The 57,671-nt window shown below is 68.5% G+C and carries 54 protein-coding genes (1 of these 54 running past the window's edge); 32 read left to right on the top strand and 22 right to left on the bottom strand.

Features of this window, described 5'->3' with window-relative positions; translation table 11 throughout:
* A protein-coding gene (locus RN729_RS11285; RefSeq protein ID WP_310784837.1) for an ABC transporter ATP-binding protein crosses the window boundary here: on the top strand, positions 1-138 show its 3' portion. 642 nt of this gene lie to the left of the window's left edge; the window shows 138 of its 780 coding nt (coding positions 643-780); the start codon falls outside the window, past its left edge; it ends in the stop codon at positions 136-138.
* Here RN729_RS11285 and RN729_RS11280 read toward each other — a convergent pair.
* On the bottom strand, positions 135-698 hold the full coding sequence (locus RN729_RS11280; protein ID WP_310784835.1) for a nuclear transport factor 2 family protein: 564 nt from the start codon (positions 696-698) through the stop codon (positions 135-137). The two genes, RN729_RS11285 and RN729_RS11280, sit on opposite strands and share 4 nt — an antisense overlap.
* Before the next feature lie 182 nt (positions 699-880).
* On the opposite strand from RN729_RS11280, the gene RN729_RS11275 reads away from it, so the two are divergent.
* From RN729_RS11275 to RN729_RS11230, 10 genes are all read left to right on the top strand, one after another.
* The gene (locus RN729_RS11275; RefSeq protein WP_310784834.1) at positions 881-1,249 is read left to right on the top strand and encodes a nucleotidyltransferase domain-containing protein; all 369 of its coding nucleotides are present in this window, start codon (positions 881-883) and stop codon (positions 1,247-1,249) included.
* A complete protein-coding gene (locus RN729_RS11270; protein ID WP_310784833.1) occupies positions 1,236-1,649 on the top strand; it encodes a HEPN domain-containing protein in 414 nt (137 codons plus the stop codon). Before RN729_RS11275 ends, RN729_RS11270 begins: the two co-directional genes overlap by 14 nt.
* Positions 1,650-1,651: 2 nt before the next feature.
* Positions 1,652-2,974: an amidohydrolase family protein gene (locus RN729_RS11265; RefSeq protein WP_310784832.1), complete on the top strand. Its 1,323-nt coding sequence runs from the start codon at positions 1,652-1,654 to the stop codon at positions 2,972-2,974.
* 79 nt (positions 2,975-3,053) lie between these two features.
* A complete protein-coding gene (locus tag RN729_RS11260; protein ID WP_310784830.1) occupies positions 3,054-3,299 on the top strand; it encodes a hypothetical protein in 246 nt (81 codons plus the stop codon).
* A 19-nt stretch (positions 3,300-3,318) separates the two neighbouring features.
* On the top strand, positions 3,319-4,464 hold the full coding sequence (locus tag RN729_RS11255; protein ID WP_310784828.1) for a hypothetical protein: 1,146 nt from the start codon (positions 3,319-3,321) through the stop codon (positions 4,462-4,464).
* Between the two features lie 100 nt (positions 4,465-4,564).
* The gene (locus RN729_RS11250) at positions 4,565-4,789 is read left to right on the top strand and encodes a hypothetical protein (RefSeq protein WP_310784826.1); all 225 of its coding nucleotides are present in this window, start codon (positions 4,565-4,567) and stop codon (positions 4,787-4,789) included.
* Between the two features lies 1 nt (position 4,790).
* A complete protein-coding gene (locus RN729_RS11245; RefSeq protein WP_310784824.1) occupies positions 4,791-6,308 on the top strand; it encodes a sodium:solute symporter family protein in 1,518 nt (505 codons plus the stop codon).
* 21 nt (positions 6,309-6,329) lie between these two features.
* The gene (locus RN729_RS11240) at positions 6,330-6,782 is read left to right on the top strand and encodes a hypothetical protein (protein WP_310784822.1); all 453 of its coding nucleotides are present in this window, start codon (positions 6,330-6,332) and stop codon (positions 6,780-6,782) included.
* A gap of 16 nt (positions 6,783-6,798) precedes the next feature.
* A complete protein-coding gene (locus tag RN729_RS11235) occupies positions 6,799-7,467 on the top strand; it encodes a zf-TFIIB domain-containing protein (RefSeq protein WP_310784820.1) in 669 nt (222 codons plus the stop codon).
* A 93-nt stretch (positions 7,468-7,560) separates the two neighbouring features.
* A complete protein-coding gene (locus tag RN729_RS11230) occupies positions 7,561-7,977 on the top strand; it encodes a hypothetical protein (RefSeq protein ID WP_310784818.1) in 417 nt (138 codons plus the stop codon).
* Positions 7,978-7,990: 13 nt separating this feature from the next.
* On the opposite strand, the gene RN729_RS11225 is transcribed toward RN729_RS11230, so the two are convergent.
* From RN729_RS11225 to RN729_RS11210, 4 genes are all read right to left on the bottom strand, one after another.
* On the bottom strand, positions 7,991-10,156 hold the full coding sequence (locus RN729_RS11225) for a PQQ-dependent dehydrogenase, methanol/ethanol family (protein WP_310784816.1): 2,166 nt from the start codon (positions 10,154-10,156) through the stop codon (positions 7,991-7,993).
* Between the two features lie 7 nt (positions 10,157-10,163).
* A complete protein-coding gene (locus RN729_RS11220; protein ID WP_310784814.1) occupies positions 10,164-12,386 on the bottom strand; it encodes a TonB-dependent receptor in 2,223 nt (740 codons plus the stop codon).
* A complete protein-coding gene (locus RN729_RS11215) occupies positions 12,371-12,814 on the bottom strand; it encodes a hypothetical protein (protein WP_310784812.1) in 444 nt (147 codons plus the stop codon). Before RN729_RS11215 ends, RN729_RS11220 begins: the two co-directional genes overlap by 16 nt.
* 97 nt (positions 12,815-12,911) lie before the next feature.
* Positions 12,912-13,199, bottom strand: coding sequence for a DUF4342 domain-containing protein (locus RN729_RS11210; protein ID WP_310784809.1), 288 nt, complete (start codon positions 13,197-13,199; stop codon positions 12,912-12,914).
* Positions 13,200-13,323: 124 nt separating this feature from the next.
* Between RN729_RS11210 and RN729_RS11205 the strand changes: the two genes are divergently transcribed.
* From RN729_RS11205 to RN729_RS11190, 4 genes are all read left to right on the top strand, one after another.
* Entirely contained in the window at positions 13,324-14,289 is a 966-nt protein-coding gene (locus RN729_RS11205) for a hypothetical protein (protein WP_310784807.1), read from the top strand.
* 232 nt (positions 14,290-14,521) lie between these two features.
* Positions 14,522-17,164 (top strand): DUF5916 domain-containing protein, encoded by a 2,643-nt coding sequence (locus tag RN729_RS11200; protein ID WP_310784924.1) that lies wholly within the window; start codon positions 14,522-14,524, stop codon positions 17,162-17,164.
* Positions 17,165-17,243: 79 nt separating this feature from the next.
* A complete protein-coding gene (locus tag RN729_RS11195; protein ID WP_310784805.1) occupies positions 17,244-17,480 on the top strand; it encodes a hypothetical protein in 237 nt (78 codons plus the stop codon).
* A gap of 26 nt (positions 17,481-17,506) precedes the next feature.
* Complete coding sequence (locus tag RN729_RS11190) at positions 17,507-18,706, top strand: hypothetical protein (protein WP_310784804.1); 1,200 nt, start codon at positions 17,507-17,509, stop codon at positions 18,704-18,706.
* A gap of 23 nt (positions 18,707-18,729) precedes the next feature.
* On the opposite strand, the gene RN729_RS11185 is transcribed toward RN729_RS11190, so the two are convergent.
* The 4 genes from RN729_RS11185 to RN729_RS11170 form a co-directional block, all read right to left on the bottom strand.
* Positions 18,730-19,947, bottom strand: coding sequence for a DUF3179 domain-containing (seleno)protein (locus tag RN729_RS11185; RefSeq protein WP_310784802.1), 1,218 nt, complete (start codon positions 19,945-19,947; stop codon positions 18,730-18,732).
* Positions 19,948-20,083: 136 nt separating this feature from the next.
* Positions 20,084-20,230 (bottom strand): hypothetical protein, encoded by a 147-nt coding sequence (locus RN729_RS11180; protein WP_310784800.1) that lies wholly within the window; start codon positions 20,228-20,230, stop codon positions 20,084-20,086.
* Between the two features lie 543 nt (positions 20,231-20,773).
* A complete protein-coding gene (gene glpD, locus RN729_RS11175) occupies positions 20,774-22,507 on the bottom strand; it encodes a glycerol-3-phosphate dehydrogenase (protein ID WP_310784798.1) in 1,734 nt (577 codons plus the stop codon).
* Positions 22,504-23,538 carry a zinc-binding dehydrogenase gene (locus RN729_RS11170; protein ID WP_310784796.1) on the bottom strand — a complete coding sequence of 345 codons (1,035 nt, stop codon included), beginning with the start codon at positions 23,536-23,538 and terminating at the stop codon, positions 22,504-22,506. Before RN729_RS11170 ends, glpD begins: the two co-directional genes overlap by 4 nt.
* Positions 23,539-23,794: 256 nt before the next feature.
* On the opposite strand from RN729_RS11170, the gene sufC reads away from it, so the two are divergent.
* Genes sufC through RN729_RS11120 form a run of 10 tightly spaced genes read left to right on the top strand, consistent with a single transcriptional unit; the run spans position 23,795 to position 31,579 of the window.
* Positions 23,795-24,568, top strand: a complete 774-nt coding sequence (gene sufC / locus RN729_RS11165; protein ID WP_310784794.1) for a Fe-S cluster assembly ATPase SufC — start codon at positions 23,795-23,797, stop codon at positions 24,566-24,568.
* Positions 24,569-24,593: 25 nt separating this feature from the next.
* Entirely contained in the window at positions 24,594-26,009 is a 1,416-nt protein-coding gene (gene sufB / locus RN729_RS11160) for a Fe-S cluster assembly protein SufB (protein ID WP_310784792.1), read from the top strand.
* The gene (sufD, locus tag RN729_RS11155) at positions 26,006-27,337 is read left to right on the top strand and encodes a Fe-S cluster assembly protein SufD (RefSeq protein WP_310784788.1); all 1,332 of its coding nucleotides are present in this window, start codon (positions 26,006-26,008) and stop codon (positions 27,335-27,337) included. The genes sufB and sufD overlap by 4 nt, the downstream gene beginning before the upstream one ends.
* Entirely contained in the window at positions 27,334-27,645 is a 312-nt protein-coding gene (locus RN729_RS11150) for a non-heme iron oxygenase ferredoxin subunit (protein WP_310784786.1), read from the top strand. Before sufD ends, RN729_RS11150 begins: the two co-directional genes overlap by 4 nt.
* Positions 27,646-27,673: 28 nt before the next feature.
* Positions 27,674-29,005, top strand: a complete 1,332-nt coding sequence (locus RN729_RS11145; RefSeq protein ID WP_310784784.1) for a SufS family cysteine desulfurase — start codon at positions 27,674-27,676, stop codon at positions 29,003-29,005.
* A 4-nt stretch (positions 29,006-29,009) separates the two neighbouring features.
* A complete protein-coding gene (sufU, locus tag RN729_RS11140) occupies positions 29,010-29,534 on the top strand; it encodes a Fe-S cluster assembly sulfur transfer protein SufU (RefSeq protein WP_310784781.1) in 525 nt (174 codons plus the stop codon).
* Between the two features lie 34 nt (positions 29,535-29,568).
* Positions 29,569-30,522, top strand: a complete 954-nt coding sequence (gene rsgA, locus RN729_RS11135) for a ribosome small subunit-dependent GTPase A (protein ID WP_310784780.1) — start codon at positions 29,569-29,571, stop codon at positions 30,520-30,522.
* Positions 30,519-31,115, top strand: coding sequence for a CoA pyrophosphatase (locus RN729_RS11130; RefSeq protein WP_310784778.1), 597 nt, complete (start codon positions 30,519-30,521; stop codon positions 31,113-31,115). Before rsgA ends, RN729_RS11130 begins: the two co-directional genes overlap by 4 nt.
* Positions 31,112-31,306 carry a hypothetical protein gene (locus tag RN729_RS11125; protein ID WP_310784776.1) on the top strand — a complete coding sequence of 65 codons (195 nt, stop codon included), beginning with the start codon at positions 31,112-31,114 and terminating at the stop codon, positions 31,304-31,306. The genes RN729_RS11130 and RN729_RS11125 overlap by 4 nt, the downstream gene beginning before the upstream one ends.
* A complete protein-coding gene (locus tag RN729_RS11120; protein WP_310784923.1) occupies positions 31,307-31,579 on the top strand; it encodes an OsmC family protein in 273 nt (90 codons plus the stop codon). It begins immediately after the preceding gene.
* Positions 31,580-31,591: 12 nt separating this feature from the next.
* Here RN729_RS11120 and RN729_RS11115 read toward each other — a convergent pair whose 3' ends face one another.
* Positions 31,592-32,965 (bottom strand): dipeptidase, encoded by a 1,374-nt coding sequence (locus tag RN729_RS11115; protein ID WP_310784774.1) that lies wholly within the window; start codon positions 32,963-32,965, stop codon positions 31,592-31,594.
* 114 nt (positions 32,966-33,079) lie between these two features.
* A complete protein-coding gene (locus tag RN729_RS11110) occupies positions 33,080-34,219 on the bottom strand; it encodes a diaminopropionate ammonia-lyase (RefSeq protein WP_310784773.1) in 1,140 nt (379 codons plus the stop codon).
* Between the two features lie 120 nt (positions 34,220-34,339).
* Here RN729_RS11110 and RN729_RS11105 point away from each other — a divergent pair, with 120 nt between their 5' ends.
* The 4 genes from RN729_RS11105 to RN729_RS11090 all read left to right on the top strand — a co-directional run bounded on the left by RN729_RS11105 (position 34,340) and on the right by RN729_RS11090 (position 39,461).
* On the top strand, positions 34,340-34,714 hold the full coding sequence (locus RN729_RS11105) for a VOC family protein (RefSeq protein ID WP_310784771.1): 375 nt from the start codon (positions 34,340-34,342) through the stop codon (positions 34,712-34,714).
* A 23-nt stretch (positions 34,715-34,737) separates the two neighbouring features.
* Entirely contained in the window at positions 34,738-36,012 is a 1,275-nt protein-coding gene (locus RN729_RS11100) for a hypothetical protein (RefSeq protein ID WP_310784769.1), read from the top strand.
* A 312-nt stretch (positions 36,013-36,324) separates the two neighbouring features.
* Positions 36,325-36,732, top strand: a complete 408-nt coding sequence (locus RN729_RS11095; protein WP_310784767.1) for a hypothetical protein — start codon at positions 36,325-36,327, stop codon at positions 36,730-36,732.
* A 161-nt stretch (positions 36,733-36,893) separates the two neighbouring features.
* Positions 36,894-39,461: a DPP IV N-terminal domain-containing protein gene (locus RN729_RS11090; protein WP_310784766.1), complete on the top strand. Its 2,568-nt coding sequence runs from the start codon at positions 36,894-36,896 to the stop codon at positions 39,459-39,461.
* 57 nt (positions 39,462-39,518) lie between these two features.
* Here RN729_RS11090 and RN729_RS11085 read toward each other — a convergent pair whose 3' ends face one another.
* The 10 genes from RN729_RS11085 to RN729_RS11040 form a co-directional block, all read right to left on the bottom strand.
* Positions 39,519-42,272 carry a pitrilysin family protein gene (locus RN729_RS11085; RefSeq protein ID WP_310784764.1) on the bottom strand — a complete coding sequence of 918 codons (2,754 nt, stop codon included), beginning with the start codon at positions 42,270-42,272 and terminating at the stop codon, positions 39,519-39,521.
* Positions 42,273-42,283: 11 nt separating this feature from the next.
* On the bottom strand, positions 42,284-43,534 hold the full coding sequence (icd, locus tag RN729_RS11080; protein WP_310784762.1) for an NADP-dependent isocitrate dehydrogenase: 1,251 nt from the start codon (positions 43,532-43,534) through the stop codon (positions 42,284-42,286).
* Between the two features lie 227 nt (positions 43,535-43,761).
* Positions 43,762-44,784 carry a hypothetical protein gene (locus RN729_RS11075; RefSeq protein ID WP_310784761.1) on the bottom strand — a complete coding sequence of 341 codons (1,023 nt, stop codon included), beginning with the start codon at positions 44,782-44,784 and terminating at the stop codon, positions 43,762-43,764.
* Between the two features lie 625 nt (positions 44,785-45,409).
* Positions 45,410-46,531, bottom strand: coding sequence for a PDZ domain-containing protein (locus RN729_RS11070; protein WP_310784758.1), 1,122 nt, complete (start codon positions 46,529-46,531; stop codon positions 45,410-45,412).
* Positions 46,528-47,223 carry a hypothetical protein gene (locus RN729_RS11065; protein WP_310784756.1) on the bottom strand — a complete coding sequence of 232 codons (696 nt, stop codon included), beginning with the start codon at positions 47,221-47,223 and terminating at the stop codon, positions 46,528-46,530. Before RN729_RS11065 ends, RN729_RS11070 begins: the two co-directional genes overlap by 4 nt.
* A 14-nt stretch (positions 47,224-47,237) precedes the next feature.
* Positions 47,238-47,795, bottom strand: coding sequence for a sigma-70 family RNA polymerase sigma factor (locus RN729_RS11060; RefSeq protein ID WP_310784754.1), 558 nt, complete (start codon positions 47,793-47,795; stop codon positions 47,238-47,240).
* Between the two features lie 49 nt (positions 47,796-47,844).
* Entirely contained in the window at positions 47,845-48,732 is an 888-nt protein-coding gene (locus RN729_RS11055; RefSeq protein ID WP_310784752.1) for a phosphatase PAP2 family protein, read from the bottom strand.
* A complete protein-coding gene (locus tag RN729_RS11050) occupies positions 48,729-49,682 on the bottom strand; it encodes an NAD-dependent epimerase/dehydratase family protein (RefSeq protein ID WP_310784750.1) in 954 nt (317 codons plus the stop codon). The genes RN729_RS11055 and RN729_RS11050 overlap by 4 nt, the downstream gene beginning before the upstream one ends.
* A 24-nt stretch (positions 49,683-49,706) precedes the next feature.
* Entirely contained in the window at positions 49,707-50,837 is a 1,131-nt protein-coding gene (locus tag RN729_RS11045) for a hypothetical protein (RefSeq protein ID WP_310784748.1), read from the bottom strand.
* A 16-nt stretch (positions 50,838-50,853) separates the two neighbouring features.
* Complete coding sequence (locus tag RN729_RS11040) at positions 50,854-52,056, bottom strand: aminotransferase class I/II-fold pyridoxal phosphate-dependent enzyme (protein ID WP_310784746.1); 1,203 nt, start codon at positions 52,054-52,056, stop codon at positions 50,854-50,856.
* 112 nt (positions 52,057-52,168) lie between these two features.
* Here RN729_RS11040 and RN729_RS11035 point away from each other — a divergent pair, with 112 nt between their 5' ends.
* Positions 52,169-53,638 carry an FAD-dependent oxidoreductase gene (locus RN729_RS11035; RefSeq protein ID WP_310784744.1) on the top strand — a complete coding sequence of 490 codons (1,470 nt, stop codon included), beginning with the start codon at positions 52,169-52,171 and terminating at the stop codon, positions 53,636-53,638.
* 77 nt (positions 53,639-53,715) lie between these two features.
* On the opposite strand, the gene fdhD is transcribed toward RN729_RS11035, so the two are convergent.
* Entirely contained in the window at positions 53,716-54,552 is an 837-nt protein-coding gene (gene fdhD / locus RN729_RS11030; RefSeq protein WP_310784742.1) for a formate dehydrogenase accessory sulfurtransferase FdhD, read from the bottom strand.
* 126 nt (positions 54,553-54,678) lie between these two features.
* Between fdhD and RN729_RS11025 the strand changes: the two genes are divergently transcribed.
* Complete coding sequence (locus RN729_RS11025; protein WP_310784741.1) at positions 54,679-56,343, top strand: NADH-ubiquinone oxidoreductase-F iron-sulfur binding region domain-containing protein; 1,665 nt, start codon at positions 54,679-54,681, stop codon at positions 56,341-56,343.
* A gap of 115 nt (positions 56,344-56,458) precedes the next feature.
* Positions 56,459-57,556 carry a 2Fe-2S iron-sulfur cluster-binding protein gene (locus RN729_RS11020; protein ID WP_310784739.1) on the top strand — a complete coding sequence of 366 codons (1,098 nt, stop codon included), beginning with the start codon at positions 56,459-56,461 and terminating at the stop codon, positions 57,554-57,556.
* Positions 57,557-57,671: the final 115 nt, after the last annotated feature.

Here is a 57,671-nt window from a genome sequence, read left to right as displayed (position 1 = left end):
GGCGAGGGCGGCTTTTCGGTCGGTACGCCCGACGCGCTGAGCCGCAGCGGCGCGCTCGGCGACGCTTTCGACACCGACGCGATCCGGTTCTCCCCGGGAGATGGCCGCTTCGAGGTCAGGACGACCGGGTCGGCTTAGCCGCCGCCCGGCAGCGCCCGGATCCGCTGGGCGACCTCGCGGGCCATCTCGTTGGGTATCGGGATCGTGAGGTTGTACTGAGCGATCTTCCAACCCCCATCTTCCATCACCAGCACGCCGCTGCCGCGCGTTTCACCGAGGTTGGCGTTTTCGAGGCGCTCGTCGAACCACGCGGTGCGCCCGCCGGGCGCGATCGCGATGTGGCGCTCGATCATGTGGTAGGTCCAGCCCGTGCCCGTGTCGAAGCGCGCCCTCGTGTAGTCCATGAACTCCTCGCGTGTCCAGCGCTCGGTCGCGTCGGTGCCGAGGAAGACGGCCTCGCCGGCGTAGAGGCTGAAGTAGCGGTCGAAGTTGGCCTCCGAGGCGGCCGCGTGGAGCGCGTCGAGGACCGCGGAGACCTCGCCCCGCGCATCATCCTGCCCACCGGCGGCATCCTGTGCGGAGAGCGATACGGCCATGAGCGCCGACCCGATGTTGAATGTGGACCACGCCGCGGCGCACATCACCGGGAGAGCGAATCGCGCATGGAAACGGCGTGGCCGGGCAAGCGTGTTCGTCATGGGTGCCTCCGGGTCGAGCATTCGGTGATCCGACGGGCGCGGGGCGCTACAACTCTCGCTTCTCACCTACCATGTCCGACACCTGCGGCTGAGGCAAACTGCCCCTGCTTCCAATGCACTGCCGACTTCCCCGGCCCGGTATGGCCATCGCCGGTCCGATCGAATCCGAATACGTTCGATCCATGAGCGGGGGGTTGAAGGCGAAGGCGGCGCGCGCGCCGCGGAACGGCGGGCGTTCGCTCGATGACGCGACGCTGGACGAGATCGTCCAGCGAATCGTCGTCGCCTCTCAACCGGAGAAAGTCATACTCTTCGGCTCCGCCGCCCGCGGTGAGATGGGCCCGCACAGCGATGTCGACCTTCTCGTCATCAAGCAGTGTGAAAACAACTGGGATGTGATGGGGGATATCTACGAGGAACTTTACGGCGTCGCGGCCGCGGTCGATGTCGTCGTCGTAACCCCCGGCGATGTCGAACGCTATCGGGATGTGCACGCGTTCGTCATCAAGCCGGCGCTGCGGGAAGGCCGGGTGGTCTATGACGCAGCCTGAGCGTCATCCATCCACTGACCCGCGCGAATGGCTCAGCCGCGCACGGAGCAATCTGACCCGGGCCGGGAACCGCCTCGCCGGCATCTACCTGGAGGACCTCTGCTTCGACGCGCAGCAGGCAGCGGAGAAGGCGCTGAAGGGCGTGCTGCTATCGCGCGACGTCGAGTTCCCCTATGTGCATGATCTGGCGCACCTGCTCCATATCCTCGAGTCGCACGGAGAACCGATTCCGGCGGACCTTCGCCGCGTCGGACGCCTCACTCCCTATGCCGTCGCGACTCGCTATCCGGGTCCGGGCGTGCCTGTCTCGGAGGCGCAATACCTCGAAGCTGTGGAGATTGCCGAGACCGTCGTGAACTGGGCCGCGAAGTTGTTGCACGGCGCCGACGCCGGGCCCTAGCCATGCCGCGCCGCGCGATCGTACCGACGCGACGCCGCAGGGCCGTGACGATCCTCGTCGCCGCCGTCTCGATCTCATTGATGCCGGCGGCGGGCGGGTGCGCGACGGACGGGGGGCGGGACGCATCGGATTTGCACCCCGCAGGTCCGGACGCCGCCGTCGTGATCCGGGCGGATCGGATCCTGGACGGGCGCGGCGCCGCGCTCACGGGCAGGGAACTCGTGGTGCGGGACGGACGGATCGAAGCCATCGCCGAGGCGGGGGCCACGCAGGGCGCCGTCGTATACCGACTGCCGGGGGCGACTGTGCTGCCGGGGCTCATCGACACGCACGTCCACCTCGGTTGGCACTTCGACGCGGCGACAGGACGGCTGAGCAGCGCGGCGTCGACGAACACGGCGGAAGACCGCGTGCTTTACGCGGCCGAGAACGCCTGGAACATGCTCGCGAGCGGCGTCACGACCGTGCAGAGCCTGGGCGGACCGGAGGACGTGCCGGTCCGGGACGCGATCGCGCGCGGCTCGCTGCCGGGACCGCGGATCCTCACGTCGATCGAGCCCATCACGCTCGGGAGCGGCGGACCGGAGGAGATCCGCGCGCGCGTGGACGAACTGGCGGCGGCGGGAGCGGACGTGATCAAGATCTTCGCGTCCGCCAGCATCAGGGTCGGCGGCACCCCTACGCTGAGCCAGGAGCAGCTCGACGCCGCCTGCGGCCGGGCGCGCGAGCGGGGCCTGCGCGCCGTGGTCCACGCTCACGGCCCCGAGAGCGCGCGGCGCTCCGCCCTCGCCGGCTGCCGGCAGATCGAGCACGGCGCCCTCCTCGACCGCGAGACGCTCGAACTGCTCGCCGAACGGCAACTCTACTACGATCCGCACACCCACCTGATCTTCGAGAACTACTTCGTAAACCAGGACCGCTACCTCGGCGTCGGGAACTACACGGAAGACGGATTTCGTCAGATGCGCGCGGCGGTGCCGGTCGCGCTCGCCGCCTTCCGCGAGGCTCTCGACGTCGAGGGGCTCGATATCGTGTTCGGGACCGACGCCGTGGCCGGAGCGCACGGGCGCAATTGGACGGAACTGGTGTACAGAGTGCGTGAGGGCGGACAGGACCCGATGGAGGCCATCGTGTCGGCCACGAGCCTGGCGGCGGCTTCGCTCGAACTCGAGGAGACGGTGGGCACGCTGGCGCCGGGGTTCGAGGCCGATGTGATCGCCGTAGCGGGAGATCCGACAGCGGATATCGGCGCCCTCGAGCATGTCGTGCTCGTGATGCGGGCCGGAGTGGTTTACCGACACCGGCCGCTCGCGGGGACGCCGTGAAGCGGCGATCCTTCGCCGACAGCACAACGGTTCGCGGCCACGCCGACACCTGGAGAGCGGGACTCTCGTAAGGAGGCGCATGAAACGCTCGATCGAAGATGCACAGCAGCGACTCGCCGAGAAGCTGCTTTCGCGCAGGGACGTGTCCGCCGTGGGCATCGGGGCCGAAAACGGGGACCCGTGCCTGAAGGTTTACCTCTCCGGGTCCTCATCCCGGAAATCGATCCCCGACCGTTACGATGGACACCCGGTGCGGGTGGTCGGCGGAGGGCCGTTCCGGGCGCAGGGCAACGGACCGGCCGACTCATCGGCCGGCAGCGCGTGAGGGACGCGGAGGACAGGCGATGACACCGCGCCGGAACCTCGTCCTTGCGGTCGCCATCGCGGCCGTGACTTGCGTCGGGGTCGGCATCCACTGGACGCTGACGTCCTGGCCGACGCGGCCCCCGACGCTGCCTCCGCCGCCGCTCCCGACGCGGCCGCCGCTGCTTCCCCCGGGCGCCTCGGCTCAGGAGTTGCTGACTGCCGCCATGCAGGTTCAGAGCGACAACGAATCGATGCTCTTCGCCGTGCCGGGCGTGGTCGGCGTGGGGATCGGCTTCACGGACGCCGGAACGCCGACGATCAAGGTCTTCGTCGACCCCGGCGCCTCGCCGGGACCCCGTGGTTTCGAGGGCATCCCGGAGGCACTCGGTCTCTTCGCCGTCACCGTCGAGCCGGCCGGCCCGTTCCGGATTCTGCCGCCGGAGCCCGTCGCCCCGGTCTCGGCGGACGAAGGGCCCGTCCCCACGGGACGTTTCGACCGGCCGGTGCCCATGGGCGTGTCCACGGGACACACCCGCTCGACGGCGGGCACGATCGGCGCCGTCGTAACCGATGGCGACCGCCGGTACGCCCTTAGCAACTGGCACGTGTTCGTGCCGGGCGGCGAGGGCCAGGTGGGCGACGTTCTCCTGCAGCCGGGCCCCGTGGATGGCGGCTCTGATCCCGGGGACGCGATCGGCACGCTGACGGCGTTCGAACCCGTGGTCCTGTCGCCGTTCGCGTCCAACCGGATCGATGCGGCGATCGCGCGCACGGACGACGTGCTGCCGGAGACGCCGGTGGGGGGCTATGGGTCGCCGCGCAGCACGACGATGGCGGCAAAGCCGGGGCTGCAGGTCCAGAAGTACGGACGGACGACTCGCCTCACGGTCGGGGAGGTGGAGGCGGTCAACACGTCGATCAACGTGACCTACGGGTCGGCCGGGTCGCAGGCGGCCCGCTTCACCGGTCAGATCATGGTGTGCTGCAACTTCAGCAAGGGCGGCGATTCCGGTTCCCTGATCGTGGCGCGCGATCTGGACCGCGACGGGAACGCGGGCCCGGACGACCGCAAGCCGGTCGCGCTGCTCTTCGCCGGCGACGGCCGGCTCACGATCGGGAACCCGATCGACCTCGTCCTCGACCGCTTCGACGTGACGATCGTGGGCGAGGACGCCCGCCGCTGACGCCAGGCGCCGAGCGCTTCGCCGCTCTCGGCGCTGACGCGGGGTTCCAGGGATTGCTACGGCTGGCCGCCGGTGCGGACCGGCCAATAGGTTGGCAGCCATGACACGCTTCCGGTCGCACTTTCTGCCGCGCACGCCGACGGGCCGCCGGCTCGTCGTCCTCTTCCTGGTCCTGTTCGCGTTCACACAGCCACCGCTGGTGTACTGGATCGGCAACCGCGTCGAGCCGTGGATCGGCGGCATGCCCTTCCTCTACGTGTACCTGCTCGTCCTCTACTTCCTCCTCATCGGGGTCCTGATCCAGGTGCAGAGGCGGGGGCTGTGATGTGCCTGCGGACGTCGAGGCCTTGATGGAGCCGTGGGTCGTCGCGACGGGTCTCATCTTCGTTTACCTAGTGGCCACGATCGTGCTGGGGGCGATCGCGAACCGGCGCATGTCCGTGGACCTGGAGGACTTCCTCCTCTACGGACGCAAGGCGGGGTTCATCGTCCTCTACCTTACGGTCGTTGCGACCTACCATTCCGCCTTCGCCTTCCTCGGTTCCGGCGGCTACTTCTACACGCACGGGATCGGGTTCTGGGCCGCGGGCGCGTGGACGGTGCTCGTGGGGGCCGTCACCTACGTGCTCGGCAGCCGGATCTGGGCGCTGGGCAAGACGTTCGGCTACATCACGCCGGCCGACCTGCTGGCGGACTTCTACGAGTCGGATGCCGTCCGCGTCGTGGCGGCGATCGTCTCCGTCCTGTTCACGATCCTCTACATCCAGGTCCAGGCCGTGGGGCTGGGCTACATCCTCTCCGTGGCGTCGGGCGACCGGATCTCGTTCGAACTCGGCACGCTGATTCTTCTCATCGTCGCGGCGGGCTACCTCATCGCCGGCGGCCTGCGCGCGGTGTACTGGACGGACGTGATTCAGGGCGTGTGGATGTACGTCGCCGTGTGGGCGGGCGCGCTCGTGCTCGCCTTCGAACTGTTCGGCGGCCCGCTCGAACTGTGGCGCCGGGTGGCCGCCGAGCGGCCCGATCTGCTGAGCTTGCCGGGCCCGGAGGGCCTGTTCACGCCGGGCATGTGGTTCGGGATGGTCATCGTCCTCTCGTTCGGGATCGTCTTCCAGCCGCATCTCTTCATCCGCTACTACACGGCGGTCTCCGCGCGCACGATCAAGTGGCTCGGCGCCACGACCCCCATCTACCTGATGACGCTCTACATTCCGGCGGCGCTCGTGGGGCTGGGCGGGGCACTGGTGATGCCGGACATCGAGATCGCCGACCGGATCTTCCCGGAGATGCTGTTCGCCTACGCCCCGGCGTGGCTGACGGGCGCGATCCTGGCCGGGGCGACGGCGGCGGCGATGTCGACGCTCGATTCGATGCTGCACGCGAACATGACGGTGCTCACCCGCGACGTGTACCAGCGCTACATCCGCACGAACGCGAGCCAGAACCACTACATCCTCATCGGCCGGCTGATCGTCGTCGCCCTCCTCTTCGTCGGATACGTCCTCTCGGTGAGCACGTTCGAGTACCTGGTTGAGCTCGTCGCGCTGTCCGGATCCGGCGCGCTGCAGTTGATGCCGGCCGTCCTCGGCGTCTGCTTCCCGGGCCGGCACATCACGACGAGAGCCGGCGTGCTCGCGGGGATCGGGGCCGGACTCGCGACGCTCTACTTCACGCTCGTACTGTTCCCGAATCCGCTGGGGCTGCACGGCGGCGTGTGGGGTCTGCTGGTGAACTTCCTGGTGACCTGGTTCGTGAGCCGCGTCACGCCGCCGCCGAGCGACGTGACCGTGTCGCGGATCCACGGCGTTGTGGAGCGCTTCGTGCACGAGGGCGATCCCGCGTGAGCGTGGCCGGGAGCTGACGCGGTGGGCAGGCTCCTGGGAGGCGTCGCTCTCCTGGCGCTGGCGCTGCTCATGGGCTGGGGGTTCCTTCGTTCGGGTGCGGATCCGCTCGCCCTGAGGACGCTCGTCGCGCTCTTCATCGCGGCCGGACTGCCCGCCGCCGCCGGCGGCCTGCTCGTGGCGCGCCACTTCGGGCTCGGACGCCGCATCGAACACCGGCGGGAGGCACTCCGCCGCGACACCCTCGAGGCCGAGGTCCTGAAGATGGCGGGGCGCCACGGCGGGCGGCTCACGGCGGTCGAGGTCGCCGGCGAACTGGCGGTACCCACGACGACGGCCGAGGAAGTCCTCAACGAACTGATGGCGCGGGAAATGGCCGAAATTGAGATCACGGATTCGGGCCTGCTCGTGTACACCTTCCACGACGTACGGCACCTGTCGGAGAAGGGATCGGCGCGCGGGCTGCTCGATCCGTGACGGGAGAGCCGCAGCCGTGAGCGAGACGCGCTGGCCGTGCCCCGTATGTCTCGGGACCAGGATGGAGAAGACATCGCTCGGGGCCGGGGCCGGAGACGCCGCCGGTCCGCTGACGCTCGACCATTGCGCCCGTTGCGGCGGCATGTGGTTCGAGTTGGGGGAGGTGCAGCGCCTCCGTTCCGAGCGGCCCGAGTCGCTGTGGGCGCAAATCCCGGCGCGCGACGAGCGGCACCGGGCCCAGTGTCACGCCTGCCGCGCGTTCGTGGACCGAGACGCGCCGAAATGCGCCGCGTGCGGGGCGAAGACCCGCCTGAACTGTCCCGCCTGCGATACCCGCATGCTGCAGGTCCGCCAATCCTCGCTCACGCTCGATGTGTGCAAGCGGTGCAAGGGCGTTTGGTTCGACCACCACGAACTCGAGGCGATCTGGGAGATGGAACGGGACCGGCTCGTCGCGCGGCGGGGACGCGACGGCGCAGTCGCGCGCACCGCGGACACCGGCGCCGACGTCCTGTTCGAGACGCTCTTCTGGGCGCCGGATCTCGTCTTCGTGGGGGCGCATGTGACCGGCCACGCCGTGGCGGCCGCGGCGGAAGCGGCGCCGGCCGCCATCGACGCCGTCGGCGATGCGGCCGCGAGCGTGTTCGAGGCGATCCTCGAGATCGTCGGCGGCATCTTCGGCTGACTCCCGCCCCGGATTCGCCGCGACGCTCCGTCCGCTAGACTCCGAGTCCGCTTCGAGGCAAAGACGCTTCTTTTCCTATTGGAGAACCGACGAATGGAAATCGTGCTGGCCACACTGGCCGACGCCGCCAATACATCGAGCGACGGCAAGCTCAACCTCATGGGCCTCTTCGACACGCTCTATGCCGGCGCCATGCCGGTGACCCACCCGTCCATGCAACTCGTGCTCAGGATCCGGGCCGAGCCTTCCGAAACCGACCGGCAGCACGAACTCGAAATCCGCTGCATGGACGAGGACGGCGAAGAACTGTTCAAGGTGACGGGCGGGTTTTCCGTGCAGGCTCCGCCCGGGAAGGCGGCCACCTTCAACCATGTCGTGGGCATCAACAACCTGACGTTTCAGAAGTTCGGCGGGTACACGTTTCCGATCTTCATCAACCGGGACCTGAAGCGGACGGTCGAACTCGACGTGGCGATGGCCGAGGGACCCGCCGAGCCGCCCGGGGACTGAGGGGGCATGAGCGTCAGCGGCCGTCCGGGACGGGATCGGCGGCCGACTCCGCCTCCCACAGGCGCCGCTGCTCGCTCGTGAGGTAGTGCCGAATCGCGGTGACGTCCTCCATCGAGAGAAGGTCGCCGAAGCCGGCCATGCCGTTCACGGCGAGCGCTCCGCCGAGCACGACGGCGTCGAAGCTCTCCCACGCGCCGCCATCCATGCGGCGCAGGTCGGGATAGGCGGAGAGGTGTTCATCAGAGGCCCGGTGACAGATGCCGCAGTGGACCCCGAAGAGTTCCGCCCCGCGCCGCACCCTGGCCGCGTCGAGCGCGACATCCGGCGGTTCCGGCGTGGTCTGCACGATCTGCGCGGGTGGTAGCGGCACCTCCCGGCCATCGAGCCTGAAGACGAGCAGCCGCCCCGCGCTATCGTAGTCGTACGCCGCCGAGCCCAGCGGGTAGGCGGAGCCCCTCGGCCCGCCGTAGCCCGCCATGACCGCGATGTACTGCACGCCGTCGACCTCGTACGTCATGGGCCCCGCCATCACACCTGTGCCGAGATGGATGCTGTGGATGCGCGCGCCGGTGTCCGCCTGGTGGAAGTCGAGCGTGCCCGACGCCGTCCCCTGGACGACGAGGTTTCCGCCCGTCACCAGCGTGCCCCCATTCCACATGCTGCCGCGCGGAACCCGCCACAACTCGCGCCCCGCGACGGGGTCCCACGCGAGGAGAAACTCGTTCGGGCCGATGTCGGGGAGACCCTCGGCGAGGTGCGCGAACTCCTCCGGAAAGGGAGGCCAGGAGGCGGCGAAGCCTTCATACGCCACCTCCGGGCGATGGTCGAACTCGTCCAGCGAACGCCACAGCATGGCCTGTTCGCGGGCCGGGATGTAGGCGATGCCCGTTTCGGGGTTGAAGGACATCGGCTGCCAGTTGTGGCCGCCCGCGGAGGAGGGGAAGACGACGCGCGGTTCGTCGCGATAGTCAGCGGCGGGGTTCGGGATCGGCCGCCCCGTCTCGAGATCGATCCCCTGTGCCCAGGTGACGGTCACGAAGTTCTCCGCCCGCAGCAGTTCGCCCGTGGCGCGGTCGAGCACGTAGAAGAAGCCGTTCTTGGGGGCCTGGAGCAGGACATCGCGCGGCCGGCCGTCGATGGTAACCGTGCTCAGGATGAGGTTCTGCGTGGCGGTGTAGTCCCAGATCTCGCCCGGCACCGTCTGGTAGTGCCAGGCGAGGCGGCCCGTCTTCGGGTCGATGGCGAGGATGGAGACGAGGTAGAGGTTGTCGCCCCCCGACGGGCTCCGGTGCCAGATCGGGTACGGGTAGGCGTTCCCCGTCCCCACGTAGAGGAGATCGAGGACGGGGTCGTACGCCATCTCCCCCCATACGGTGCCCCCGAGTCCGCCCTCCCAGGCCGAGTCCGGGTCCCACGTGGCGGCGGCTGCCTCCATCTCCGGGTGCTCGAAGCCGGCCGCCGGATCGCCGGGAACGGTGAAGAAGCGCCACGCCTCCTCGCCGGTCTCGAGGTCGTACGCCGTGATGTAACCGCGCACGCCGAAGTCGCCGCCGGCGTTGCCGAGGACGACGACGTCGCCGGCGATCTGCGGCGAGCCGGTGCTCGTGTAGGAGAGGGACCGGTCAATGAAGGTGTCGGCGCGCCAGACCTCCTCGCCCGTCGCCGCGTCGAGCGCCACCAGCCAGCCATCGAAGGTGCCGATGTAGACGTGTCCCTCCCACACCTCGAGTCCGCGGTTGACCGGGCCGCAGCAGCCCTTTCGCGTGGTGCTCGGGTCGACCTGCGGGTCGTAGCGCCACACCGGTTCTCCCGTCGCCGCGTCGAGCGCCGCGACGCTTCCCCAGGGGCCGGGCGAGTACATCACGCCGTCGACGACCACGGGAGTGGCCTCGAGTCCCCAGTGGACTGAGCCGACGTGGGACCGCCACGGGTACTCCCAGGCGAGACCCACGGCGGCCGCGTTCATGACGTGAATGCGCCCGAGCGGGGAGTACCGGGTTTCCCCGAAATCCCGGCCGGAGGTCAGCCACTCCGCGGCGACCGTGTCCGTCGCCAGCAGACGGTCCCGGGTGACGGCGCCGGCCGCGTCGCGCCGCGGGGACGGTTCGCAGGCCGCCAGCGCGCAGGAGACAAGAAGCGCGCCGGCCAGCGGGCGGGCGCCCGGATCTCCGCGGGCCACAAGCCGTCTAGAAACGAGGAGTTACGGTGAGGCGGAAGCTTCGGGTGGGTCCCGGACTCCGCTCCTGCACGTCCACGTAGGTCGTCTGGAACAGGTTCTCGATCTTCGCCTGCACGCGGGTCCCGAGAATCCGCGTGCGCACGCGCAGGTCGACGAGGTTGATGGCGCTGCGCTCGTCGAGCGGGAAGGCGAGCACCTGCTCCACGCGGCTCCGGTGCCGGAAGTCGACCGCGACCATACCTCTCAACCCGGACGCCGTCGCCGTGAAGTTGTGGCGCGAACGGTAGGGGAGCGAGCGCCCGGTCCGGTCGTCCCTCGTATCGAGGAAGGTGTAGTTCGCGTTGAGGTCCAGACGGGTCGGGATCACGCCGATCCGCAGACCCGCGTCGACGCCCCGCACCATGGCTTCGGCGACGTTGCGGAACTGAAACACGAACACGTTGTTGGGCGCTGGCGACGGTTCGATGAGATCCGTGTAGTCGCTCCAGAAGAGTCCGGCGTCCAGCCAGACGCGATCGCTCACGTGCACGGTCGCCCCGACCTCGCGGGCCCAGGCGGATTCTCCCCGCAGTTCGAGATTGGGGATGACTCGAAAGCCGAACTGGGTCGTCGAGGTGAACTGCTCGGACACGCTCGGCGCCCGGTATCCGCGGCTGAGGGACCCTCGAAGGCTCAACCGGTCGCTCGCCTCGTAGACGATCCCGAGTTTCGGATTGAGGAAGCGGTCCTCCTTTGCCGCCGAGGCGTTGTGGTAGTCGAGTCGGAGGCCCACCGAGCCGCGAACCCGGTCCGAGAACGTGATCTCATCCTGAGCGAACAGCGCGAGGTCCGTCACGTCGGGCGATGGCTCCAGGAAATTCGAGTTCACGCCGGTGAAAGCGCCTTCCGCCCCGATCGTCAGCGCGTGCGAACGGTTGGGGAAGAGAGACCACTGGACATCGGTGCCGAGGCGCGTCGAGCGGTGGTAGTCCTCGTTGTCGTGGAAATGGTTCTGGTTCCGCGCGTGGTAGATGTGCGGGCGCACCTGCACGCGGTGTTTCGGCGTGACGATCGGATTGGCCGTCATGCCGAAGACGAGGTCGTCCGAGCGAATCCAGTCGCCGAGTTCGGCCGGGTCGACCTCCAGCGGCCGGTCCGGCGACAGCCAGGTGAAGAACTCCTCCTCTTCCTTTCCCGTCCAGTTGACGAAGATCTCCCACGGATTGGCGGATTCCGCCGGGAAGACGGTCTTGAGCCGCATCCGCCAGCGCTCCAGCGCGCCGTTCTGCCGGAACCCGTCCGATTCCTCCCGGGCCAGGTAGAGGGTGGTACCGACATCGCCGATGCGGCGCGAATGTTGGAGGGCGAGCCCTTCCCTGCTCAGGCGCTCGTCCGTGAACGAATGGCGGGCCGGCGTGTCGAAGAGTCCCACGTAGCCGCGGACGATGGTCTCGGGCTCCGCCGGCGGGCGTTTCGTGATCACGTTCACGACGCCGCCCAGCGCGTTCGTCCCCCACAGGGTGGAATGAGGGCCTTTTACGATCTCGATCTGGTCCACGTCCAGCACGGGTAGGCCGCTGAAATCGATGGACGCGCCCACGCCGGAGAGCACGCGGTGGCCATCGAGGAGCATGAGAACGCGGCTGCCGACGCCCCGCGCCAGGCCGGTGGCGCCGCGGATGTCCATCTGGCCGGAATTGAAGATCACGCCCTGCGCGAAGGGGAGCGCCTCGTCGAGGGTCACGGCGTCGCGGTTGCCGAGTTCGTCGCCGCTCATCACGGCGACGCTCACGGGAGCCTCGCCGGTCCGGACGGCGGAGCGGCTCGCCGTCACGGTCAACTCGGGAACGTCGAACAGCCGGCGCTCGAGCAGGATACTGAGTTCGCCCGACCGACCGGTCTGAAGTTCGCGTTCGGCGACGCGAAAGCCGTCCGCCACGACGACGAGGGTGAAGGTCCCGTTGGCGGGAGAGGCGATGCCGAAGCCGCCATCGGGCCGCGTCGTCGCGCTCAGCGGGGTGTCGCGGATGAGCACGGTGGCCCCGGCGAGGGGCGCGCCCGTCTCCGCGTCCAGAACGCGGCCGCGGACGATGGCGTCCTGGGCCTGGGCGGCGAGCGGAGCGCTCGCGTAGAAGGAGGCAAGCGCCGCCCGCGCGTAGAAGGAGGCGAGCGCCGCGCGCATGTAGAAGAAGACGAGCGCGGCGCCTGCCGTGAGACGTCGTCGGATCCCGACCTCTACTGCCGCTGCCAAACTGTAGTCGAGACGGCGGCGAGCGGCTCCGTTACGATCACGGTGAGGACGTTGCCCGCCAACGTGTACGTACCCAGAGCCTGCACTTCGGTACCGCTCTGCTGCCAGGTGCCGTCGGTACGGATGGTGAACGTGCCCTGGTCCTGAAGCATGATCCCCGCGGCAGGTACCGAGACTTCATAGGTCATCGTGCCCGATGCAGTGTCGCCGGAGGACGAGGTCTGCGAGAGCGTGAAAGTTCCTGAGGCGATCGGCGGACCGACTGTAGCCCCACCCTGGGTCAGGGATACGAGGCTATACGTGCCGGAGAGGTCCGGCGGTCCCGCGGCGGGGGGCGGCTCCGGGTCCACGGTGTCGCCGCCGCCACAGCCCGCGACAAGGGCCGCGACGACCAGCGGCGCGCACAATCTGAGCAAGTGCTTCTTCATGTAACCTCCGTCAGTTTCGGATGCGGCGTCCCTGCGAAGACGCCGCTTCCTTCAAGATAGTCGTCCGGTTCGGCGTTGCCGAGACCGATGCTCCGCTCTATCGGCCATCTTCGCCATCGGCGGGCACCGGGGCGGAGTTCGTTTCTCCTTCGGGTTCTTCGCGTTCCACGACGATGGAGCAGTTCGTGACGAGCGCGGCGATGGCGCCGATCGCCGCCCAGGCGGGCAGCATCAACGTCCCTACGACGCCGATGGAGAGCGGCACCTCGATGAGTTCCTTGCCGTCTTCGTTCCGGATCGTGATGCGGCGGACGTTCCCCTCCCGGATGATCTCCTTGATCTTCCGCACGAGGTTCTCGCCCGGCACTCGGTGTTCCTCGGTCATGTCCACCTCCCTTGCGGCGCGCCCGCGAGTCCGGCTTGATGTTGGATCCTGACAGTCCGCTGTACGCTCGCAATCCGGCCCGGGTTTTGCGAGCCGCGCGGAAATCCCTCTTCCGAGGAAAACGATGACACGCTACCGACTGGAACTGCGCGCCCTCGTGCTGGCGCTCGGCGTTGCGGCCTGCGGGGAGGCGGCGGAGGAGGCGCAAACGTCCGCCACCGGAGCTGGACTGCCGGAGGGGGCGGAGGCGATCTCCCTCCTCGGCGAACCTCTCTATCCTTCCCCCGCTTCGGCGGAGCAGGCGCAAGACATCGAAGTCGCGCGCGCGGACTACGACGCGGATCCGGACGATGCGGACGCGATCATCTGGCTCGGGCGGCGCGTCGGGTACACGGGGGCGTTTCGCGACGCGATCGAGATCTTCTCGGAGGGGATCGGGAAGCACCCGGATGACGCGCGGATGTACCGTCATCGAGGGCACCGCTGGATCAGCGTGCGCGAGTTCGACCGCGCCATCGAGGACCTTTCTCACGCTGCCGGCCTCGTGCGAGGCGAGGAGGACGAGGTCGAGCCGGATGGCCAGCCCAACGCGCGCGGCATCCCGACGAGCACGCTGCAGTCGAACATCCACTACCACCTGGCGCTGGCCCGCTATCTGAAAGGGGATTTCGAGGGAGCGCTGCCGTCGTACGAGGCCTACATGGCCGTGACGACGAACCCCGACCAGCTCGTGGCCATCTCGCACTGGTGGTACATGGCGCTCCGGCGTCTGGGCCGCGACGCGGAGGCGGCGGCCGTCCTCGAACCGGTGACGGCGGATCTCGATGTCATCGAGAACACCAGCTATCACCGGCTCCTCCTCATGTACCGGGGGGAGCTCGATGCCGACGAACTGTGGGATCCCGAGAGCGGAGATCCGGCGGGCGTGGCGGTCGCGTACGGCATCGCGACCTGGCACCTCTACAACGGCCGCGAGGCGCAGGCGGCGGAGATGTACCGCCTCATTCTCGAGGGTTCCGGCTGGGCGGGGTTCGGCTACATCGCGTCCGAAGCGGAGATCGCCCGCCTGGAAGCCGACCCGGACGGCTGACCCGGACGGCTGACCCCGCTGCAACTTTTCTTGCGCCGGCCTCGTTCCCGCCATTGACGCGGCGGCCGGGGGGTGCGGGCCAGGTACGGACCGCAACCTTTCGACGGCTCGACGCGTCCTACTTCGCAGGGTTTGAAGTTCGGGCTGCTTAAGGAAGGTTACGTTGGGGTTTTCCTCGTTCTTGATAGATTCCGCCGCCCCGTTGCGCCGGTGGGCGGCGTTCGTGCTGCTGATGGGCCTGGCCACGCCGCTTGCGGCGCAGGACTCCGCGATCGGCGGCGAGACAAACGCGCGGGCCGCCGCGGCCCCGGCGCTCCGGGCCGTCCGCGCGACGGAAGCGCCGCAGATCGACGGACGGCTGGTCGAAGCTGCGTGGAACGGCGCGCCGGTTGCCACCGACTTCGTTCAGTTTCAGCCCGACCCGGGCGAGCCGGCGAGCGAGCGCACCGAGGTCCGGGTTCTCTATACGGACGACGCCGTCTACATCGGCGCGCGGATGTACGACCGCGATCCCGACGGGATTATCCGCCGGCTCGCGCGCCGCGATGAGGAGGTGACGACGGACGCCTTTTCCGTGGCGTTCGACAGCTACTTCGATCACCGCACGGCGTTCCGCTTCTCCGTCAGCGTGGCGGGCGTCCAGAGCGACGCGCTGATGTTCTCCGACACGCAGGAGGACGGCGATTGGGACGCGGTGTGGGAGAGCGCGACGGGCTCCGACGAAACGGGCTGGACCGCCGAACTGCGGATCCCCCTCTCGCAACTCCGGTTCGCCAGCTCATCGGACGACGGTTCCGGAAGCACGTGGGGCATCAACTTCGTGCGCGAGATCGCCCGCCTCGAGGAGTCGAGCGTTTGGTCGCCCCTGCCGGAGGATCGTTCGCGGGTCGTGTCCGCCTTCGGCACGCTGCGCGACCTCCAGGGCCTCCGGCCGCGCCGCAATCTGGAGGTACGGCCCTACGTCCTCTCGTCGGCCACGCGGGCGCCGGGCACTGCGGATAATCCGTTCTACGCGGCCACGGACTTGCGCCAGACGGTGGGCGGCGACCTGAAGTACGGGATCACGGAGAATCTCACGCTCGACGTCACCGTGAACCCCGATTTCGGGCAGGTCGAAGCGGATCCGTCCGTCGTAAACCTCACGGCGTTCGAGACGTTCTTCCCCGAGAAGCGGCCGTTCTTCCAAGAGGGATCGGACATCTTCGGTTTTTCCTTCGGCGGAGGCGGCGACAACAACGAGTCGCTCTTCTACAGCCGCCGGATCGGGCGTACGCCCCAGGGGTCCGTGACGGGCCCGGCGGAATACCGCGACGTGCCGGAGGCGACGAGCATTCTCGGAGCGGCGAAGCTGTCCGGGAAGACGGCGGACGGCTGGTCGATCGGGTTCCTCGATGCCCTGACTTCGAGTGAGAACGCACACTTCGTTTCGCCCGGGGGCACATCCGGCGCGCAACCCGTGGAGCCGATGACCAACTACGCCGTGGCGCGGGTCATCAAGGACTTCCGCGACGGAGAGAGCGCCGTCGGCGTCATCGGCACCGCCACGAACCGGCGCCTCGGCGCCGGAGGGACGCTCGCCTTCCTTGCGGACGAGGCGTACACCGGAGGGATCGACTTTCGGCATCGGTTCGGGAACGGGAACTATCAGATCGACGGTCACGTGATCGGGAGCACGGTGAGCGGGAGCCCGGAGGCGATCGCGCGCATCCAGCGTTCCTCCGTCCACTACTTCCAGAGCCCGGACTCCAGGCACGGACTGGACCCCACCCGCACGCGTCTGTCGGGCAGCACGTCGACGATCAGTTTCTCGAAGGTGGGAGGCGGGAACTGGCGCTACGGACTGTTCGGCGAGAACCGCTCGCCCGGCTTCGAATCGAATGACCTGGGATTCCAGCAGAACGCGGATTACCGGGTCGGGGCGGTCTGGGTGAACTACGAGCAGTTCCGGCCGCAGGGTCCGTTTCGGAACTGGGGCGTGAACGCGGCGACGTGGTCCGGCTGGACGTTCAACGGGGAACGGCAGTTCACGGGCGGCAACGTGAACGGGAACTTCCAGTTCAAGAACTTCTGGCGCGGTTTCGCCGGTTTCAACCAGGAGTGGGCGGGACTCGCCACGACGGCGCTGCGCGGAGGGCCCACGCTCTACCAGCCGAGCCAGTGGAGCAGCTGGGGCGGCGTGTTCACGGACTCCCGGAAGCCGGTGCGGCTCGGAGCCGTCTTCAACGCGGGAGGAGAGTACCGCACCGCGACCCGCCGCCTGGGCCTGTCGCCGAACGTGACGCTCCAGCCGTCGAGCCGTCTCCAGCTCAACTTCGGCCCGAGCCTGCAGTGGAACGATCGGGCGTGGCAGTTCGTCTCGCGCCCCGACGCCTCCGACGGGACGCACTACGTGTTCGCGCGTCTGAGCCAGCAGACGGTCTCGATCACGACGCGCCTGAACTACACGTTCAGCCCGGATCTTTCCCTTCAGTTCTACGCCCAGCCCTTCGTGAGCGCGGGGAGCTACGACCGTTTCATGGAGGTCGATGATCCGCGGGCTTCCGATTTCGCCGACCGCTTCCGGACGTACGGGGAGAACGAGATCCGGCGGCTGGAGGCGAACGGCTTCGGACTCTACCAGGTCGACGCCGACCGGGACGGGAAGCCGGACTTCGGCTTCGCGGATCCCGACTTCAACGTGAAGTCGTTCCGCTCCAACCTGGTCTTGCGCTGGCAGTATCGGCCCGGATCGACCGTGTTCCTCGTCTGGAGCCGCGACCAGCAGTCCTTCCGCAACGACGGTGCGTTCCGCCTCGGCGACGATCTGACGGACCTCGCGCGTATTCCGTCCACCAATATCTTCCTCGTCAAGTTCGAGCACTGGCTGGGGCTCTAGTGTAGCTCGTACACAGCCGGTGGCGGGGGCAACGCGGCCCCCGCCTCTGTCCGCCGGCCGTCGAGAACAGTGGGAAGCGGTGACCGGTTACATTTTCGTGGCGCTTGCGGTGCTGGTGGCGGTGGCCGGCTGGAGACGCCGGAGCCAGTTGCGCCGCCGGACGCGCCCCGGCGTGACGGACGAGATCGTGCAGCGCATCGAGACCGTGGGCCGCGTGGACGCGGAGGATGTCGAACCGGTGGATCTCGAGCTGGCGAGGGCCGAGGAGGACGAATTCTGGGCCCAGACGTGGGACGAGCCCGAAGAGAACTGGTAACTGGTGAGAGGAGTGGCGGGAATTCGATGATGAACACGGCACGGAAATCCGGGGCGATCCGCGTCGGGCTGGTGGCCGCGACGACGCTGTTGCCAACGGCCTTTCTCACGGCGGAGGCACAGGAGGCGCCGCGGGTTTCGTTCGGGATGGCGACCGCGGCCTTCGAGGACGGCCTGGGTTCCATGCGTGGCGTGCGCGAACTTGACGACGGCCGCGTCCTCATAGCCGACGGTTTCGGCGCCGCGGTCATCGCGTGGAAGCCCGGGGGCGGTGCGGACACGCTGACGAACACGGGCCAGGGGCCGGCGGAGTATCGGACGCCGGACGGTCTCTTCCCCCTTCCGGACGGCGCGACGCTCCTCATCGATCTCGGCAACGCGCGGCTCACCCGCATCGAAGCGGACCTCGGCTTCGGCGAGACGTGGCCCATCGCCCGTGGAGGCCCGAATGCCGGGATGACGATGATGATTCCGGTAGGGACCGACCGCGAAGGCGGGATCTACTTCCAGCAGCGACTCGACGGGATGGCGGGCATATCCGACTCCGCGGCCGTGGCGCGCTTCGATCCGGCGACGGGCGAGACCTCCGAGGTCGGACGGGTCCGGCTTGCGGAACAGACGCGCGTGGAGTCGGGGGACGCCAACAACCGCAGCGTGAACATCCGGCCAGTGCCGTTCTCCAATCAGGACGCGTGGAACGTGGCCTGGGACGGCCGGGTAGCGGTCGCGCGCGCGGACGGCTACCGACTGGAGTGGCTGGATCGCGCGGGCGGGGTCACGCGGGGACCCGGGATCCCGTACGAACCGGTGCGGGTGCGGCGGGCGGACCAGGACGAGTGGCTCGACCAGCTCGGAGGCGGGCTGCGTGTCGAGGCCACGGACGATGGAAGCGGGATGCGGATGTCCATGAGCCGCGCGCCTTCAGGCTCGAGCAACGCGGATCGCTCGGACTTCGAGTGGCCCGACGAGAAGCCGGTCATTCCCGCCGGCGCGGTCGCGGTCGATGCGGAAGGTCGGGCGTGGGTCCGGCGCCATGTGCCGGCGGGGGAAGCGCACCTGTACGATGTGTTCGACGCGGGCGGGCAGCGAGTCGCCCAGGTGGAACTGCCCGAGGAGCGACGGCTCGTCACCTTCGGAGCGGAAAGCGCCTACCTGGTCCGAAGCGACGAATTCGGTTTCGCCTGGCTCGAGAAATACCCGATGCCCGCGGTGCCCGGGACGCGCTGACGCCAGCGGGGCGGTGCCGCAGCTCAGCGCGGACGCCGTCTCACCAGGTCCGGATCGGACGGTAGCAGCGTCGCGTCATCCGTCGGCACGAAGTCTGCCGAGCGGGTGAGGGGAACCGGGGGCTCCCACAGCTCTGTGTCCGGCTGGAACGCGGCCCAGGCGAACCAGAAGGCGTGGTACGCCTCGGGGTGAGGCTCGAGTCTCTCTCCGTCGAGCGGGCCCGCCACGGCCTCGCCGCCGAAGTTCCACACGCTCCCCGTTTCCACGTCCTGCCGGCGACCTTCGACGACCTCGAACGTGAGCGACCGGCCGTTGGCACGGGCGTGGTAGACTCGCGCACTCTGCGCGACGGAGTTCCAGAACGCGACCACGGGCTCGCCCCCGACGCGGGCACTCGCGGCCCAGACGGTGAAATTCTGCCCCTCCTGGTCCTGTGCGGCCACCTCTCGCAGGTCCGAGATGGCGAACGCGTAGCCGCCGGTCCCCGACGGGACCCCGACCACGCGCTCCTTGGGCTTTCGCCGCAGGTCGATGGGGGCGGACGTCGGATAGAAGAGCGATGCGTTGTCCGGGTCCCGGTAGTTCCCGTACGGGTAGAGCGTGTAGAGGAAGTCGTGCCCCGTCACGCGCGTTGCGATCCAGGTGTCCTGAAAGACCTGGAGCCAGGCCCCGTACACCATGAGTTCGTACGGTACGCGCTTCAGGTTGACGCCGTCCTGCGGGCCGCAGGTGGCGGATCGCGTCAACTGGGGGTAGAGCGTCCCGGAACCATCGTCCATCACGAGATTGTTGTCGAGGACGTAGTTGGACACCGCGAAGTCCGGCGTGTCGGTCGCCGCGGGATCAAAGACCCGGACAGACCCGGTGAGCGGCGAATAGGTGATCGTGAGCCGTTCTCCCGTCGCATTCGGGACGGTCGGGTCGACGTCGGCCTGCAGGTTCAGAACCTCGTGATACCAGAGGAGCTTCAGGGGTATCGCGAGAGGCTGGCCGTTGAATTCGAGCCCGATCACGAGGTCGCCGCGATTGACGTAACCGACGTGGGGCGCGATGAGCCGCGTGGCGACGTCGGGATTGGTGAGCGCCGGAATGTTTGAGCGCGCGGCGCCGGCGTCCGTGAAGTTCATGAGCGGAAGCGAGCAATCAGAGAACGGGGGCGGCGGCCCAAAGCCCTCGCCGGTGCAGGCGGCGAGCCCCGCCACATACGGCACCAAGGCGATTCGGAGCAGACGACGGCGCAAGCCGACCCCTCGGGCGACACGACTCCTGGCTGGACTCATCCGGTGCCTCGCACCTGTCATGCTCCGTCACCGTCGGACGCGAGAGTGCCCAACGGTGCTTCGGACGGTAGGACCGGCGAGGCCGCCGGCCGTCGAGCTAGATGAACAAGGCCTCGTTCTCGGAATCGAACCCCTGGACGTCGGCCTTCTGCGTCCGCACATCCTTCTGGCCGACCTGACGCTGCCCGACGACGATCATCGCGATACTCGCGACGAGCGCCAGCGCGATCCTCAGCTTCTTCATGGCGTTCCCCCTCCCCCATCGTCCCTGCACCTAACGCCGCACCCAACGCCGGATCCGGACACAGATCGCTCCCATAGTATAAGGCCTTCCTGCCATTTAACGAACTCTCGGGCCCGATGGTGACACGTCGGATGGGAGAGTCAGCCTCGATGTCCCAGCGGTTGAGGGTATCCCCGGCCAGCGCGAGGTCGGTCGCCGCCAGGAGTATGCCTTCCGCATCCCGAGCCTCGAGGCGGACGAGATCGGCGCGCACCCGAACGTTCACCCGGACCGAATCCCGGCGCGGCACGGTATCGAGCGCGACGCTTCCCGCCCCCGCGGCGGCGAAGACGTACGCGTCAACGTCGAGCGGGTTGACGAGGAGAATCCGATATTCGCGGGTCGGACCCTCGCCCGGGAGCGGGGCAACCGCCGCGGCCTCGGCGGACGGCGTGGAATCGGGCGGGACGCCGGACGAATCGGACGTGTCTTCGGCCGGGGCGCACGCCGCCGCGAGCCACGCAAGGCCGAAGAGAACGTGGCCCCACCGGCATGGCCGCCCGTTCAGCGGTCCTCCTTCGCGCGGGCCGCCAGCTCACGGATCGCGCCGTCGTCCGCCGCCCTGAAGTCCAGCGCCCGTTTCACTTCCTCCGTCCGTCGTTCGGTTGTCCAGTCCAGCTCCGGGGCCACGACTTCGGCGACGCGGCGCGCCGCCTCCGGCGTCCCGGAGCGCGTCTCGAGGCCGACCCGCATCCGCCGGAAGAGAATATCCTCGACGTGAAGGGCCATCTCGCTCCGCACCGAATACACCGCTTCGGCCAGAAGGTGCGGCCTCCCGGCGACGACCCTCTCGCCGAGCCGCGGATTTCGATCGACGAGGTCGAGCACCCGGTTCGCTCTCGTCCCGTACGCGCGCGTGAGCCGGTCGGCGGAAGCGCGCTCGAGTCCCTGCGAGCGGGCACGTGCCCGGATCCGGCTGCGGAGCGCCTCCAGATCCCGGAATCGCGCGCCGGGGAGCGGAACCTTGTCCGTGTCCACCTTCCGAATCGCCTTCACGCCGGCCGGCGCAAGGAACGCCTGCACGCGATCCAGCGTCGCCTCGGCCATGTGCCGGTGAGAGGTCAGCTTTCCCCCGCTCAGGGTGAAGATGCCTGGGGGATGCTGATGGACCTCGAACTCCCTCGAGACGGCGCCCTCCTCGGCGCCCTCGTCGGCGCCGTCCGCGGGCGGCGCCACGAGCGGCCGCAGGCCGGCCCAGGCGCTGATCACATCTTCCGGTCCCAGCTTCGACGCGGGGAGCAGGCTACGGGTGGCCTCGAGCAGGTAGGCGATATCCCCGGGAGTGGCCGCGACCTCGTGCGCCGGGCCGTCGAAGAACTCGTCCGTCGTCCCGATGAGCGTCAGGTCCTCCCGCCACGGGAGGATGAACATCACGCGACCGTCCTGGGGCGCCTCGAAGATCAGGGCGCCGGAGTGCCCTACCCGTTCGCGGGCTATGTGGATGTGCGTCCCGCGCGAGGGCCGGATGCGGACGGCGGGCGCCGCGCCGTCGCCCGGGCCGGGTCCCGGGGGGCCCGCGCTGACGCGGTCGAGCGTCTGTTCGGCCCACGCGCCGGTGGCGTTGACGATCGCGAGGGCGTCGACTCCCACCTCCCGCCCGCCCTCCGCATCTCTCACCAGCGCCCGGTGGCCCGGCCAGTCGGAGGCGTCGATGCGCACGACCTCGGCCCGGTTGACCACGGTCGCGCCGGCCTCGGCGGCCGCCACGATGGTCGTGACGACCAGTCGCGCATCGTCGACCTGGGCGTCGTAGTAGCGCGCGCCGCCGAGCAGCCCCTCGGCGCGCAGCCCCGGTTCACGAGCGAGCATGGCCTCGGTGTCGAGCATCTGGTGGCGTTCGATGTTCCGGAACAGCGAGAGCGCGTCGTAGAGCCACATCCCCGCGTCCAGCTTCGTCCGGCCGATGCGGCCGTCCCGGAAGATCGGAAAGTGGAACTCCAGCGGCCGGACGAGGTGGGTCGCGATCCGGAGCAGCGTCCGCCGCTCCTGGCTCGCCTCGAACACGAGGTCGAACTCGAAGTGCTCCAGGTAGCGCAGGCCGCCGTGGACGAGGCGCGAAGAACGGCTGCTCGTGCCCGACGCGAAGTCCGCCGCTTCGACGAGAGCGGTGCGAAATCCGCGGCGGGCCGCGTCGCGCGCGACGGCCGCGCCGGAGATGCCGCCTCCGATGACGAGGATGTCGAAGGCGGTCTCCGCGAGGCTCCGGAACCGCTCCGCGCGCCCCGGAGCCGGGGTCACGGCTCGAGGACGAGCTTCCCGAAGACTCCGCCCGCCTCCAGCCGCTCGTGGGCCTCGCGCGCCCGGTCGAGCGGCCACACGTCATCGACGACCGGCGTGAGGGTACCGTCCAGCACGAGTGCCATCACCGCCTCGAACTCGGCACGCGTCGCCATCGTGGTCCCCATGATCGATGTCTGGCTCCAGAACAGGCGCGCGATGTTGAGCGTGCCCTTCGGCCCGGTCGTCGCGCCGTACACGACCATCCTGCCCGCAGGCGCCAACGCGCGGACGCAGCCCTCCCACGTCGCCGCGCCCACGCTGTCGAGGACGAGGTCGACGCCGCGCTTCCCCGTCTCCATCCAGACGCGCCGCGAAAAATCCTCCTCGAGACGATCGATGACGAGGTCCGCTCCGAGCGCCTCCACGCGCCGGACGTTGTCGGGTCCGCTCGTGACCGCGAATACCCGCGCCCCGTGGTGTTTCGCGATCTGAATCGCGGCGGTGGAGACGCCGCCCGAGGCCCCGGTGACGAGGACCGTCTCTCCCGGCGCCAGCCGCCCCCGCGACAGGAGTCCGCGCCATGCCGTCTGGTATACGAGGGGCGCGACGGCCGCCGTCGCGAACGGGAAGCCGTCGGGCAGTCGGACGAGGTTGCGCACCGGAACCGCGACCTTTTCCGCGAAGCCGCCGGGCACGTGCTCGCCGAGGATTCGGTAGGTCGTGCAGAGGGGGTGCTCGTTGCGCGCGCACCACTCGCAGTCGGCGCGGACGCACCAGAGGCCCGGGTTTACCGCGACCCGGTCGCCGGCCGCCCAGCCCTCCACTCCGTCCCCCGTCGCCGCGATCTCGCCCGCCACATCCGACCCTCCGATGTGCGGCATCTTCAGCGTGAGTCCCGGCAGGCCGCGCCGCGTCCACAGATCGAGGTGGTTGAGGCCCGCCGCGCGCACGCGGATCACCGCCTCTCCCGGACCCGCCGCCGGTTCGCGCAGGTCGCCGACGCGGATGACGTCGGGCCCCCCGTGTCGTTCGAAGTAGGCCGCTTTCATGGCCGCCAACCTACGGTTGCGCCGCAGTGAGTGCAGCGGGCCGCCGATGCTCGAAGCGGACGGGAGACCATCGTGTCGCAAGCGCGTCGCAGTCGGGGCACAACGGTTGAGAACGGGTCTCAACGAGGGTTGATAAGGGGTCGTCCGCCGCGTACTTTGTCCCGCCGATAATCGTTATCGGTTCATCTTGAATTGAACGCTGTATTTCCAGGCCGGCGCCCCTGGGTGACCGGCCTTTCGCACCAAGAGGACACGAATGTCAGAACCGCTTCTGTCGATACGCGGACTCCGGGCGAAAGTCGAAGGCGTGGAGGGGGAGATCCTCCGCGGCGTCGACCTGGACCTCCAGCGCGGCGAAGTGCACGCGCTGATGGGTCCCAACGGCTCGGGCAAGAGCACACTCGCCAAGGTCATCGCGGGCCACCCGGCGTACGAGGTGACGGCCGGCGAGATCCTGTTCGAGGGGGAGGATGTCCTCGAGCTGGAGCCCGATGAGCGGAGCCGCGCGGGGATCTTTCTCGCCTTCCAGTATCCGGCGGAGATCCCGGGCGTCTCGATCGCCAATTTTCTGCGCACCGCCGTCAACTCGCGGCTGGGCGAGGGCGAAGAAATGGACGTGTTCGGGTTCCAGCGCACGCTCACGGAGAAGATGGAGATGCTGAAGATGGACCCGGGCTTCGCCACCCGGTATGTGAACGACGGCTTCTCCGGCGGTGAGAAGAAGCGGAACGAGATCCTGCAGATGGCCGTGCTTCGGCCGGCACTCGGGGTTCTGGACGAGACGGACAGCGGACTCGACATCGACGCGCTCAAGGTCGTGGCCCGCGGAGTGAACCGCCTGTCGGAGGCCGACGAGGCGCTCGGGGTGCTGCTCATCACGCACTACAAGCGGATCCTCAACTACATCCAGCCGGACATCGTGCACGTGATGATGGCCGGCCGCATCGCGGAGAGCGGCGGCGCCTCGCTCGCCGACAAGCTGGAAGCCGAGGGATACGACTGGCTTCAGCGGGCGGCGGCGACCGTCTGATTCCGTAAGGGAAGGTGGAAGAACCATGCCTCAGAACGAGACCATCACCGGGCTAGGGCTCGACGAGTACAAGTACGGCTTCGTCACGGAGGACAAGCCCGTCTTCAAGGCCGTCCCCGGGCTCTCCAGCGACATCGTGCGCCAGATCTCGCTTCACAAGGAAGAGCCGGAATGGATGCTCGACTTCCGGCTGAAGGCGCTCGAGGTCTACTACTCCAAGCCGATGCCGAAGTGGGGCGGGGATCTCTCGAAGCTCGAGGACACGCTCGACGAGATCTACTTCTACCTCAAGCCGCAGGATCAGATGGAGCGGTCCTGGGACGATGTCCCGCAGGAGATCAAGGACACGTTCGAGAAGCTCGGGATCCCAGAGGCGGAGCGTAAGGCGCTCGCCGGGGTCGGGGCCCAGTACGAGTCCGAGATGGTCTACCACTCCCTGAAGGAACAGTGGGAGGAGCAGGGCGTGATCTTCGAGTCGATCGAGGATGGACTCGCGAAGCACCCGGAGCTGTTCCGGCAGTATTTCTCGACCGTCGTCCCCACGCACGACAACAAGTTCGCGGCGCTCAACTCGGCCGTGTGGTCGGGCGGGTCGTTCGTCTACATCCCGAAGGGGGTGAAGGTGGAGATCCCGCTCCAGGCCTACTTCCGGGTCAACGCGGAGCGCATGGGCCAGTTCGAGCGCACCCTGATCATCTGCGAAGAGGGGGCCGAAGCCCACTACATCGAGGGCTGTACGGCGCCGGTCTACTCGACGGACTCCTTCCACTCCGGCGTCATCGAGATCGTGGTCAAGAAGGGCGCGCGCTTCCGGTACACCACGATCCAGAACTGGTCGAACAACATGTACAACCTCGTCACGCAGCGAGCGCTCGTGCACGAGGAGGCGAAGATGGAGTGGCTCGACGGGAACCTGGGCTCGAAACTCACGATGAAATATCCGTCGTGCTATCTGGTCGGAGAGCGGGCGCACGGCGAGATCCTCTCCATCGCGTACGCCGGGGACGGTCAGCACCAGGACACGGGGGGCAAGGTGATCCACGCCGCCCCCAACACGACGTCCCAGATCACGTCGAAGTCGATCTCGAAGGGGCTCGGGCGCTCCTCGTACCGCGGACTGTGCAAGGTGTACGACGGCGCCGAGGGCGCGAAGTCCAACGTCGAGTGCGACGCCCTGCTGCTCGACGAGACGTCGCGGACGGACACCTACCCCTACATCGAGATCGATGAGAACACGGCGTCGATCGGGCACGAGGCCACGGTCTCGAAGGTCGGCGACGAGCAGCTCTTCTATCTGATGAGTCGCGGGCTCGACGAGGCGGAGGCGATGGCGATGATCGTGCGCGGCTTCATCGAGCCGGTGGCCAAGGAGTTGCCGCTCGAGTACGCGATCGAGCTGAACCGGCTGATCGAGCTGGAGATGGAGGGATCGGTCGGATGAGCACGATGACAGCCGGGCCGGCGGAGTCTACGCTGGCCGCGGCGGATTTCGACACGCTTGCCGGCGCGCTGACGGAGCCGGAAGCGCTCGCGGGGGCACGGGCCGCCGCATGGGAGCGGTTCACCGCCCTTCCCTGGCCGACGAAGAAGTCGGAGGAATGGCGGTACACGGACCTCGCGAAGGTCGGCTTCGAGGCGCTCACGCCGGTGGTCCCGGCACCCGCGACGGCGGAAGCGCTGTCGGCGGACGTGCGGGAGGTGCTCGGACGCTCCGGGGAGCGGGCGGGCGTCGTCGTGCTGCGGGAGGGGCGGGTCGCGCACCTCGAACTCGAACCCGAGGTGGCGCGGAGCGGCGTGGTCCTGTCGTCGATCCGCGACGCGGCGGATCGGCATCCGGAGGTGCTGAGGCGGGCGCTGCTAGAGGCGCAGCCGGGCCCCGCGGAGGAGAAGCTCTGGGCGCTGCACCTCGCTCTCCTGGGCGGAGGCTATTTCCTCTACGTTCCGCGCGGCGTGGAGATGCCGGCGCCGATCCACGCGTTCCACATCGTCGAGCGGGCGGGGACGCTCTCCTCCGCACATTCGTTCGTGTACGCGGAGTCCGGTGCCCGGGCCGCGGTCATCGACGAGTTCCTCTCCGGCGACCTCGATGCGGAGACGGTCTCGCTTCACGGGGCGACGATCACCGGCGAGGGGGGCGCGGGGATCGAGTACGTCGCGCTCCAGCGCTTCGGCCGGGGCGTGAAGCGGTTCTCGACGCAGCACGTGACCGCGGGCCGCGACTCGCGCGTCGTGACCTTCAACGTCGCGCTCGGGGGCGACCTTTCGCGGGCGGACGTCACAAGCCGTCTCGACGGGCCCGGGAGCGACAGCGAGATGCTCGCACTCTGGTTCGGCGACTCCGACCAGCACTTCGACCACCACACGCTGCAGCATCACGCGGCACCGCACGCGCACAGCGATCTGCTGTTCAAGGGGGCGCTGACGGATGCCGGGTCGAGCGTCTTCCGCGGGTTGATCCGGGTCGACAAGGGAGCCCAGCTCACGGACGCCTATCAGACGAACCGGAATCTGCTTCTGAGCGAGAGCTCTCATGCCTCCGCGCTTCCCAACCTGGAGATCGAGGCCGACGATGTGCGCTGCTCGCACGGGGCGACGATCGGACAGGTCGAGGACGGGCAGCTCTTCTATCTGATGAGCCGCGGTCTCACGCGGCGCCAAGCGGAGCGCCTGCTCGTGTTCGGCTTCTTCGATGAGGTGCTCGGGCGCCTTCCGATGGAGGGGGTCCGCGCGCGCGTACGCGAAGCGATCGAGGAGAAGATCGGGCTATGAGCCGATTCGTCACGGTGGCCAGGGTCGACGACGTGCCGGAGAACGGAACGTGCGGGGTGATGGCCGAGGACTTGGCGATCGCCCTCATCCGCAGCGGGGGTGAGGTCTACGCGCTCGAGGACTGCTGCTCCCACGAAGAGTTCCCGCTCTCGGACGGCGAGGTCGAGGCGGGCGAGATCACCTGTCTTCTCCACGGGGCGCGCTTCGATCTGGCGACCGGCGCGCCGAGGGCGCTCCCGGCGGTCATGCCGGTTCGACGCTTCGACGTGCGGATCGACGGGGACGACATTCAGGTCGACCTCGGCTGAGCCGGACCCAGCCGAGGACCGGGGCCCGATGGCGGAGATGACGGATACGAAGCAGGCGACGGGCACCTTGGCGTCAGAGCGCCCCCCGGAGGCGGCCGGGCACGGCGATGCGGGTGACGTTTCGGAGGACGGCGGCTGGGATCTCGCGGCGATCCGGGCCCAGTTCCCCATTCTCTCGAGGGAAGTCCACGGCCACCCCCTGGCCTACCTCGACAACGCGGCGAGCTCGCAGCAGCCGCTCCGCGTGCTGAACCGGGTCGAGCGCTATCTGCGCGAGGAACACGCCAATGTGCACCGTGGCGTGCATCAGCTCAGCGCCGAAGCGACGGAGGCCTACGAGGGCGCCCGCCGTTCGGTGGCGGCGCATGCGGGGACGAGAGATCCGGCGGAGATCGTCTTCACGCGCGGCACGACGGAGGCGGTGAACCTCGTCGCGTCGAGTTGGGGGGACGCGTCCATCGGCGCGGGCGATGAGATCGTGCTCACGAAGATGGAGCACCATTCGAACCTCGTGCCGTGGCAGCTGCTCGCGGGCCGCACGGGGTGCAAGCTCCGTTTCGTCGACGTCACGCCCGAGGGCACGCTCGATCTGGACGACTACGACCGGCTCCTCGGAAAGCGATCCCGGCTGGTCGCCTGTACGCACGTCTCCAACAGCCTCGGGACCGTCAATCCGGTCCGCGAGATCGTGGACCGCGCTCACGCCGCCGGCGCGCTGACGCTCATCGACGGAGCGCAGGCCGCGCCCCACATGCTCACCGATGTGGCGAAGCTCGGGTGCGACTTCTACGCGTTCAGCAGCCACAAGATGTGTGGCCCTACCGGCGTCGGAGCGTTGTGGGCTAGGAGAGAACTGTTGGAGGAGATGCCCCCGTATCAGGGCGGGGGCGAGATGATCTCCGACGTGAAACTCGAAAGATCTTCCTGGGCGAAGGTTCCCCACAAGTTCGAGGCCGGAACGCCCAACATCTCGGGCGTCGTGGGCTTCGGCGAAGCCGCCCGCTTCCTCGCGGACCTCGGATCGGAGGCGATCGCGTCGCACGAAGACGCCCTGAAGCGCGCCGTTTTCGAGCGGCTCGACGAGATCGAAGGGCTTCACCTGTACGGCCCGCGCGAAGGGCGGACCGCGGTCTTCTCCTTCACCTACGGTGACATACATCCGCACGACCTCTCCACGATCCTCGACCAGCGGGGAATCGCGATCCGGGCGGGGCACCATTGCAACCAGCCGCTGATGGACCACTACGGGATCAGCAGCACGGCCCGGGCGAGCTTCTACTTCTACAATTCGCCGCGGGAGATCGACGTGCTGTGCGAAGGGCTCGCCCTGGCAGCCGAAGTCTTCGGCGGCATCGCCTGAATCCATGATCGAACCCCGTCCGACGACGCCGAGCTCCTCGGGACAATCTGCCACGCCCGGGCCGATCGACCGGGAAATCCCTTCGTCGCTCAACCAGCTGTACCAGGAAGTCATCCTCGATCACTACCGGAAACCCCGGAACAAGGGGCAACTGGACGGAGCCACGCACGCGATCACGATGAACAACCCCCTTTGCGGCGACGTGATCGAACTCATGTTGCGCGTGGAAGGGGGGAGCATCGCCGAGGCGCGCTTTCTGGGCCGCGGGTGCTCGATCAGCCTGGCGTCGGCGTCGATGCTCACGGGACGCGTGCGGGGCAAATCGCTCGAGCAGGCGCTGGAACTCTCCCGGAAGTTCACGCACCTCCTGCACGGAGACGGAGCGCTGCTGTCGGACGACGACCTCGGCGATCTGCGCACGCTGGCGGGGGTCTCGAAGTTTCCGGTCCGCATCAAGTGCGCGCTGCTGGCGTGGAACTGTCTCGAGGAGCTGGGCGACGGGACGGACGCCGACGGCGGCTCCGGGTGAACTCCGCGACTCCGGACGGAAGCCGCAGCTCGGCGTGAGCTCCGGCGGCCCCTCCGCTACCGTTGGCCGCGTGCTGCGGATCGCGGGTGGGGTCTATCACGTCGACGATTCCAGGACGGTAGTCCGGGCCTCGCTGCGGGGGCGCCTGAAGCGGACGGACTCGCGCATCGTTTCGGTCGGCGACCTCGTAGAGATGGAACGCGTCGGCGACGAGATGCGGATCGTTCGGCTTCGCGCGCGAAGCGGCGCGCTCTCCCGGCACGGTGTCTCCAAGCGGCGCGAGCAGGTGATCGTGGCGAACGTGGACCAGGTCGCCGTCGTCGTCTCGGTGACGGCGCCCGATCCCGACTTCCTCATGGTGGACCGACTGCTCGCGCTCGCGGCGCTGAGCGGCATCGATGCCTTCCTCGTCGTGAACAAGACGGACCTCGCGGAGCCTGTGCCAAACGCTGCGAGTTCCGGCGCGGCGGCCGGGAAGCCGGCACCCGGGGACGGCCTCGAACAGTACGCGGCGCTCGGCGTGGAGACGCTGCGGACGAGCGTCGAGTCGAGGGCGGGACTGGGGGCGCTTTCGGAACGCCTCGCGGGGCGGATCACGGTGCTCAGCGGGCAGTCGGGCGTGGGAAAGTCGAGCCTGCTGAACGCGATCGTGCCGGAACTCGACCTGCGCGTGGGCGAGATCAGCGAGCGGCGGGGGCGGGGGCGGCATACGACCGTGGCGTCGGCGCTCTATCGATATCCGGGGGGCGGCTACGTGGCGGACACACCCGGCCTGCAGTACCTGGCGCTGTGGGAGCTGGATCCGGCGGAACTTTCGGGGGGCTTCGTCGAGATCGCCGCGATGAGCGACGCCTGCCGGTTCGCGGACTGCCGGCATCGGGTGGAGCCGGACTGCGCGGTTCGCGCGGCCGTGGAGGATGGGAGGATCGGCCGGAGGCGGCTGGAGAGCTATCTGCGCCTCCTCGACGAGGCGGAGAAGGGTCGGTGAGCGAGGGTTGGAGCGCGGCACGGGTCGCTCATCGGCTGGTCACGGCGGGTCACACCGAGGTCGACCCCGGGGCGGCGGAGCGCCACGCGGCCGTGACCCTCGTGGTCCGTCCGCGCGGTCGCGACCTGGAAGTGCTTTTCGTCCGTCGGGCGGAGCTCCCCGGCGACCCGTGGTCCGGCCACATGGCGCTTCCCGGCGGGCACCGGGACGCGGCGGACGCCGATCTCCTGGAGACGGCGCGCCGCGAGTTGCGCGAGGAAGTGGGGCTCGATCTTCCGCGCAACGGGTTCCTCGGACGGCTCGACGACCTGCACCCGGTGACGCGCCGGATCCCGTCGATCCTCATCTCCCCCTTCGTCGCGTGGCACGGGGAGGACGCACGGGTCTCGACGAACGCCGAAGTGCAGTATCATGTGTGGGCTCCGCTCCGCGCGCTGCGCGATCCGGCACTGCGCTCGGAAGTCCGCTATCCCGATGGGGGCCACGAACATGTGTGGCCCTCCATCCTGTACGAGGACGACGCCATTTGGGGGCTCACGCACCGCGTCGTCATGAACTTCCTCGACATCATCACGGAGAGAACCGGCCAATGAGTGAAGTCGTCTACCGCTCGCACGTGAAGATCGTGCGACAGAAGGGTCCGTACCGCACGGCAGAGATCCCGGCCACGGATGCGCCAGTCGATTTCGGCGTCCACTCCGCGGTCGCCGAGTACTACGGCGTCCGCGACAACCGCGACATCGCCACGACACTCGACTATGTCATCGCCGCGACCGGCGGCTGACTGGCCGGAACCTTCGGGGGCGCGCTGGAAGCGCGCGGCGTCAAGGCGGATGAAGGACGGTTGGTGGCGAACGTGGAGGGCGAGGTCGAGACGGACGACGGCGTGCTCGTGATCCGGCGGATCCGGGCCCGATACCGTCTGCAGGCGGATGAAGCGCACGCCGATGCGATCCGGCGCGCGTTCGAGGCCCATCCGCCGAAGTGTCCGGTCTACCGAACGCTCTCCGGCTGCATCGACATCACGACGGAGCTCGACGTCGTCCCGGTCGACTGAACTCGCGGCGGCTCAGGCGAGTGGGTCGGCGAGACGGCCGTAGAGGTCGGCGAGGGCGGCGATCCCCTTTCGGTAGACTTCGAGGTCGATCCACTCGTCCGGGGCGTGCATGTTGCTTCCCGGAAGCCCGAAGCCGATGAGGAGCGCCGGAGCGCCGAACGTCTCCTCGAATTCCTGCACGATGGGAATCGAGCCGCCCTCGCGGATGTAGGCGGGCGGCGCGCCGAACCCCGACTCCAGCGCGGCGGAGGCGGCGTCAAAGACGGGATGTTCGGTGTCGGCCACCCACGGCGCGCCGCCGTGGGAGCGCTGGATCTCGACGGTCACGCCCTCCGGCGCGAGTTCGCGGACGCGGGCCTCGAAGGCTTCGACCACCTGCGCCGGGTCCTGATCCGGAACCAGCCGCATCGACACCTTCGCCATCGCATGCGAGGGGAGGACGGTCTTCGAGCCTTCGCCGGTGAAGCCGCTGAGCAGCCCGTTCACGTCGAGCGTGGGGCGATACCATAGCCGCTCCAGCGCGGAGAACCCGGCTTCCCCGCCGAGCGCCGGTGCGCCGACGCCCCTCCGGAGCGTCTCTTCATCCATGGGGAGGCGTTCGAGATCGGCACGCTCGCGGGGGCTGATGGGTCGAACCGCCTCGTAGTATCCCGGCACCGTGGCCCGGCCATCTTCGTCGCGGAGCCCGGCGAGGATGGCGGCCAGCGCGTTGGCGGGGTTCACGACCGCGCCGCCGTAGGTACCGGAGTGAAGGTCCGACCGGGGGCCGTGGACGTTGATCTCGGTGTAGACGATGCCCCGCAGTCCGGTCGTGATGCACGGCAACTCCGGGGAGAACATCCCGGTGTCGCTGACGAGGATCGCGTCACAGGCGAGCCGCGCGGCGTGCTCGTGGAGGAACGCCGCGAGGTGGCGGCTCCCCACTTCCTCCTCGCCCTCGATCACGAGCTTGAGATTGACGGGGACATCCGCCCCGGACGCCAGGCGCGTCTGGAGCGCCTTGATGTGCATGTGGACCTGCCCCTTGTCGTCGATCGATCCGCGGGCGTACAGGCGGCCATCGCGGACTTCCGGGTCGAACGGCGGGCTCGTCCACAACTCGTCGGGTTCCGAGGGCTGCACGTCGTAGTGCCCGTACACGAGCACGGTCGGGGCCTTTGCCGAGTGGATCCGTTCGCCGACGACGATGGGATGCCCCCCGGTCTCGATGACCTCGGCCTCGTGCATCCCGGCCGCGAGGAGGTGCTCCGCGACCCAATCCGCGCAGGCGCGGACGTCGTCCGCATGTCCGGGATCGGTGCTGATGCTCGGAATGCGTAGAAAGGCCTTCAGTTCGTCGTGAAAGCGAGGCAGTTCGCGGTCGATATGGGCGGCGAAATCGGACATGTGGCTCCCGGGCGGATCGAGGGGACTCGGCGTGCGGTGGCGGTTCGCGCGTGCGACTCGATGATCGGCGTGATCGACTATACGGACGAGGAGGCCTGCGGCAAGCGGCCGCGGTCAGTCGAAACGCTGCTCCGTGACGAGCGCGCCGATCCGCGAGGACGCGTCGAGGCCGAGGAGCCGGCGCAGGCCGGGGAGGCGGGCGAGGGCGAGGAGCGCTCCTGCGCCGGCGGCGCCGGACGGGCCCGCGATGATGCGGGCGCCCAGCCGACCGGACTCCAGCGCCTCGGCGCCGGCGGTCCATGCGGGCTCGGGGAGCGCAATGGCCGCGTCGAGCAGCGGCGCCAGACAGTCCCAGGCGACCGTCGACGCGACGCCGGCGGCGAGACCGCCCATCGCGGTGTGGAACGGCGGTTCCGCGATGCTCGCCCGGCCGAGTCGCAGGCTCCGGCCGAAGCAGTCGGCCCACCACGGCTCGACGGCGATGAAACGCGGCCGCCCCTCGCCGCACACCTGTGCGAAATGGCCGCACACCCCGGTCGCGAGGCCGCCGACGCCGGCTTGCACGAAGAGGTGCGTGAGCGGCGCCGCGCCGGCATCCGCGAGGTCGTCCAGCATCTCCGCGGCGAGGAGCGTGTAGCCCGCCATGATGCGGCGCGGCGTCTCCTCGTAGCCTTCGTACGCCGTGTCGGAGACGACGATCCAGCCGTGCCGCGCGGCCTCCCGGTCGGTGTGCCCCACGACGCCGTCGTACTCGCCGGGTACGCGGACGACTCTCGCTCCGTGTTCCTCGATCACGCGGGCGCGAGCCGGTATCGCGTCTTCCGGAAGGAAGATCACGCAGCGGCAGCCGAATTCGGCACTTCCCCACGCCACGGACCGGCCGTGGTTCCCCGCCGAGGCGGTCGTGACCGTGATCCCGGTCGCCAGCGGATGCCCGGCCCGCAACTCCGCCGCCGTCGGACGGGTGCCCGTCCGACGCTCGATCTCGTCCTGCAGCGCGCGCAGGACCGCGAAAGCCCCGCCGAGCGCCTTGAACGATCCGAGCCCGAAGCGCGACGATTCATCCTTTACCCGGACCGATTCCACTCCCAGCAACGCGGCGAGCCCCGGCAGTGTTACCATCGGCGTCGCGTCGTATCCATGCCAGCTTCGGATCACGTCCCTGGCCGTCGCGGCCGCGGACGGATCGAGGATCCTCTCCGCGGCCTCGCGCCGCAGCTGCGGTGAGCGGAGCGAAAGACGGAGCGCGCTCATCGCGCGGATGGCCGGAACCGGAGAGCCGGACGGTCTCGGCGCGCACCGTTGGCGGCGCGGCTCTGGAGCATCAGTTTCCCGGCGACCGTCGCCACAGTGCCCACAGCCCGGAGCGATCCCTTGGATCTCGGCCTCTTCTCGATCAGTCTCACGGTAAAGGACCTCGCCGCCTCGAAGGCGTTCTATGAGAAGCTCGGTTTCGTGCAGACGGGCGGTGACGCCGAGGCAAACTACCTGATCATGATGAACGGAGGGACCGTGGTCGGCCTCTTCCACGGCATGTTCGAGAAAAACATCCTCACCTTCAATCCGGGGCTCACGCGCGAGGGAAAGCCGATGGAGTCGTGGACGGACGTCCGGGAACTCGAACGGACGCTGCGGGAACGTGGCGTGGAGATCACGCAGGGGACGGAAGAGGCGGGTGACTCCGGGCCGGCCCACGTCGTGCTCGAGGATCCCGACGGCAACCCGATCCTCATCGACCAGTTCTTCTAGCCGCCCGTCAAGGATATCCTCGAGTGAAGCTCTCGGCCTTTCTCGCTGCCGCGGCCTGCCTGGCCGCCGTTCCCCTGCCCGCGCAGGAGGTGACGCCCATCGCCAACGGCAACGGCGCCCTCCGCGTCTTCTTCGACTGCGACGGCGGCCGCGGCATGTGCGACTTCGACTTCTACCGGCGCGAGATACCGTACGTGAACTACACGCGCGACCGCGAGGACGCGCAGGTCCACATCCTCATGACCTCGGAAGGCACGGGCAGCGGCGGCCAGCGCTTCACGCTCGATTTCATCGGGCGGGAGGAGTTCGCAGAGATCACGGATCGGCTCGAGGTGGTGACCCGCGTCAACCTCGCGGTCGAGCAGCGGCTGACCGAGGTCGCGCGCGTACTCGAACTGGGACTGCTGCGCTACATCGCCCGCACGGAGCAGGCCGCCAACATCGACGTCCGCTACGACGGTGCGGAGGGCGGCGAGGCTGCGGCCAGACCCGAGGACGACCCCTGGAACTTCTGGACCTTCCGGCTGCGCTCGAACGTCGAGTTCGAGGTGGACGAGCGCACCGAGGAGTACGAACTCGGGGGCGGGTTCTCGGCCGATCGCGTGACCGACGCCCTGAAGCTCGAATTCTCGATCGGCGGGAGCTACAACCGGAGGCTCTTCGAGACTTCGGACACGACATCCGTGACGAGCGTCCGCGAGAGCTACGATGCGGAGGGACTCAGCGTGTGGAGCCTGTCGGATCACTGGTCGGCGGGCGCCGCGTACGAAGTGGGACACTCCAGCTTCGCCAACGAAGACCTGCAGCTCCGGGTGGGGCCGGCTCTGGAGTACAACATCTTCCCCTACTCGGAGTCGACCCGGAGGCAGTTCAATTTTCTGTACACGATCGGCCTCCGGTATCACGACTACATCGAGCAGACCGTATTCCTCAAGCACGAAGAGGCCCTCCCCCACCACCGGTTCAGAGTCCGTCTCAGCGTCCGCCAGCCGTGGGGCGAATCGTACGGCTTCCTCACCTTCTCCCAGTTCCTCCACGATCCGTCCAAGAACCGCTTCACGGCCTTCGCGGGGGCCGATTTCCGGATCTTCCGCGGCCTGTCGCTGCGGCTGAACGCGAACTATTCGCGCATCCGCGACCAGCTAAACGTGCCCGCCGGCGACGCGACCACCGAGGAGGTGCTCCTGCGGCAGCGCATCCTGCAGAGCGGCTTCGAGTACGGCGTGTCGGTGGGCTTCTCCTACACCTTCGGGTCGATCTACTCCAACGTGGTCAACCCCCGGCTGGACCGGTTCTAGCAGCCCGTGGCAAAGCCCTGCTGCGGGCTGGCCGCCGCTCCGGCGGGCTCTTCCATCTAATCGCTCTTGCCGGCTGCCTTTAGCGATTCCTATGCTGAATCCGGCAGGCTGGTGTCGTGACGCGGAATCGGCGAGCTACCGAGAGTGCCGAGGCGTCCGTGTCTGCCAGGCGAGCAACGCCGCAGGGAAGAATGCATCGGCGTTCGAATAGCCGAGGTGTTCTGCGTCACGGCACCCGGGTCTCAGGCCTGCGCCGGATCGGGGACGGGACGTGTCAGGGGGGGCCACCCACCCTCAGGCGGAGGTAACGCCATGAACACGAAGTGCCTCGTCGCATCAGTCGCCGGTGCCGTCGTCCTTTTTGTGGGGGGCTACGTACTGTATGAGCTTGTGCTCGGCGGATTCTTCGCAGCCAACGCGGGGTCCGCCACCGGCGTCATCAAGGAGTCTCCCGACTTCCTCTGGATCGCCGTAGGCCAGCTCGCCTCGGGGGGCGTGCTCGCGACCGCCCTGGGCTGGAAGGGCGCGACGGACGTCGCCGGCGGCGCTCAGGCGGGCGCGAAGCTCGGCGCGCTCATCGCCGTCGCCTTCGGGTTCGTGATGCTGGGCGCGATGAACATTTCGACGCTCGCCTCGGTGGTCGTCGATGTCGTCGTCACCGGCGTCCTGTGGGGCGCGGCCGGCGCCGTCGTCGGCATGATGCTCGGACGCGGCGACTAGCCGCCGGCGAACTTCACCTAGCCTCTGCCTGTCGGGGGTCGGTCGTCCGGACCGGCCCCCACCGGCAGGGTGCGCCCATCTGGACAGGCCACGGCACCTCCTCCACGTTCTCCGACGTTCTCTCGTCGCCCGCTCTCCAAACGACAACCACGAGTCTTGCCATGAACTCCGTATACCGTGCCGGTCTCCGCCGCTTCCTTCCGTTCGCCGCCGTGATCCTGCTCGCGGCGCCGCTCGCCGCGCAGGAGACCGCGGAAGACCCGGCGAACTACCGCCTCGCGGCGCGCTTCGCACCGTACAAGATCCAGGATCTCGTCTACTCCACCTCGGTCGATCCGCAGTGGATCGAAGGCTCGGAGTCCTTCTGGTACGAATGGGAGACCTCCGACGGTTCTTTCTACCAGATCGTGGATCCGGTGGCGGGGACGAAGCGGCAGATCTTCGACAACGACCGCATCGCGGCCGAACTCACGCGCATCACGCGCGACCCCTGGGACGGCCAGCACCTCCCGATCCGCGCGATCAGGTTCATCGACGCGAACACGCTCCAGTTCGAGGTCGAGTCCTCGCAGGATGAGGAGGAAGACGAGACGGAATCGGAGATGGAGGAGCTGGACGAGGAGGAGGAGGAGGGCGAGCAGCAGCGCCGGCGCGCGCGCAAGAAGGTGTTCCACTTCGAGTACGACGTGAACACGCGGGTGCTGCGGGAACTCGAGGACTGGGAGGCGCCCGACAATCATCCGTCATGGGCCAGCGTGTCCCCCGACGGCCAGACGGTCATCTTCGCCCGCGACCACAACCTCCACATGATGAGCGGGGACGACTACCGGCAGTTCCTCGAGGCGCGCCGCGGGAAGAGCGGGGACGAGGCGGACGAAGCGGAGGAGGGGATCGAGGTCGAGGAGACGCAGCTCACGACGGACGGTGAGGAGCACTACAGCTACGCCGTGTTCGAGCGCGGAGATACGGACATCGAGCGGAAGGAGAACGCGGACGAGCGGAAGCGGGTGTCGATCTCGTGGGCCCGTGATTCACGCCGCTTCTCCCTCATCCGCCGCGACCGGCGCGAGGTGGGGAACCTCTGGGTCATCCACATGGTCGGCAACAAGCGGCCCGAGCTCGAGTCCTACAAGTACGACATGCCGGGCGAGGAGACCGTGAGCCAGCCCGAGCTTCTCATCTACGACCTCCAGGACCGGAACACGGTCGAGGTCGCAATGCCGGAGGAGTGGAAGGACCACCGCCTCTTCACGACTTCCGCGCGCCAGTTCCGCTATCCGGACAGCGAGGAGCCGTTCCGCTCGCTGTGGCTCTCTCCCGGCTCGGACGAACTTCACTTCGTGAGGCAGAGCCGCGACCAGCATCGCGTGGACGTGATGGTCGCGGATGCCGCGACGGGCGCCGCACGCGTGCTGTTCGAGGAGCGGCTCAACACCTACGTGGAGTTCCAGCGGCTCGAACTCCTCGAGTCGGGCGACATGCTGTGGTGGTCCGAGCGGGACGGCTGGGCTCACCTGTACCGGTTCGGGCCGGACGGCACGCTTCGCAATCGCCTCACCGAGGGTCCGTGGTCGGTGCGTCAGGTCGTCGGAATCGACGAGTCGGCCGGCGTCGTCTACTTCCAGGCCAACGCGCGCGAGGAAGGCGAGGATCCCTATTACCAGCACGTGTACCGCGTGAACCTTGACGGCTCCGGGCTGACGATCCTGAACCCCGGCGACTTCGATCACCGCGTCGAGATGGGGGAGTCGAACCGCTTCTTCGTCAGCAACTACTCGCGGGTCAACACGACCCCGGCGGCCGCGCTCCACGCGGCGAACGGTCGCCGGATCATGGACCTCGAGACGGCGGATTTCTCGAAGCTGGAAGAGGCGGGCTACGGTTTCCCCGAGCCCTACACCGTGAAGGCGGACGATGGCGTGACCGACCTGTACGGCGTGATCTACAAGCCGTTCGACTTCGATCCGGAGAAGACGTATCCGATCGTCGCCTACGTCTACCCCGGGCCTCAGACGGAGGCCGTTGCGAAGTCGTTCTCGACGGCGCGCTACGAGACGGCGCTGGCCCAGTTCGGGATGATCGTGATCACGGTGGGGAACCGCGGCGGCCACCCGGCTCGCTCGAAGTGGTACCACAACTACGGCTACGGGAACCTCCGCGACTACGGGCTGGCGGACAAGAAGACCGCGATCGAGCAACTCGCCGACCGGCACGACTTCGTCGACATCGACCGCGTGGGCATCTACGGGCACTCCGGCGGCGGCTTCATGTCGACGGCGGCGATGCTCGTCTACCCGGACTTCTTCAAGGTCGCGGTCTCATCCTCGGGGAACCACAACAACGACGTCTACAACCAGAACTGGTCGGAGAAGCACCACGGCGTGCGTGAAGTCGTTGACGACAGCGGGAACGTGACCTTCGAGTACGAGATCGAGCGCAACTCGGACCTCGCCGCGAACCTGAAGGGGCGTCTGCTGCTCACGACGGGAGACATCGACAACAACGTCCACCACGCCGGCACGCACCGCATGGCCGAGGCGCTGATCCGGGCCAACAAGCGCTTCGATTACTTCGTCTTCCCCGGCCAGCGGCACGGTTACGGGGACATGAGCGACTACTGGTTCTGGCTGCGCGCGGAGTACTTCGTGAAGCACCTGCTGGGCGATACGCGGTGGAGCCCGGACATCACGCAGCTGAACGTCGAGCAGGAGCAGACGGGCAGCCGCTGATCCGGCCGCCCGCCGCTCCCCGGCCCGCGAGCCGGGCCGGGGAGCCCGACGGACAGTCTAGGGAACGAGCTTGTTGGCGAAGTCGCCGCCCCGGACGATCGTCAGCTTCTCGGGATCGATGTGGCGCCGCAGCGCGGCCACCACGTCGCCGGCCGTCAGCGCCTCGATCGCGGCCTCCTGCTCCGCCGTGAATGCGAGCGGACGGTCCAGGAACAGACTGTTCGACAGCATGTTCGCGATGACGGCGTCGTTCGAGCGAGCGTTCTGCGCCTGGTCGAGGTATCCGCGCTTCGCGCCCTCGAATTCCTCTTCCGTGAACCCATCCGCCAGCATGACGTCGAGGATGTCCGTGAACGACGCCACGACCTTGTCTCCGTTCTCCGGCGCGAAGATCGCGAATGCGATGAACTGCGCGTTGTCATCGATCGGGGGCGCCCCGTAGTTCGAGCCCACGCCGTACGACAGGCCTTCCTCCCCCCGGATCCTGCTGAACATCCGTGAGTTCATGCCGCCGCCCAGGATGTGGTTGCCGAGGAGCAGGGCGGGGTAGTCGGGATGATCGTCGCGCATCTGAACCGCGAGTCCGGCGAACATCATGGCGTTCGCCTTGTCCGGCGTCTCGATGTCGAGGGTCAGCGGCTCGATCTCGCGGTATTGCACCGGCACGCGGGCGTAGGCTTCGCTCGCGGTCCAGTCCCCGAACAGTTCCTCGATCAGGGCGCGGATCTCCGCGGCGTCGAAGTCGCCGACGACGGACATGGTGCCGCCCTGCGCCCCGTAGAAGCCCTGCCAGAACGCGCGCGCCTCGTCCACCGTCGCGGCCTCGAGGCGCTCGATCTGCTCCTCGAAGGTCGGCGAGTAGCGGGGATGATCCGCCGGATACTCGCTGAAATGGCGCTGGAACGCCTGGACCACGAGGGCCTGTGGCTCCGACATCTGCGACTCGATGCCGGCCAGGCGCTCCTCGCGCAGCAGTTCGAACTCGTCCGCGTCGAAGGCCGGCTGCTGGAGGATCTCGGCGCCGAGCCGGAGGACCGCCGGGAGATTCTCCCGCACGGTCGTGAACGAGCCGCTCGCGATGGTGGCACCCCCGCCGATGTTTCCCTGGGCCTTGAGGCGATCGAGTTCATCGGAGATGTCCTGGCGGGATCGGTTCTCCGTCCCGCGCATCAGCATGGCGCCGGCGAGGGAGGCTGCCGTCGCCTTCCCCATGAGGGCGCCCTCCGTGCCGTGCCGCAGCGAGAAGCGCACGTTCACGGCGTCGCCGCGGTTCTCCTTCGCGAGAAAGGCGATCTTGAGGCCGTTGGGCAGTTCGAACCGCTCCGTCCGGACCTCGATGTTCTCGATCGTGGGCTCGAACGCCTCTCCCTCGGCCACCGCTTCTCGCCCCGTGTACGAGGCGACCAGAGCACCGACGTCCGGTGGCGCGGGGATCTCGGCGCGGGCCGGGGTCTCCTCCGTCGGGTAGTAATAGCCGATGGTCCGATTCGAGGGCTTCAGATAGGCCTGCGCGACCTGGTGGACCGCATCGGGCGTCACCCGCTCCAGGCGGTCGCGGTGCAGGAAGAAGAGGCGCCAGTCGCCCATCGACGCCCACTCGCTGAGCTGAAGGGCGATCCCCTGAGGGTTGTTGAACGAGAGTTCGATCCCCGAGAGAAAGTCCGTCTTCGCCCTGTCGACCTCTTCCTCCGTGGGAGGTTCGTCGACGAGCGCCTGAATCGTGGCGAGCATGACGTCGGCGGCTTCTTCGAGCGAATCGCCCTCGCGCACCTCCGTGCCGGCGAACAGGATGCCCGGCTCGCGCAGCTGGAAGTTGCCGGCGAACGCGTTGGCGGCCAGACCCGGCTCGACGAGCGCCTGATAGAGGCGCCCCGCGGGACGGGCGGTCAGGATGTGTGTCATCACGTCGACGGCGGCGAAGTGCTCGTGAGAGCCGGGCGGCATGTGATAGGCCGCCATCGCGAACTGGACATCGCCGACGCGCCGCAGGGTGACGGTCCGCTCGCCGTCCTGGGCGGGCTCGGCGGTGTACGTCGTGAAAAGCTGGTTCGCCCCCGTGCGGTCCGGCCGCGGGAGGACACCGAACTTCTCGGCGACGAGCTCGAGCGCCCGGTCCGGATCGAAGCGGCCGGCGACGACGAGGATCGCATTGTCCGGCTGGTAGTACTTCCGGTAGAAGGCCTGCAGCCGGTCGATGGGCACATTTTCGATGTCCGCGCGCGCGCCGATCGTGGAATTCCCGTAGTTGTGCCAGTCGTAGGCGGCGGACAGGACCCGCTTCTGAAGTACGCCCCGCGGGCTGTTCTCCCCCGCCTCCCATTCGTTCCGGACGACCGTCATCTCGGAATCGAGGTCCTCCTGGGCGATGAACGAGTTCACCATGCGGTCGGCCTCGAGGTCGAGCGCCCACTCGAGGTTCTCGTCCGTGGCCGGGAACGTCTCGAAGTAGTTCGTGCGGTCGAACCACGTCGTCCCGTTCGGGAAGGCGCCGTGCTCGTCCAGTTCCTTCGGGATGTCCGGGTGGTTCGGGGTCCCCTTGAATACGAGGTGTTCGAGGAGATGGGCCATGCCCGTCTCGCCGTACCCCTCGTGCCTTGAGCCGACGAGGTAGGTGATGTTCACCGTGATGCGCTGGTTGCTCTGGTCGGGGAAGAGCAGGAAGCGCAGCCCGTTGTCGAGTTGATACTCCGTGATCCCTTCGACGGTGGCGACCTCGGTGACGCCCGCGGGAAGCTGGGCTTCAACGGTATCGGGTACGGCCAGCACGGACACGAACCCCGCCACCGCCGCAAACCTGCGTGTCGTTCTCATCTCTTTCTCCATCACATGTTGTCGATCATCGCCCGGCCGAACTCGCTGCAACCGAGGAGTGTCGCACCATCCATCAGGCGCTCGAAGTCGTACGTCACCCGCTTCTCGCTGATGGTTGCGCTCAAGGAGGATACAATAAGGTCGGCGGCTTCGTTCCACCCGATATGCCGCAGCATCATCTCCCCTGACAGGATCACGGACCCCGGGTTCACCTTGTCCTGTCCGGCGTACTTCGGCGCGGTACCGTGCGTTGCCTCGAAGATCGCATGGCCCGTCTCGTAGTTGATGTTCGCGCCGGGGGCGATGCCGATCCCGCCCACCTGCGCGGCGAGCGCGTCCGAGATGTAGTCCCCGTTCAGATTCATGGTCGCGATTACATCGTACTCCGCGGGCCGCGTGAGGATCTGCTGCAGGAACGCGTCGGCGATCACATCCTTGACGACGATTCCATCCGAGGTCCGGCACCAGGGGCCGCCGCCGAACTCCCGCGCCCCGAACTCGTCCTTCGCGAGTTCGTAGCCCCAGTCGCGGAAACCGCCCTCGGTGAACTTCATGATGTTCCCCTTGTGGACCAGCGTGACGCTGCCGTATCCCCGGTCGCGGGCGTAGCGGATCGCGGCGCGGACGAGCCGCTGCGTCCCTTCCCGCGAGATCGGCTTCACCCCGAAGGAACTCGTGTCCGGGAAACGGATCGTCGAGACGCCCATCTCATCGCACAGGAAGTCGCGCAGACGGCGGGCCTCCTCACTGCCGGCTTCCCACTCGATTCCGGCGTAGATGTCCTCGGTGTTCTCGCGGAAGATCGTCATGTCGACGAGGTCCGGCTGGCGAACCGGCGACGGGACACCCTCGAACCAGCGCACCGGGCGGACGCACGCGAACAGGTCCAGTTGCTGGCGCAGCGCCACGTTGAGCGACCGGATCCCGCCACCCACGGGCGTCGTGAGGGGTCCCTTGATCGCGACCCGGTGATGCCGGATCGCGCGGAGCGTGTCCCCGGGCAGCCAGTCCCCCGTGCGATCGAACGCCTTCTGACCGGCGAGCACCTCGAACCACGCGATCCGCCGTTCGCCGCCGTAGGCCTTCTCGACGGCCGCTTCGAAGACCGCGCTCGCGGCGCGCCAGATGTCGGGACCGATCCCGTCTCCTTCGATGAAGGGAATGATCGGGCGGTCGGGCACGTCGAGGCGGTCGCCCACCATGCGGATGGTACCGCCGGAGGGCGTGCGCAGGGTGTCGTATGAGGGAGACGCGTCGGCCATGGGGGTTTCTCGAACGGTTTCGGGGATCTTTCCTTACGCTCACCGGGGATCGGCGCGGCGGGAGGGGAGAGTACGCAAGCCCTTCACCGATGACAAACCATACAGGCTGTATACAATCGCATCGTATGTATACGACCCATGTCCACTGGAGACCTCAAGTAGAATCTCACGGCGACGCCGTACGGGAGCCGAGCGGGGCGGCTCCCGTACGAATAAAGCGTTGCCGGTCAGTGGCTTACGGGCACGATCTGCACGCCCAGCACGAAGGTCAGGTCCGTCTCGAGCTGGGGACCGTCGAGGTCGCGAACGAGGGGGAGGAGCACTTCGCCGGCGATCCGAAAGGCCCTGGCCCGGGGGATGTAGAGGTTGAGGCTCAACCCGCCCTCGACCACGGTACCTGCGCGGAGGTCGGTGCGGGCTGTGGGTACCATTTGAGGGTTTACGCTGGGCGCGGCGTCCCTCCCGTCGATGTTGCCCGTCCGCGTAGCGACCAGTCGCACGGCGGCCGCAAGGTTGCGGCCCAGCACCCTGGCCCACCATGCAGTCCCCTGCACCTTGTCGCCGAGCGCCCAGTCGCGGTCGTTCATGCCTGTGCGCAGCACGGCGTTCCCCTGGGCGCCCCAGGACCAGTCGCCGGCCTGGCCCAGCCAGGTGAGGCCGGGGCGCAGGTCGAACGTGCCGGACCCGATCTGCATGGGGTAGGGGAGCTGGACCTCCATCCCGTCGCTGATCGGGAGGACGTCCACCTGTTCGATCGATCCGGTCGGGAGGCCGACCATCGCGTTCAGGTGGAGCGACTGGTTCGCCCAGTCGGCCAGGCCGATCATGGCGCCCACCTTGACGTCGCCCAGGCCGCCCGATTCGGTCGTGAACGACCCGCCGTGGCGCGTGATGTGGTCCATCGAACTCGACACTAAGGGGAGCATGGCCATGAAGGTGACGCGATCGGATGGCGCGAACATGGCCCCGAACATGTGCATCGTCATGGGCATGCGGGTCGGCGTGATCATGAACCCCCCATCCGGCGAAACGATGTCCGCGTCGGCGATGGGATCGGTACCGATGCGGCTCCCCTCCATGGCCATCGTCATGTAGCGGTAGGAGAGCATCACCTCGCCCGCCTCGTGGCGGTGGTCGGCCATGACTCCGATGGGGGCGTGGCTGTCCGCGCGCGAAGCGTTCCACTGCGCGGCCACGGGTGCGGCAAGAATCAGCAGCGCGAATGCGCCGGGTATCGTGCATTTCTTCAAGGTTCGACTCCTCGTTCGACAGGGGATGAGTCGCCGTTCGACGCACGCCGCCTCGCAGGCGGCCCGGTCGATCCGGCAACGAGCCCGACGCATCCACCCCTTCTGACCGGCGGGGTTGGACTACCGGGCGTTCCGTACGGGTTCTTGTCGAGGAGTCAGGCGGGGGGCGGCTGTCCGAACGGTCGGAGGTAGGCGGCCGGGTCGGGTGCCGGGCGGAGGTGGGGCCGCACCCCATGCGGGGCCTGGCTTGTGGAAGTCGGGTGTGCGGTTTGCAGGGCGGACCCTGCGATGGCCGGTCCGCAGCAGGTCAGGCACATCCCGAGGCAGTCGCACGGTCCGCCCGAATGCGGGTGCGAGTTCGTGGTGGCGCCGGCACCATAGGCGTGAGAGTGCCCCGCGTGGCTGTCCGCGCGGGCGGTCTCCGCATGCGTGCCATGGACCGTGGCGGCGTGGGGGCTCGACTCGTCGCCGTGCACCGCCTGGTGCTTCGGACAGGGTTGAAGGGGTGCGCCCGGCCCGATTCCAAGGAGGAAGGCCGCGATAACGGCCAGCGCGTCGAGCCGGCAGCGTGCCGGTCCTCTCCTCATGCTCCAGGTCGGCGGTCTCGGGCGTCGGCGAGCCATCATCAACGCCGGGGCCAGACCCCGCTCATCTCCTGACCGCCCCGGACCCACACGACGGTGGGACCCGGGTCGGCCTCCGATTCGAGCGCGGTGACGAGGTCCTCGAGTTCCCGGGTCGCACGGTCCGCCGCTCTCAGAAGGAGATCTCCCGCCCGGAGCCCGAGCCGGGCGGTGACCGTTCCCCGCGCGACCCTGAGAACGAGGAGGCCGTCGAGGCCGGCACGGTCGGAAAAGTCGCGTACGGGCTCGAACTCGGCTCCCGCGAACGTGCGATGGAGGCGCACGGCGAGATCGGGCTCCGGCAGTGCCACCCGAGCGGCACGCGCCACGCGACGCCGGAACTCCATCGCCGAGAGGCGTGCCCGCACGGCCCCGACGTTCTGGAGCGCAAGCGTGAAGTCCCGATAGGCCGATTCCGTCTCGCGCTGCAGGTCGCGGAGTATTTCAACGCGAACCGCCGGCAACTCCGCCGCCGGCCGGTCGCGCACGGGCAGCACGTTGAGTTGGCCGTCCACGACCCGCACCGCGGAGGGCTCCACCGCCACGCCGGTCTCGTCCGTATCGCGGAACGCGAGGGCGAAGCCGGCGCGGTCGCGCTCTGTGGAGTCGCGCCCGTCGGAGTCCGTCAACCACAGGACGAACGTGCCACGCCGCGGGTTCCCGGCCGCGGCGACGATCGTCCGACGGCCCACCATCGGGATGCCGTCCGCATCCGGGGGCCGCGCGTCGGGGATGACCTCCAGCGTGCGGTCCGTCCCGTCTCGCGTGACCTGCAGCCGTACCGGGACGCGCGGGCGGATCGATGCGAGCAGGTCGGGCAGATTGACGAGGGTGATCCTCGTACCGTTCATCGCGGCGAGTCGATCGCCGACGAGGAGTCCCGCACGCGCCGCCGGCCCGTCTTCCTGCATTTCACGCACCTGGATGACGAGCGTGCAGTTCTTCCAGTCGTCCGAAGTCTCCCAGCCGCAGTTATGGCGCTCGTCGACCCGAACCCCGATCCAGCCCGGAGCGTCGACTGCCGGGGTCTCCTGCGCCGCGGCGGGTGGGGACGTTAGCGCAAGGACGCCCGCGGCGAGGAACACCACGATCGGGCCCGGAGGCGGTGAGAGGGGCGCGGTCACCAGGTTCGCGTCCCGCTCGCGCGGCTCAGATCCTCCGCGAGCCGATCGCGCGTTTCCACGAGCTCCAGCAGGTAGGCGCTGGCGAGGGGATCGTCGGGATTCGTCGCGAGGCGGTCGCGCAGCGCCCGGATCAACCCCTCCAGCCTCGCCAGCCGCTGGGCCGTCTCCAACGGATCTCTCGCACTCAACCCGCCTTCAGCAGCCGCGTCCGCCCCGCCCGCTCCCACCTGCCTGAGCGGCGAGCGCAACGATTCCATCCGGCTGAGCCCGTCGACGAGCGCGCGGTCGTCATCGGTCGAAACGACGGCAGGAAGGTCCCCGGTCGAACCCGGCGGACTCGCGTCGCGCCCGCCCGTGAACTGCAGGCCGGCGATCACGCCGCCGGCAAACAGCACGAGGGCGGCCGCGGCCTGCAGCGGTCCCGGGACGAAGAGACGGCCGCCAAAGCCGCGTCCGAGCCATCGGGAGCCGGAACGGGTCTCGCCGGCATCGAGCGCGGCTTCGATCGCGGCCCACTGCCCGGCCGGCGCCTTCTCATCCGGCAGCGCGGACAGCGCCATGCGCAGCCGGCTCAATCTCTCGAACTCCGCCTGGCACTCGCTGCACGTTTCGAGGTGGGCCCGGCAGTCCCGGTCGGCCCACGGCTCGTCGAGCAGTGCCGAGATTCGCTCGGCATCCATGTGGTTCGCCATCTCTTCTATCCCTCTCAGAGGCGCGCTTCGCCCCGTGCACCGCCGTTCCCGGAACCTTCCGGAGCGATGAGCTTCCGCATGCGCGCCCGCGCCTTGTGCAACTGCGATTTCGACGTGCCGGGCGAACAGCCCAGAGCCTCGGCGATGTCGTTGTGCGTCCAGCCTTCCACGTCGTGCAGCACGAGGACCCTCCGGTACCCCGGCGGCAACTGGTCCAGCGCCCGGGTCAGGACCCGCCGCGTCACGATCACGTCGTCGTGCGCCCGCGCCACGCGGGGAAGCTCGGCGGCGGATTCCACCGGACGCCGCTTCGACGACCGGCGCAGCCGGTTGAGCGCCACGTTCGTCGCCAACCGGTAGAGCCACGTGCCGAAGGCCGCATCTCCCCGGAAGAGATGGAGCTTCTCGAACGCGCGGATCCACGCTTCCTGGGAGAGGTCCTCAGCGAGGTGATCGTCGCCCACGAGGCGGCGAATCACCGTGTAGACGCGTCGCGCGTGGAGTTCGTACAGCTCCCCCATCGCGGATCGCTCTCCCGCTTTGGCGCAGGCGATCAGTTCGCGTTCGTCCACATCGTCCCTCTGAAGGTCACCTTCCGGATCCACCGCTTTGATGCGCGGTTCAGGCCGCGGGTTGCCCGCCCCCGGCCACTCGGATGCCCTCGGCCCCGGAGCCGGTCCTGCGGAGTACGGCGCAGACCAGCAGCCCGAGCAGGATGCCCGCGAGGGCGTCGGTCGCATAGTGAAAGCGACCGTACACCGTCCCCGCAGTCAACGCGAGTTCCGGGATCAGGAGGAGCCAGAACCAGCGCCGATCCTCGCGTCCGGCGGCCACGACCCCGGCCAGGGAGGCGGCGATGTGGGAACTGGGGAAAGCCGTGCCCTTCGACGATCCGGCCTCCAGGATCCCGTGCACGATCCCGAACAGCGTACCCTCGCCGACCGAGCTGCCGATCTGGACAAACTCGTATCGGGGGCCGGCGACGGGGAAGAACATGAAGATGAGGTAGGAGGCGAAGAAGGCGGACGCCACGGCGAGGGCGGTGCGCTGGAAGGCCTCGATCCCCCGGGTGGCGAACACGCCCAGGATGGCGGCGGGGATGATGGCGTAGTAGCCGAAGTAGCCCAGATGCAACACCTCGGAGAAGGAGAGCCAGGGGAGCCATGCGCTGAGATCGATGCTGGGCTGTCCGCCGAACAGGGCGGCATCCCACGCCTGCACCATGGCGTCGAAGTAACGTTGCGTGAGAAAGCGGTTGAGGACCGACAGTTCCGCGTACAGGAGGGGCGTGATGAGCACGGCGTACGCCCCCCTCGCGATCGCGGCGAGGCCGGCCCGGGGGTGCCAGGCCGCAAGTCGCGTGATCCCGAAGACCGCGACCGCGTGGGCCGCCGCGATTCCCGCGCCCGGGAGCCCACCGAACACCAGGGCGACGAGGCCCGTGCAACCGAAGTAGCCGATGGCCACGCGATCGACGGGCAGAAGCCGTCCGCGGACACCGCCGCTCACAGCCAGCCCATGCGGCGATACCACTCGGCGGTGCGCGCGAGCCCCTCGTCGATGCCGACCCGCGGACGCCAAGGGTCGAGATATCTCCGGCTCGACTCGATGTCACAGGTCCAGGCGTATGCGGACAGATCGCGCGCGCGCCTCCGGTCGAACGCGGGGGCCTTCCCCGTCAGGCGGCCCGCGAGTTCCGACAGCGCCCCGACGGTGAGAAAGAGGGCGGATGGCAGCCGCAGGACGCGGCCCGGGCGGTCGACGGCGGCCATTAGCGCGCTCGCCAGCGCGCGCCAGGTATGGCGCTCCGCCGCCGCGATGGGAAGCGGGCGCGGCGCCGGCGCCGCCTCGAGGGCGGCGAGGACGGCCGAGACGACATCGGCAACGTACACCGGCTGCAGGGGCGCACGGCTCCGCGGAATCGCGGTCCACCCGCGCGCCGCCAGCCGGAAGAGCGGCAGCAGGTCGGAGTCGCGCGGGCCGTAGACGCCTCCCGGGCGGAGTACGACGACCTCTATCGACCCGCCGATGCCGGCGAGCGCGGCCTCCGCTTCGGCTTTCGACCGGCCGTACGGGCTCACCGGGCCGTCCGCGCCATCCGGACCCCGGGCGGCGAGGCTGCTGATGAAGACGAACCGCCGGACTCCCGCCTCCGCCGCCGCCTCTGCGAGCCTCCGTGTCCCGACCGCATTTACGGCCATGAACTCCGACTCGTTGCGCGCCCGCGTGAGCGCACCGCAGTGGACGACGGCGGAGCAGCCCGCGAGTGTCGCGGCCGCCTCCGACGTGTCCTCCGCCCCTAGATCGAGTTCGACCTTCTTCAGCTCCAGAGGGTCGAGATGACGCGTGTCGCTCGTTCGCCGCACGCTCGCCGTGACCTGGTGTCCGGCCGCGACGAGGGCCTCGGCGAGATGACCGCCGAGGAACCCGCTTCCCCCCGTCAGAAAGACTGATGCCATGAGTAAAGCGACATAGTAAAGCGCCTACAGCGCCGCTTCGTACAGCCGGTAGGTTCGGTACATCCTGCCACCGAGACGCTCGATCGCCTGGTTCATCTTCTGGTTGTCCTCGAGGATCCACGACTGCTCGGCGGACGTCATCCCGGCGGCGATCCCCTTCCTGAACAGCCAGAGGTAGAGGAGGACATCGACGGCCTTGCCGCGCCATTCCTCGGCAAGGCCGAGGATGATGACGCGCATGCACGTGATCTGCCGCCTGTAGATGAGCGCCTTGAGAATCCCGAAGGGGAAGAGTCTTCCGTTCATCCGGCGCAGCACCTGGTTGAAGTCCGGTAGCGCGAGAGCGAAGCCGGCGGTCTCGCCCTCCGGCGTCTCGGCGAAGAGCGCGAGTTCGGGGTCGAGTATGGGCTTGAGTTCGGCCGCCATGTGATCCATCTCGGCCTCGGTCATGGGGACGAAACCCCAGTTCTTCTCCCAGGCCGCGTTGTACAGGCGCTGGACGCGGCCGAGTTCTTCGTCGAATCGGGACATGTCCATCGTCTTGATCCGGATGCCGTACCGGCGTGTCGCGACCTTCTCGGCGCGGAAGAGGTGCGGCGGCCAATCGCCCTTCTTCATGAGCCAGGCGAAGAGATCCTTCACCTTTCGCAGCCCGGCAGCCTCCAGCAGCCCGGGGTAGTACGGCGGGTTGTAGGGCATGAGCACGACCGGCGGTCCGGGATCTCCGTCGATGAGGAGGCCACAGGTCTCATTGGTCGAGAAGCTCGTGGGGCCCCGCATCGCTGTAAGGCCGCGTTCGCGGAGCCAGGCCCGAACCGCGTCGAGCAGCGCCCCGGCCACCTCGGGGTCGTCGACGCACTCGAACCAGCCGAAGAACCCCACCGATTCGTCGTGCAGCCGCTCATGATTCCGGTTCCGGATCGCGCAGACCCGGCCCACGGCCCGGCCGTCGCGCAAGGCGAGGTAGGGCTGGACTTCCGAGTGCAGGTGGAACGGGTGTTTCGCGGGATCGAAGGCCGCACGCACGTCCCTTTTCAGCGGGGGGACCCAGTCGGGGTCGCCCCGATAGATCGACCACGGCAGGGCGATGAAGCGCTTGAGGTCGGCGCGGCTCTCGACGGGGACGACGCGCAGGGAGGAAGCGAGATTCGTCATAGTGGGAGGCGCCGGTTCAGACGACGCCGAGCTTCTTCCCCACGCGCTCCACCTGCTCGAGCACGAAATCGAGATCGTCGTCCGTGTGCGTGGCCATGTAGCTCGTGCGCAGGCGGCAACTCCCCTCGGGAACGGCGGGCGGAACGACCGGGTTCGAGAAGACGCCCGCCTCGAACAGGGCTCGCCAGAACACGAAGGTCTTCTCCATGGGCCCGATGAGAATGGGGACGATCGGAGTCTCGGTCGGCCCGATGTCGAACCCGATCGACTTGAAGCCTTCCATCATCCTGTGCGTGTTCTTCCAGAGCTGCTCCCGGCGTTCCGGCTCGTCGCGGATGATCTCCAGCGCCTTCAGCACGGTGGCGGCAGAGGCGGGTGGCATGCTCGCGCTGAACATGAGGGCGCGGGCGTTGTGCTGGAGGTAGTCGATGACGTCCGCGCGGCCCGCAACGAAGCCGCCGATCGAGGCGAAGGACTTCGAGAACGTGCCGAGGATCAGGTCCACTTCGTCGGTGAGTCCCCAGTGCTCCGCGGTGCCCGCCCCGGTTTCTCCCAGCACGCCCACGGCGTGCGCGTCATCCACCAGGATGGCCGCGCCGTACTCTCGCCTCAGCTCGACGAGGGTGGGCAGGTCGGCGATGTCGCCTTCCATGCTGTACACGCCGTCCACCGCGATGAGCTTGCCGCGCGAGGGCTTCTCGGCCTCGAGCATGCGGCGCAGCGTGGCGAAGTCGTTGTGGTTGAAGCGTCGCGTGCGGCCGAGCCCCAGACGTACGCCGTCCTGGAGGCTCGCGTGGTCCAGCTTGTCGATGTAGACCGTGTCCGCGCGACCGATCAACGCGCCCAGCGTGCCCAGATTCGTCTGGTAGCCGGTCGAGAATACGAGCGCCGCCTCCATGCCGGTGAAGTCGGCGAGCTCGTCCTCGAGCTGCTCATGCAGGTTGAGGTTGCCGTTGAGGAAGCGGCTGCCCGTATTGCCGCTTCCGAACTTGTTGAGCGCGTCGCGGGCCGCCTCAAGGACGCGCGGATCGTGCGTGAGCCCCATGTAATTGTTGGAGCCCACCATGATCTTGCGGGCGCCGTCGATGACGACCCAGGTGTCGTGCGAGGCCTCAATGGGCATGAAGTACGGATAGAGGCCGGCCTCGCGAAGGTCGTTCACGGTCGCTAGTTCACGACACTTGTCGAGGATCGGAGGCGGCTGGACGCGGCTTTTCATTGAGCCCGACCGGGACACCGCAGCTTGGGGCGTAGGATTCTGCACGAAGCGAAGCTAAGCCGGAATCGGGACGCCCGGCAAGGAAAATCGACCGTTCATGGGGAGTAGCAACGTGGATCGAGACGGGATGTTCGACATCGTCGCCATTGGCGGAGGTACGGCGGGTCTCGTGACGGCCGCCGGGAGCGCGGGGCTGGGCGCGAGCGTGGCGCTGATCGAGCGCGACCGCCTCGGCGGCGACTGCCTCTGGACCGGATGCGTGCCCTCCAAGGCGCTGATCAGCTCGGCCCGGGTGGCCCATCATTTTCGTGACGCCGCCGCGCACGGGCTGCGGCCCGTCCAACCCTCGATCGAGGGAGCGGACGTTCTCGCCAGCGTCCGGGCCGCTCGGGCCGAGATCGAGCCGCACGATGATCCGGAGCGTTTTCGGGCCATGGGCGTCGATGTGGTCGAGGGTGCGGCTCGCTTCGTTTCGCCGCACGAAGTGGAGGTGGACGGCCGCCGCATCCGTGCGCGCCGTTTCGTCATCGCCACCGGCTCCAGAGCGGCCGTGCCGCCGATCCCGGGACTCGCGGAGGCGGGTTACTTCACGCACGCCGAGGCCTTCGACCGCGACACGATCCCCGCGTCGCTCGCCGTGGTCGGCGGCGGGCCGATCGGCGTCGAACTCGCCCAGGCCTTCCGCCGCCTCGGCTCGGACGTCACGGTGGTGGAGTTGCTCGACCGGCTCATGGTGCGCGAGGAGCCGGAGCTGGGAGAACTGCTGACGAGCAGGCTGCGTGAGGAGGGCATCGAGGTCCGGACCGGCCACGTCGTGACCCGGGTCGACCGGGCGGGCGACCGGCGGCAGGTGACGATCGCCGCCGCCGGGGACGCAGGCGGCGACCACCCGGCGAGCGCGCCCGAGATGTTCGAGGTCGACGAGGTGCTGGTCGCCGCGGGGCGTGCTCCGAATACGGAGGACATGGGACTCGACGCGGCAGGGGTGGAGACCGCGAAGGGCTGGGTCACCGTCGATTCGAAGCTGCGCACGTCCAGGAAACACATCTTCGCCGCCGGCGATGTCATCGGCGGTTTCCTGTTCACCCACGTCGCCGACCACGAAGCGCGCACCGTCGTGCAGAACGCCCTCTTTCCCGTGCGCGCGAACATCGACTACGGCGTGATCCCGTGGTGCACGTACACGGAGCCCGAACTCGCCCACGTCGGGCTCACGGAAGCCGAGGCCGTGGATCGCCACGGGTCCGCGGTGTCCGCGCACGTCTACGACATCGGGAACCTGGACCGGGCGATCGCCGAGCGCGCCGCCATGGGCAGGGTCAAGGTCGTCGTCGGCAAGGGGGGCCGGATCCTGGGCGGACATATCCTCGCGCCGGGCGCAGGGACGATGATCGCGGAGATCTCGCTCGCCATGAAGGCGGGGGTGAAGCTGGGGACGCTCGGGTCGCTGGTTCATCCCTATCCGACGATGAGCGAGGGTGTGAAGCGTACCGCCGACGCCTACCGCAGATCGACGCTGACGGGATGGAGGAAGTCGGCCGTCGACCTCGCGCTCAGGATCGGGCGGTCCCTGCCGCCTTGAGGACCCCGGCAGCCCGTGGCGACCGCGCGTTCACGTCGTGTCCGATCAGTGCGGGGGGCCGGGGTCATTCCAGCTCGTCAGCCGACGCGGTGGCGCCCCGTGTAGATGTTGAATCCCGTCGGCTTCGCGAAGCCTATTAGCGTCATCCCGAACTCCGCGGCCACGTCGACGGCGAGGCTCGAGGGGGCGCCCACGGCCGCCACGATCGGGATTCCGGCGGCGAGCGCCTTCTGCATGATCTCGAAGGAGGCCCGGCCGCTCACGGCCAGCACCGTATTCCCCAGCGGCAGATCCCCCTGGAGGAATCGGTCTCCGATCACCTTGTCGAGCGCATTGTGGCGTCCGATGTCTTCGCGCAGGAGACGCAGCTCACCGTCCGTGTCGAACAGGCCGGCCGCGTGCAGCCCGCCCGTCCGTTCGAACACCGGCTGGCGGCGGCGAAGCGCTTCCGGGAGGGTGCGCACGATCTCCGCCGCGACGGTCGGCCCCTCGGCCGGCAGGGGCGCACAGCCCCGGATCTCGATCGCCTCCAGGGAGGCCTTTCCGCAGACGCCGCAGCTCGATGTCGTATAGAAGTTCCGGGTCAGCTCCGCCGGGTCGAAGCGCGCCGTCTCGGTCAGGTGCGCGGTGACGATATTGTACTCCTGCGTTTCCACGTCGACGCAGTACCGCAGATCGGCGAGTTCGGAGCGCTGTCCCAGCAGCCCCTCCGAGAAGAGGAACCCGGCCGTGAGGTCGAAGTCATCTCCCGGCGTCCGCATCGTCACGGCCACCTGGTGCTCTCCCCCGTCCGCGGGCGCGATCCGGATCTCGAGCGGCTCTTCGACCGCGACGGCGTCGCGCCGCCTTCGGCTCGAGGCTTCGGAGACGCGATCGATGTCGACGCGGGCGGTGTTCCTTCGGGGCGTAATCATGGGCCGAAGCTACGGTGTCGAACTCCGGGGTGCCGGAGCAAGCGCTCCGTCGACCGTCGTGTCCAGCGCCGGGGCGGTGCCGAAAGTCGTTTGCCGCTATTCGTGTCGGCGGGTAACTATGACGGCATGAACACGCCCTCGGACGCGGATCTGCTCGCGAAGTGGCGGACACGGCCCGCTCCTCTGCTTCCCCTGCTGCATGACTTCCACGAGAGGGATGGGTGCCTCTCGGAGGCGTCTCTCCGAGCCATCTCCGAGGATCTGCGGATTCCGATCGCTGACCTCTTCGGCACCGTGACCTTCTACCACCACTTTTCCCGCGACCCCGAGGGCTACTCTCATCCCCGCGTCTGCACGGGACCGATCTGCGCGCTGGCAGGGGCCGACGAACTGCTGGCCGCGCTGCCGGGCGCGCACGCGATGCCCTGCCCCGGTCGCTGCGACGAGCCGATTCCGGTCCTTGACCGTGACCGGGTTCTCTGCGGAACGACGGTGGCGGATCTCTCCGGCCGGCCTTCTCCTCTTCCACCCGCGGTCCCGCCGGACATTGAGGAATGTGTATTCGCGCACATTCGAACTCCCGGACGTGCCACCCTGGCGGGCTATCGGGCGACGGGCGGCTATGCGGGTCTGGAGAATGCCCTCCGGGGGCGGCCCGATGCGCTCCTCGATGTCATCGACGCGAGCGGTCTGGCGGGGCGGGGCGGCGCCGGCTTCCCCACGGGGCGGAAGTGGCGGGCCGTGGCGGAGGCGGCGGGGGAGCCGAAGACCATCGTCTGCAATGCCGACGAGGGAGAGCCGGGCTGCTTCAAGGACCGGGCGCTGATGGACTACGACCCGCACGCGGTGATCGAGGGGATGATCGCCGCCGGCTTCGCGACGGGGGCCACGCGCGGGTTCATCTACCTCCGCTACGAGTATCCGGACACGATGCGCATCCTGGAGACGGCCCTGGAGGAGGCCCGTGGCGCCGGGCTGCTGGGACCGGACGCCTTCGGGCCCGGACGGCCCTTCGACCTCTGGGTACGCCGCGGCGCGGGCGCTTACATCTGCGGCGAGGAGACGTCCCTTCTCAACAGCCTCGAGGGCAAGCACCCGTTTCCGCGCAACCGGCCACCCTTCCCGGTGACGCACGGGTACGAGGATCTTCCCACGGTCGTGAACAACGTCGAAACGCTGGCTTCCGTGCCCCATATCCTCGTGCACGGCGCCGACTGGTATCGGGATCTCGGGATCGGGGACCACGCGGGCACGAAGGTGATCTCGCTCTCCGGGGACGTCGCTCGCCCCGGCAACTACGAAGTGCCCATGGGCTTCCCCCTCATGACGCTGATCGACGACTGGGCCGGCGGGGTCCCGCGCGGGCGGAAGATCCAGGCGGTGACGATGGCGGGGCTCTCCGGCGGCTTCCTGGCGGGAGATGATCTCGCCGTCACGCTGGACGAGCCCGATATCCGCTCGAAGGGGTCGTTCCTGGGCGCCGGCGGCATCATGGTCTTCGACGACTCGCGGGACATGATCGAGGTCGCCCATTCCGCCATGGAGTTCTTTGCCGAGGAATCGTGCGGCAAGTGTTTCCCCTGCCGCATCGGCACGCAGCGCCTCACCGAGCGCCTGCACGGCGAGGGCCCGACCGGGATCGCCGCCTGGATCGACGAGGTGCACGACCTCGGCGACACGATGATGCAGACGAGCGCGTGCGGACTCGGGCAGGCCGCTCCCCTCATCACCGAGAGCCTCATTCGCTACTTCCCCGATCGCATCTCCAGGCACGTCGCCGACTCCATCTAGCGAGAGATTCCTTGACCGGAACGATGGCCGGATTTGTCGTGGCGCGCGCGACACGTCATTTTAGTCGGCCCGGCAGTTTCCAGCGGCGCAGCGCCCCGGGCCTCCGGAGGTGGGTTTGAGCGACAACTCGGGTAACGGCGCAGGCTTCGATTTCGAGATCACGCTCGACGGCGCGAAGGTGGGCGTCCGTCGGGGCGAGAGCCTTTACGAGATCTCCGAGCGGCATCGCAAGGAGATCCCGACGCTGTGCTACGATCCGCGTCTGGAAGCCTTCGGTGCCTGCCGCCTCTGCATCGTTGAACTCGAGGGCGCCCGCAACCCCGTCGCCTCCTGCACCACGCGGGCGGAGCCCGGGATGCGGATGACGACCCGCTCGGCGCGGCTCGACATGCACCGCCGGGTGCTCATGGAGATGCTCGCCTCCGAGAACCGCGACACGGATGTCGATCCGCTCTCCGGGTACGCCTCGCAGGAGATGGCGGTGCTGCTCGACCGCTACGACGCCCGGACGGGCCGCTTCGCCGGGGCCAGGTCCGGCCGCAGCCGGCCGGACGACGACAACCCCTTCATCCTCCGCGACTACGACAACTGCATTTCCTGCTATCGCTGCGTGCGAGTCTGCGCCGAACAGGAGGGCGACTACGCGATCTCGATCATGAATCGCGGGTTCGACACACAGATCACGACGGAGTTCGAGGGCCTGCTGGGGGACTCCGCCTGCACGTTCTGCGGGCAGTGCGTACAGACCTGCCCGACCGGCGCTCTCGCGGACATCAAGGCGCTCGCGAACGCGGACGTGCCGGGGGAGACCGAGAAGACGCGTACCGTGTGTCCCTACTGCGGCGTTGGGTGCTCCGTCGACCTGCTGTCCCGCGGGGACACGCTGATCGGCGTCCAGCCGGCCATGGACGGGCCCGCCAACGAGGGCGCTCTCTGCGTCAAGGGACAATTCGCGTTCGACTTCGTGCAGCACCCCGACCGGCTCGCCTATCCGATGGTGCGGGGCGAGGACGGCGAACTCCACGAAACCGACTGGGACACGGCCCTCGACCGCGCGGCGGCGGGTTTCACGGCGGCGGTGGAGAATCACGGCAGGCACTCCGTGTACGGCGTCGCCTCCGGACGTGCGCCGCACGAAGCGGCCTACATGATGCAGCGGTTCATCCGGGGCGCGTTCGGTACGAACCAGATCGACAACTGCAGCCGTGCTTGACACGCCCCCACGGTCGCCGGTCTGGCGGCCTCAATCGGACGGGGGGCGATGTCGAATCCACTCGAGGACATGGAAAAGCCCGATGTGATCTTCTGCATCGGGACCAACATGACCG

This window comes from Candidatus Palauibacter polyketidifaciens (assembly GCF_947581785.1).
Lineage (GTDB): Bacteria > Gemmatimonadota > Gemmatimonadetes > Palauibacterales > Palauibacteraceae > Palauibacter > Palauibacter polyketidifaciens.
Note: the sequence above shows the minus strand (reverse complement) of the source record. Positions and strands in the feature narration are given on the sequence as shown.

Excerpts from the sequence above, each read along its gene's own strand:
- RN729_RS11280 (WP_310784835.1), bottom strand. The coding sequence starts at position 698 with ATGACGAACACGCTTGCCCGGCCACGCCGTTTCCATGCGCGATTCGCT.
- RN729_RS11275 (WP_310784834.1), top strand. The coding sequence starts at position 881 with ATGAGCGGGGGGTTGAAGGCGAAGGCGGCGCGCGCGCCGCGGAACGGC.
- RN729_RS11270 (WP_310784833.1), top strand. The coding sequence starts at position 1,236 with ATGACGCAGCCTGAGCGTCATCCATCCACTGACCCGCGCGAATGGCTC.
- RN729_RS11265 (WP_310784832.1), top strand. The coding sequence starts at position 1,652 with ATGCCGCGCCGCGCGATCGTACCGACGCGACGCCGCAGGGCCGTGACG.
- RN729_RS11260 (WP_310784830.1), top strand. The coding sequence starts at position 3,054 with ATGAAACGCTCGATCGAAGATGCACAGCAGCGACTCGCCGAGAAGCTG.
- RN729_RS11255 (WP_310784828.1), top strand. The coding sequence starts at position 3,319 with ATGACACCGCGCCGGAACCTCGTCCTTGCGGTCGCCATCGCGGCCGTG.
- RN729_RS11250 (WP_310784826.1), top strand. The coding sequence starts at position 4,565 with ATGACACGCTTCCGGTCGCACTTTCTGCCGCGCACGCCGACGGGCCGC.
- RN729_RS11230 (WP_310784818.1), top strand. The coding sequence starts at position 7,561 with ATGGAAATCGTGCTGGCCACACTGGCCGACGCCGCCAATACATCGAGC.
- RN729_RS11215 (WP_310784812.1), bottom strand. The coding sequence starts at position 12,814 with ATGAAGAAGCACTTGCTCAGATTGTGCGCGCCGCTGGTCGTCGCGGCC.
- RN729_RS11210 (WP_310784809.1), bottom strand. The coding sequence starts at position 13,199 with ATGACCGAGGAACACCGAGTGCCGGGCGAGAACCTCGTGCGGAAGATC.
- RN729_RS11205 (WP_310784807.1), top strand. The coding sequence starts at position 13,324 with ATGACACGCTACCGACTGGAACTGCGCGCCCTCGTGCTGGCGCTCGGC.
- RN729_RS11200 (WP_310784924.1), top strand. The coding sequence starts at position 14,522 with ATGGGCCTGGCCACGCCGCTTGCGGCGCAGGACTCCGCGATCGGCGGC.
- RN729_RS11190 (WP_310784804.1), top strand. The coding sequence starts at position 17,507 with ATGATGAACACGGCACGGAAATCCGGGGCGATCCGCGTCGGGCTGGTG.
- RN729_RS11180 (WP_310784800.1), bottom strand. The coding sequence starts at position 20,230 with ATGAAGAAGCTGAGGATCGCGCTGGCGCTCGTCGCGAGTATCGCGATG.
- RN729_RS11170 (WP_310784796.1), bottom strand. The coding sequence starts at position 23,538 with ATGAAAGCGGCCTACTTCGAACGACACGGGGGGCCCGACGTCATCCGC.
- sufC (WP_310784794.1), top strand. The coding sequence starts at position 23,795 with ATGTCAGAACCGCTTCTGTCGATACGCGGACTCCGGGCGAAAGTCGAA.
- sufB (WP_310784792.1), top strand. The coding sequence starts at position 24,594 with ATGCCTCAGAACGAGACCATCACCGGGCTAGGGCTCGACGAGTACAAG.
- sufD (WP_310784788.1), top strand. The coding sequence starts at position 26,006 with ATGAGCACGATGACAGCCGGGCCGGCGGAGTCTACGCTGGCCGCGGCG.
- RN729_RS11150 (WP_310784786.1), top strand. The coding sequence starts at position 27,334 with ATGAGCCGATTCGTCACGGTGGCCAGGGTCGACGACGTGCCGGAGAAC.
- RN729_RS11145 (WP_310784784.1), top strand. The coding sequence starts at position 27,674 with ATGGCGGAGATGACGGATACGAAGCAGGCGACGGGCACCTTGGCGTCA.
- sufU (WP_310784781.1), top strand. The coding sequence starts at position 29,010 with ATGATCGAACCCCGTCCGACGACGCCGAGCTCCTCGGGACAATCTGCC.
- RN729_RS11125 (WP_310784776.1), top strand. The coding sequence starts at position 31,112 with ATGAGTGAAGTCGTCTACCGCTCGCACGTGAAGATCGTGCGACAGAAG.
- RN729_RS11115 (WP_310784774.1), bottom strand. The coding sequence starts at position 32,965 with ATGTCCGATTTCGCCGCCCATATCGACCGCGAACTGCCTCGCTTTCAC.
- RN729_RS11110 (WP_310784773.1), bottom strand. The coding sequence starts at position 34,219 with ATGAGCGCGCTCCGTCTTTCGCTCCGCTCACCGCAGCTGCGGCGCGAG.
- RN729_RS11095 (WP_310784767.1), top strand. The coding sequence starts at position 36,325 with ATGAACACGAAGTGCCTCGTCGCATCAGTCGCCGGTGCCGTCGTCCTT.
- RN729_RS11090 (WP_310784766.1), top strand. The coding sequence starts at position 36,894 with ATGAACTCCGTATACCGTGCCGGTCTCCGCCGCTTCCTTCCGTTCGCC.
- RN729_RS11085 (WP_310784764.1), bottom strand. The coding sequence starts at position 42,272 with ATGAGAACGACACGCAGGTTTGCGGCGGTGGCGGGGTTCGTGTCCGTG.
- icd (WP_310784762.1), bottom strand. The coding sequence starts at position 43,534 with ATGGCCGACGCGTCTCCCTCATACGACACCCTGCGCACGCCCTCCGGC.
- RN729_RS11065 (WP_310784756.1), bottom strand. The coding sequence starts at position 47,223 with ATGGCGAACCACATGGATGCCGAGCGAATCTCGGCACTGCTCGACGAG.
- RN729_RS11050 (WP_310784750.1), bottom strand. The coding sequence starts at position 49,682 with ATGGCATCAGTCTTTCTGACGGGGGGAAGCGGGTTCCTCGGCGGTCAT.
- RN729_RS11045 (WP_310784748.1), bottom strand. The coding sequence starts at position 50,837 with ATGACGAATCTCGCTTCCTCCCTGCGCGTCGTCCCCGTCGAGAGCCGC.
- RN729_RS11040 (WP_310784746.1), bottom strand. The coding sequence starts at position 52,056 with ATGAAAAGCCGCGTCCAGCCGCCTCCGATCCTCGACAAGTGTCGTGAA.
- fdhD (WP_310784742.1), bottom strand. The coding sequence starts at position 54,552 with ATGATTACGCCCCGAAGGAACACCGCCCGCGTCGACATCGATCGCGTC.
- RN729_RS11025 (WP_310784741.1), top strand. The coding sequence starts at position 54,679 with ATGAACACGCCCTCGGACGCGGATCTGCTCGCGAAGTGGCGGACACGG.